This window comes from Candidatus Limimorpha sp., assembly GCF_056203535.1.
This window is the reverse complement of sequence record NZ_JBADWU010000049.1, coordinates 1-43,664: the sequence shown is the minus strand read 5'-3', so window position 1 is coordinate 43,664 and position 43,664 is coordinate 1. Positions and strand designations below refer to the sequence as shown.

Here is a 43,664-nt window from a genome sequence, read left to right as displayed (position 1 = left end):
GACGCTGACATGGGTTTTCTTAGCGGAACCGCCTTCCTGAATGCAATCGGAGCCGCCAATCATGACGGCTCTCACGATTCACTGCATTCAGTGTAGGCTCGGCCTTATTGCTGGCGGGTTGCTCCCCAGCAGAGCCCGTTTCCTCGTCCGGCCGCATGGCAAAACTACGATTTTTTCACCAACTGATACAAATATGAAAACTATTGTCTAATTTTGCATCGCATCCCTGAAGTCAACAGACTTCGGACACACTGTTTGAAACACTACCAAACTTCATATCCGGCTATCGGAACAAATCGCATAACAAAATGAATTTCTTTAGGCACAATTTGTTTTTTATCTATTTTTGTAGGCTTTTTAAACGTAGAATCATGGAGAAAAAACCACTTGTACCGAGGAAATTAGTGTTTCCGTTCATCATTGTCACCACTTTGTTTGCCCTTTGGGGATTTGCCAACGACATCACCAACCCGTTGGTGGCCGCTTTCGGAACCATACTTGAAATGTCGGCCTCAAAAGCCGCTTTAATACAGTTTGCCTTCTACGGCGGCTATGCGACGATGGCCTTCCCTGCCGCGTTTTTCATCCGCAAACACAGCTACAAGAAAGGCATTCTGCTCGGTCTAGCACTTTACGCCTTGGGCGCGTTTCTGTTTTTCCCCGCCGCAAAATATGGCATTTACACCTTTTTCCTGATAGCGCTTTACATCCTCACTTTTGGCCTCGCCTTTTTGGAAACGACGGCCAATCCTTTCATCCTCTCGATGGGCGACAAGGAAAACGCGACGCGACGCCTGAACCTTGCGCAGTCGTTCAACCCGATTGGCTCCTTGTGCGGAATGCTGGTGGCTTCAACCGTGATTTTGTCATCGCTCCAATCTGATAAAGTGGCCGATTACGCCAACCTCGATGCCGCCACGAAAGCCTCAATCCGCGCCAACGACCTGATTGCAATCCGCAATCCATACGTCATTTTGGGCTGTGTGGTGTTGGCCATCCTGATTGTCATCGCCTGCATCAAGATTGACGAAAAGAAAGCAGAAGGAAAACAAATCCCTTTGAAACAGACATTTAAGAGTTTATTTAGAAACAAGAAATATGCTACTGGCGTTGTGGCTCAAGTGTTCTATGTTGGCGCACAGATTATGGTGTGGACCTTCATTATCCACTATGCCGAACATTTGGGCTATACGAAAACCCAAGGACAGTATTTCAACATGATTGCCATGGGATTGTTTATCGTTGGCCGTTTCACAAGCACGATGCTGATGAAAAAGACCAATCCGCGCAAGCTGTTGGTCATTTTTGCCTGCGGTGCCATGATAGCTTCGGCAGGAACGATTTTCATTCAAGGAAACCTCGGTTTGTATTGCCTAATCGCCATTTCCGCCTTCATGTCGCTGATGTTCCCGACCATCTACGGCATCGCCTTGGACGGCCTGAGCGACGATGAAGTCACCATTGGCGCAGCCGGCTTGGTTGAAGCCATCGTAGGCGGAGCCTTGCTGCCACCTTTGCAAGGAGCCATCATCGATTTGGGAACGGTTTGCGGCTTGCCTGCCGTCAATTTCTCGTATGTCTTACCTTTCTGCTGCTTCCTGATAGTCTGCATCTACGGCTGCCTGACCCTGAAATGGCAAAAACAATGATTCAAAATCAACTATTTTGGCATATATCACAGTCAACAAAATATTGATTATCTTATAATTAAATTTAATTTCTATTTTTTACCAATTTTGTATAATACAATTTTGGTAATAGTATTATGTAATTTGGATAATTTGCGTATATCTATTTTATAGACAGCAAGTTACATTTACAAGAACTCCTCAAACGCCGGCCAAGGCATGGTTTCTGGCAAAGGTGCAGCGACTTCAACAGGCGTTTTCAGCGTTGGATGCTCAAACGAAATCCTATATGCGTGAAGGCAAATGGAGGCATCGGGGTTGGAGCGTGGATAACCGTATTTCAAGTCGCCTTTTATCGGGCAACCGATGTTGGCCAACTGGCAGCGAATCTGATGATGTCGTCCTGTAAAAAGTTCTATTTCAAGTAAATAGAAATTATCGGAACGGCCAATGACGCGATAACTCAAACGCGCCAGTTTCGCCTCTTTGTTGGCCGAAGTCGTCACAAACGACTTGTTCATTTTTTCGTTTTTCACAATGAAGTCTTCCAACACATCAGCTTCCTTTGGCGGATGGTTCTTCACTAAGGCAAGATAAACTTTATGGAAATCGCGGTCCTTCACCTTTTCCGTCATGCGTGACAAGGCCTTACTCGTTTTGGCAAACAAAACGGCACCACTGACAGGGCGGTCGATGCGATGCACCAAACCCGCAAAAACATTGCCCGGCTTGTTGTATTTCACTTTGATGTATTCCTTCACATCATCGAGCAGGCAGATGTCGCCCGTTTTGTCGCCTTGCACGATTTCGGATGGTAATTTATTGACTATCAGCAGGTGATTGTCTTCGTATAGGATGCGGTCGGATATTGTATTCATATAGATTCAGTTTTATTCGTTCACCTCCACTATCACCCCGCTGCCAATGACGTATGGCTCCGTCTCATGATAGATGACGCCAAACTGCCCTGGCGCAACACCCGAAATGGCGACATCAGAAATGATGTCGACACCTCTGTCGGTGAGATGTATCGTGCCCAAAGTAAACTCCGGCTGATGACGGATCTTGAAACGCACGCGCTGACCTTCCGTGAAACTCAATGTCGGATTCATCAGCAGCATGTCGCTGAGCGGAATAAGTGTCGTGTATTGCGCAATCGGGTCGTAACCCTGCGACACATATACGATGTTGTTCGGAATGTCTTTCTTCACCACAAACCAAGGTCCGCCGCCCAAGCCAAGGCCTTTCCTCTGGCCAATGGTATGGAACCAAAAACCTTTGTGACGACCAAGTTTCTTGCCCGATTCCAATTCGACGATATCGCCCGGCATTTCACCCAAATATTCACGGATATAATCGTTGTAGTTGATTTTTCCCAAGAAGCAAATCCCCTGACTGTCATGCCGTTCTGCACTTGGTAACTTATACTGAGCCGCCAAACGGCGCACTTCGGGTTTCACAATGTCGCCAATAGGAAAAATCACTTTTGAGAGTTGCGCGTATGTAATGCGACCCAAAAAATAGGTCTGGTCTTTGAAAGTGTCGGCAGCCGTTCCCAACCAAAAGCCTTGCTCGTTTTTCCACGAGCGGGCATAGTGACCCGTGGCAATCTTATCGAAATTGTGGCCTTCCTTTTCCTCAAAGGCGCCCAACTTAATCCAGCGGTTGCACATCACATCGGGATTGGGCGTCAGGCCTTTGCGCACCATCTCCATGGTGTATTTGCCGACGGTTTCGAAATACTCGTGCTGCAAGTCGACAATGTCGAATTTACAACCGTATTTCTTTGCAATATAAGTAGTTATCTCAATATCTTCTTCCGATGGGCAGCTTGACAAATCCTCCTTGCCTTCCATGCCAATCTTGATGTAGAAAATGTGTGGGTCGTAGCCCTGCTCCTTGAGGATGGGCACCACCACCGAACTATCTACGCCACCCGAAACTAATGCTGCTATATTCATTTGTCACCGTATTTTTCCCAATCAAACTTTCTCACTTCTTCTGCTATCTTTTCCTTCACCGTTTCCCAATCAACATTATTGAACATTTTGGGAGTTTCTTGATTCTCAGCATCTTCGAAATAAGTCAATGCCATTCGTGTTCTGAACATCGAATATTGAGGATATTTTTGTGTATAAAAGCCAAGAATTTCGGCGAAGGAATAATGTTGCAAAAGGTAATACAAATCAATGAAATCTTTTTTTGAGCCTCTTCCTTCTATCGCACTAATTTTCATTGCGGCGATGTCTTTGGGCGAAGCCAAACACAAACCATCCTCAAAAATTGCATCAGGTTTCAGGAGTTCCAAGGTGTGGGGTGCGATTGTGCAATATGATAACATCTGTAGTCCTCCTTTTTTGTGTCGGAAATGAAGCATAAAAACGACAGCGCGACAGGGTCTAAGGTTCTAAAATTCATTGCGTATGCAACGATTTTGTCTATTCCGAAATGATCTTCGATAATGAACCAATCTTTCATGCTGCCATATTCCAGCACACGCTGAATAATCCATGAGGCACTTCTGTCAATGTCAAAATGCTGGGTGTCAATGTCCCAAAACAAATGTTGATTTAAGCCATATAGATTTGAACTTTGTGCCATTAGCATGAAATTTTCTGCAAAATTACTCAGATTTTCAGAACAATGAAATGTTGATGCAGAGAAATTCGTTTCGCGTGTGTTCGCAAACGAAAAAAGGCGGCCCGAACCGAGCCGCCCAAATATTGAATTTCCGTTTTCTTATTCCACAACAACCTTCTTCACCGAACCATTCACTTGCACGAAATACATTCCGGCAGGCAGTTCCACGGCCATTTCGCCCTTCAATTCTTCCTTGCGGACGACTTGACCAATGGCATTGTAAACGATCATTTGACCCTCGCCCTTGACAACGAAACTGCCTTGAGCTGGGTTTGGATATATAAAGATACTATTAACCCCAAGATTTTCCTCTAAACTACTACAATTTTCGACATGCCAAATGTTCTCGACGAATCGACCACAATCATCTGATACCGTGGCAACATAATCACCAGCACCAACAAAACGGGAAAAAACCGTATCACCATCATTCCAAACAACAGTAAGGTTTTCAAGCTCTTCACCATAATAGGCATAAATTTCAATTTCGTTATTATCGTTAAGATTGACATTTTTTTCAAATGGAGTTAGAATCGGTTCAGAAGCTGAATTAAGCCAAATAATGAAAAATGCACTATAAAGATCATATGAATTATAGGTGATAAATTCATCATAACACCACATCCCTTGATTTTTATCTTTTGTCACCATAAGGACAAACGAATCAATTTCTTCAGTCCAATCCGGCCTATAAAAACTTCCAAAAAAACTAGTAGAATCACCCCAAACATAAACTGTGTCGGCACAATAGGTGATTTGGAAGTTTTCAATGTCTCGGACATTAACGTTTAGAGTTTGAGCTTTTGAAATACCAATTGACAATGTTGCCAAAAGAATTAATGTAATGATTTTCTTCATTTTTATAAGACTTAGCCAGCAGTTCCTACTGCAAGATGCCCTTTCTGCACCTGTTTTTAATGGATATGAAAAAAAGCGTGGAACTGTATGCCATACCGCAATTGAAGGTCGTAGGAAAACCCGAAAGTACAAATATGATAATAGTCCACGCAGAACGTGCAGAACCATTATGCAATCTTGTACTTTCTTGAAAATTTCCTACGTTTTCAATTACAAAACAAGCATAACGCTTCTTAATTATTTAAAGAACAAGGTTTGGCGCACCAAACCGAGGGCAAAAATAGGAAAAGAATGGAAAATGAGACAAGAAATGTGGAGATTTTTTTGGAGAAACGCTAATTATCACGAATTAAGCGTTAAATGTTTGGCTATCGAATTGATAGGAACAAAAAATTTACTCCTAATTTACTCCGCATTTACTTTCTCCCATGCCGCGCAAGCGGCCATGAAATTCCGATAAGGAAAGAATCTGTATCGGAATATTTATGTCAGATTTAACTACGTTGAAATCGAAGATTCACCGAAGGTAATGCAAAGCATTTGTTTCCAAAAATCACTCGCTCATCGAATAAGGCTTATCTTCCTCATTCAATCCGCGATTTATATTAGGTTCGCTGCCCATTTCGAAGACTAGTTCGCCGCCTTGCATGAGTTCGCTGTGCGTAAGGTAAAGCCTTGTGATTTCCTTGCCGTTTAAACTGACTTTCTGCACATAACGATTCTCGTCGCTGACATCATTCGCTTTGATTTCCAACGTGTTGCCATTGCCTAATTTCACTTTCATATAAGGCAAATAAGGTGCGCCGAACACGTATTGGTCGCTGCCTGGACAAACGGGATAGAAGCCCATGGCGCTGAAAATGTACCACGCCGACATCTGCCCGCAATCGTCGTTGCCACAAAGTCCGTCGATGTTGTTCTTGTAGAAACGGTTCATGATTTCGCGCAACCAGTATTGCGTCTTGTAGGGTTGCGAAGTCCAATTGTAAAGATAGGCAATGTGATGGGCAGGTTCGTTGCCGTGGTTGTAGCATCCCATCAGGCCTTCCTCGGTGACATCTTCGGTGTTTTCGAAAAACTCGGCAGGCAGGTGCATCACAAACAAGGTGTCGAGGTTGGCGATGAATTGTTTCTCGCCTTTCATGGCTTCTATCAGACCTTTTACATCCTGCGGAACATAGAAGGAATACACCCACGAATTGCCTTCCACAAAGCCTTCGCCCTCGGTGTCGAACAGACTGAAAGGTTCTTTCCAAGTGCCGTCAGCCATTTTCGGGCGGGCAAAACCAAGTTGCGTGTCGAAAGTGTTTTTCCAGTTTTGGGCACGTTGCCTGTAGGTTTCTGCCGTTGCGTTGTCGCCGGCTTTCAGCGCCGCTTGGTAAATTGCCCAATCATCGTAGGCATATTCCATTGTGATGGAAACGCAGCCGTTGTTTTTGTCGAAAGGCACATAACCCAAATCCATGTAATTGTCCAAATTGACGTAATAAGGTATCGTCGAACTGCGTTTCATGGCCTTCAGCAGCGGCTCGGCATTGCTGACAACGCCTTTCGTGTAGGCATCGGAAAGCACAGGAACTGAGTGATAGCCAATCATGCACCAGTTTTCGTTGCCATTATGCGACCAAACCGGCAAAGCCCCGTGAACGCTTTGCTCGCTGTGTTTCAGCATCGACTGCACCATATCGACATTGCGCTGGGTTTGCAGCACATTGAACAAAGGATGCAAGGCACGGTAAGTGTCCCACAACGAAAAAACGGTGTAGTTCGTGAAGCCTTCGGCTTGATGAATATTGTGGTCGAGGCCGCGATATTGCCCGTCAACATCCATGTAAATTGAAGGGTTTATCATCGTGTGATACAAGGATGTGTAAAGCATGGCTTTCTGGTCTTCAGTGCCTTCGGCATCGATGATGGAAAGCTCCTTGTTCCATTTGTCTTGGGTTTGGGCCAAAAGCTGCTCAAAATCAAGGCCATCGGTTTCTGCTTTCAAGTTTTTCAAGGCCCCCTCGGTGCTGACGGCCGAAAGCGCGACTTTCATCTCCAAAGTTTCAGGCTGATGGAAGGTGAAATACGCCACAATCTTTCTTCCCGTCATCTCTGGAAAATTATGATTGACAGGGAACTTGCCCCAACCGCCGTTATATTTCGGTCTCTGCAAATCGCAATAGCCATAATCGGCAATCGGTTGGTTGAAACTGATGGCAAAATAAGTGTAATTCGTTCTTGCCCAACCGTTTGTAATTCGATAACCTGTCAAAAGTGTATCGTTTTCAACGCGCAAATTGGCCCACAAGGTTTTGCCATCGTAATTGTAAATTCCGTGTTGCAAATCTAAAATGATGTTGCCGTCAGCATCTTGCGGAAAAACATACTGATGCACGCCGACATGTTCCGTTGCCGTCAGCCGCGCCTTGACTTGATAGTCTTCCAAAAGCACCTCATAATAGCCAGGTTGCGCGATTTCTGTTTCGTGCAAAAAACGCGAACGGTAACCATTGTCGGGTTCGGTCTGCGTTCCGGGATTGTATTTTATCTCGCCAATGGTGGGCATGACCAAAATATCGCCCAAATCGGAATGGCCAGTGCCGCTGAAATGGGTGTGACTGAAACCTACAATCGTGCTGTCTTTATGCTGATAACCAGCACAATATTCATAAACCCGTGGCTGATATTCACCATTAATGTTATGAGGAATGGTATCGGTGTCGGGACTCAACTGCACGATGCCGAAAGGCGCACAGGCACCCGGAAAAGTGTGTCCCATGCCATTGGTTCCTATGATTGGATTGACATATTGGATGTAATTTTTGGTCGGTTCGTCTGTAGAGACGCGATGAATCGCGTCTTGGTTATTGCATGAAACGAATGTCGCCAAAACAATGATTGCGAATAAGATAGATGTCTTTTTCATGAAAATGAGATTATGAATTTAGGTCGTAAAATTAAGTAAAAAAGAAGTAAGAGACATAAAAACCACCAGAATCTTTGAAAAAAGTCATTTCTCTGATGTATGGAAACGGGATTCCTGAATAATAAATCGCTCAAATGCAGACATTACCGACAAAAAAACTTGAATCATTGAATCTAAGGCAATTGACTTGATAAGCAATAACATTCCAAGTCGTTTCACAGTCAAACAACACTTTGTCTCAAAAATAAATATTTTTGCAAAAACCTAAATAACTTATTACCTTTGCACCCGTATTTATGCACTTTTTAAAGTAAACAAATCAACAATTAAACAATCAACAATAATCAACATTTATCATGGATTTAATGCAAGAAATCATTGCCAATGCCAAAGCCAACAAGCAGCGCATTGTGCTTCCTGAAGGTGACGAACCACGTACACTGAAAGCCGCCGACCAGCTTCTCGCTGACGGCGTTGCCGACATTACCCTTATCGGCCCAGCCGAAAAAATCAAGGAAATGACCGCCGAATTTGGCCTGAAGAACATCGACAAGGCTCAAATCATCGACCCGAAGAACAACCCTAACAAACAGAAATACGCCGAACTGCTTTACGAACTCCGCAAAGCCAAAGGCATGACCATGGAACAGGCCGAAAACCTTGCCGAAAACTTCATGTATCTCGGCATTTTGCTCGTCAAGGCTGGTGAAGCTGATGGTCTCGTCAGCGGTGCCCGCAGCACCACAGGCGACATGCTCCGTCCTGCCCTGCAAATCATCAAGACCGTTCCTGGCGTAAGCTGCGTTTCGGGTGCGTTCATCATGTTCCTGCCTGAAGGTTGCAAATACGGCACCGATGGCAAGCTGGTCTTCGCTGACTGCGCTGTCACCCCTGTCCCGACTGCCGACCAATTGGCCGAAATCGCTGTCTGCACTGCCGACACCGCCAAGAACATTGCCAAGATTGACCCAATCACAGCCATCTTGAGCTTCTCGACAAAGGGTTCTGCCAAGCACGAAGATGTCGACAAGATCATCGAAGCCACACGCAAGGCTCAGGAAATGCGTCCTGACCTCGTCCTCGACGGCGAATTGCAGGCTGATGCTGCCATCGTCCCATCAGTCGGTGCAAGCAAGGCTCCTAACAGCCCGGTTGCTGGCAAGGCCAACACTTTGGTCTTCCCACGCCTCGAAGTCGGCAACATTGCTTACAAACTCGTTCAGCGTCTTGCAGGTGCTGAAGCAGTTGGTCCTGTCCTCCAAGGTCTTGCAAAGCCTTGCAACGACTTGAGCCGCGGCTGCTCCATCGATGATGTTTACAAACTCGTCGCCATCACCGCAAACCAGGCCATCGCCCAAAAGAAGTAAATTTCTCCGCTCCGCAGAGGGTGAACAGTAAATTAAGAGTAAATTACGAGTAAATTTTTCAAGTGTCAACTATAAAATTGCAATATCTTCTTTTGCTTCGCTAAACACAAATTATCGCGAATTAAACATGAATTATCGATAATTTTAATACTTGTGTATCAGTCAAATTCACGATAATTTTCGGTTAATTTATGGAAATTTGCGTTTAAAACGGCTATGAAGTTGCATGTTGAAATTTACTCTAAAATTTACTCCGAATTTACTTTCTCCCGCCAAGGGCGAAAACAAATAAACAGTTAAACAACAAAAACATTCAACATGAAAATATTAGTCTTAAACTGCGGCAGTTCTTCCATTAAGTATCAATTGCTTGACATGGAAAACGCCAACACATCTCACCTCTTAGCCAAAGGCTTGCTCGAACGCATCGGCCTTGAAATGGGTGAATTTACACATAAATACAACGGCGAGAAGTACTACGAACAGCTTCCTATCCCGAACCACACCGAAGGCATCAAATTAGTGCTGAAAGCATTGGTTGACCCGAAGATGGGCGTCATCAAGGACCTAAAGGAAATCGACGCTGTCGGCCACAGAGTAGCCCACGGCGGTGAAACATTCACAAAGAGCGTCCGCATCGACCAGAAGGTCATCGAAGGCATCGAATCACTCTGCGACCTCGCTCCACTGCACAACCCAGGCAGCTTGCAAGGCATCCACGCTATGGAAGAAGTGCTTCCTGGCATCCCGATGGCAGCCGTGTTCGACACCTCGTTCCACGCTACCATGCCACCTGAGGCCTACCTCTATGCTGTGCCTTACGAATACTACGAAAAGTACCGCGTGCGCCGTTACGGCTTCCACGGCACCAGCCATAAGTATGTCGCCGAAAAGGCCGCCGCTTTCGTTGGCAAGGATTGGAAGACCAGCAAAATCATCACCTGCCACTTGGGCAGCGGTGCTTCCATTGCAGCCGTTGAATATGGCAAATCGGTGGAAACATCCATGGGCTTCACCCCTGTCGAAGGCCTTATGATGGGCAGCCGCACCGGTGACCTCGACCTTGGCGCTTTCATGTACATTATGGACAAGGAAGGCTACAACACCAAGGAAATGAACACTTTGGTCAACAAGAAGTCTGGCCTCGTGGGTATCACTGGCGGCAAGCAGGACATGCGTGACGTCCGTGCCAGCAAAGAAGAAGGCGACGAACGCAGCACCTACGCTTTCAACATGTTCGCTCACCGCGTGAAGAAATACATCGGTGCCTACGCAGCCATCATGAATGGCGCCGACATCATCGTGATGACCGGTGGCATTGGCGAAAACGCCTGGTTCATGCGTGAACCTATCCTAGAAAACATGGAATTCCTCGGCATCAAGCTGGATCCACGCATCAACAAGGAAACCATTGGCGATGCCGCAGTCATCTCTGCACCTGACTCAAAGGTTATGGTGGTGGTCTACCCGACCGACGAAGAATTTGTCATCGCTCAGGATACCTACAATTTGGTGATGAAATAATTCGTTTTTCACTTGCTGATACAGCAAAATCCCCGCTGATTTCGCAGACTTACGCAGATTTTTTCTGTGCCAGTCTGTGTAATCAGCGAGGATTTTTTATCTCAAAGAATCATCCCCTGTCGAAATGCGGCATATCTTCAGGAATGATGATGGAAAATTCAATCAGTCCGCCGACGATTTGCTTTGCATCGTCCTCATACCAAGGCGTTTGGTAAATCAGTTTCTTCTTGCCTTTCTTCGAAATGGTGTAGGCATTCGTGTCGGCTTCGCCAATCAGATGGCGGATGATGGCCTGGGATTTCTCGTTGTGGCAATTCATGAGGTTTTTGCCACGCGTGTCGCCGTTCACATCAATGGATGAATCGTTCTGATAAAGCACATTGCCATCCTTGTCGCAAACGGTGATGGCCAGATTCAGGTTTTTGAAATAATCAATGTCGTTCATATCTAAAGACTTTTGTTTGCAAAATTGATAAATCGAAGCGCAAATTTAGTTCATTTTGACACAATAAATCTCAAAAGCACAGTTTTTCCAATCTGAAAGGAAAAAATCATCATTCCAGCACTTTCCAGAATGTTTCAGGCAGACTGACATTCAGGAGATTGGTGGCTTCGGCAAAAAGCGGCGCGATTTCGTCATCAGTGAAACCTGCAATGCCGCAGCCAATGCGCGTGACAAGGAATTTCTGTCCCGGATGCTGTTTTGCATACTCGATGAAATCATCGACGTAAGGTTTGATGGTCTCCACCCCACCTTGCATGGTCGGGATGGCGTAACACTGTCCCGTTGGACCAACGCCAACGCCCCATTCTGCGCCAAATTTTGCATTGGCAATATAGGCTGCGCCGCCGCCATGATGACCAGCCAGATTGCTGCCGAAGACGAAGATTTCGTCTGGCCGAAGTTCCTTGATGAAATCAGGTGTGAATCTATCCATAGTTTCAGTAAAATATGAAGGTTTGTAATACGTGTGTTTGGTGTAGTTGCTTCTCGGCGAGAAAAACGGGAAATCCGTTGTCTTAATATTGTCAAATTCATAAACCGATTCTGCGGTATCGCCTATTATTGCTCCTAACATGATTCGTCTCTAAAACTCAAGGCCAAAAGTGATAGTCGCCGCACGATGATACGATTTTCCGGCATTCATGATTTCGTAATCCATGCCGAAATTATCCTTCAAGACTTTCCTAAAGCCATACACATAACGCAGACCAAGGATAAAACGTTGGGAAAAGCGGAAATCAACACCCGCAACAGCCTGAATATCAAAAACATTATATTCTTTTCTGGATAGCTTATATCTCACTTGACCTCCATATTCCTGAGCTTTGGTGTCGAAAATCTCGCCTTTTGAGCAAAACGAAAGCTGTGGCCCGACATTGAAACGCAGCCATTCGGTTGGAGAAACGGTAAAGACAATCGGAATACGCCAATTGTCAAAAGACATTTCAAAGTTCCAATCGTATGATTCGCCTGTTTCAGGATCAAATTGCCGGCTACTTTCTTCAGTGCCCGTAAGTGTGAAATCCAGACCTGCCTGCACTCCGAGAAGCTCATTGAATTCATAGCCATAATAGAGACCGCCCAAAACATTGGCAACTCTCGAATTATTGCTGTAATCATCGAACTTCAACCTGGAAATGTTGACACCGCCATGAAAACCGAATTTCGATTCCTGGGCCAAGGCAAAATCGAAAAAAGCCGAAAAAAGCATCATCGATGCCAAAAGGAAACCTATCTTTTTCATCATCAATCAATTAGTCATTGAATAAATCGCCAACATTCGGAGCATTTTGGGCTGATTCCGAAGCCTCGAAATAAGGCATTTTGTCGAAATTGCCGAAGTTAGCGATGATGTTGTTCGGGAAACGGCGCAGAAAAGTGTTATAATCTTTTGCCGTGGCGTTAAACTCGCGTCTTGCGTTGGCGATGGTGTTTTCGCAAGCCTCCAACTGGCTGTGCAAATCAAGGTAATTCTGATTGGCCTTCAGGTCAGGATATTTTTCAATCGTGACGAGCAAGCGCGACAAGGCACCCGACATCTGATCCTGTGCGGCTTGAAAAGCCTTCAATTGGTCTTCTGTCAGATTGTTGGCGTCGAGTGTCGTTGATGTTGCCTTGGCTCTTGCCTCGACTACGGCTGTCAAAGTTCCTTGCTCGTATTCGGCATAGCTCTTCACGGCAGCAACCAAATTAGGAATGAGGTCGGCACGCTGCTGATAGGCGGTCTGCACGTTACCAACCGCAGTTTCAACGGTTTCCTGCTTGCCAACCAAGTTGTTGTAAACACGGATGCCCCAAAGTACCAGCAATGCGATTACGGCCAAAACTATGATGAGGCCTTTGCCTTTTCCTGACTTTACATTGTTTGAATTTGTAGTCATAATGAAACGATTTTAAGTTTTTAACGATTTCTAAAAGCAATTTGAACTGCAAAAGTAATAAAATATCCGAAATGTTGCTTAGTTTTGAAAAACACAAATTTATTCTTTAATGAACTAAGCAACAAAAAATTAATGTTTCATTTATGACAATTTGCGTTTACAACCAAATGACGGTATATTGATTTTTTTCCTATTTTTGCAAATTTATAGTTGAAGCTCAAAAACAGAAAATACAAATGACTGACAATCAAGATAATCAAGATAAAAAAGTTATTCCATACGATGATGAACTGACTTTTGAACGCGGATGCAAGTTCTGTCAGGAATATGCGCCGGGGCAAAAAGTTCTGGATGGAAGCGCATGCAAACTCAACCAGTTCGACTGGCTGAAAGATTACGAAGGCACCGACACCACCGAAGTCAAAAAACGTTTGGCGGAAGTGCGCTTCAAGAACGACCGCAAGGACTATTTCATTTACCCTGAAGATTTAGAATTGGAAGTTGGCGAAATGGTGGCTGTGGAAGCCGCCATCGGTCACGATATTGGCATTATCACCCTTTTGGGCGAAATCGTTGAGCATCAAATGAAACGCAAGCGTTTCCGCACGCCATTGGCCGATATGAAGAAAATCTACCGCCGCGCACGTCCCGCCGATGTCGAGAAATGGCTTTCTGCCATCAAACTGGAAAAAGGCACCTTGTCGCGCACACGCGTCATTGCCGAAAACCTCGGTCTCGACATGAAGCTCAATGATGTTGAATATCAGGGAGATAAGACAAAAGCCATATTCTACTACACTGCCGATGGCCGTGTTGATTTCCGCGAACTCATCAAGAAACTGGCCGAAGAATTTCATGTCAGGGTGGAGATGCGTCAGATTGGTGTGCGACAGGAATCAGCCAAATTGGGCGGCTTGGGGTCCTGCGGCCGCGAACTCTGCTGTGCCTCATGGATTTGTGATTTCCAGTCCGTTACGACAGGTGCAGCGCGTGTTCAGCAATTGTCGCCCAATCCTCAGAAACTGGCCGGCATGTGCGGCAAACTGAAATGTTGCCTCAATTTCGAATATGAAGCATACGTTGACGCCTTGAGATCCTTCCCTGATTCAAACATCGTACTGAAATTTCAAAGCGGTGATGCCATTCATCAGAAAAACGACCTCCTGAAAGGCATTGCCTGGTATTCCTACACCACCGACCGCAGCAATATTATGGCTCTGCCAGTCGAAAAGGTCAAGGAAATCATCAGTCTCAACAAGAAAGGGCAAAAGCCTGCAAAACTTGAAGATTACGCCCTCACCACCGAACAGCACACCAACAACAACGAAGGCTTCATCAGCGACGACGACCTGAAGAAGATGAGCGACTAAACGAAAACAACAATGAAAAAATCACTTCTATACATTGCCATCTTGCTGACAGCCGGACTAATCTCCTGTGGAGAAGACGTTTACAACGAAAGGGTTGTCTTGCCCGAAGCGGAATGGGCGCAGGACAACAAGGCCACTTTCGACCTCACGGTTTCCGACACGCTCAGCGCGTATGCTTTTGGCATCGATGTGCGGCATTTAGAGACATACCGTTACAGCAACCTCTACGTCTTCATGAATACGGCCATGCCCAACGGCAACCACACCCGCGACACCATCGAAATCACTTTGGCTACGCCCGAAGGCAAATGGATTGGCAAAAGCAGCGGCAGCATGAGGGATTTGCGTAAGATATTGATGCCCAACATGAAGTTCCCGTTGGTTGGTTTCTATCATTTCGAAATCGAGCAAGCCATGCGCGAACCTGTGCTGAAAGGCATTTCCGATGTTGGCTTATACATTGAAAAACAATGAATTATGAACAATAAACAAAAAAAGGCAAACGGTGGAAGCTCAAAAGCCATCAGAAATATCTGGATTATTTTTGGCGCGTTTTTAGCGTTTATCGTTCTGTTTTTCATTTGCGTTGCATCGGGTGTTTTCGGAACGATGCCGAGTTTCGAGGAACTGGAAAACCCTCTGACCAATCTCGCTACCGAAATCATTTCAGCCGATGGCAAGGTTTTGGGCACTTATTATGTCGAAAACCGTTCAAACGTGCGTTATGCAGAATTGTCGCCCTACATTCCACAGGCTTTGGTAAGCATTGAGGATGAACGTTTTACGGAACATTCCGGCATCGATAAAAAAGCCTTGTTCCGCGTTGCCTTCGGCGTTCTGACCGGTAGCAAAAAAGGCGGCGGCAGTACCATCACGCAGCAATTGGCCAAAAACCTTTTCCCGCGCGGCGAAAACCTCAGCACACCGAAACTTGTCTTGCGCAAATTCCAGGAATGGATTACGGCTACCAAACTGGAGCACAACTATTCGAAGGAAGAAATCATCGCCATGTACCTCAACACGGTTGCCTTTGGCCACAATGCCTACGGCATACGCTCGGCGGCAAAAACTTTCTTCGACAAGTCGCCGAAAGAACTGAACATTGAGGAAGCCGCACTGATGGCTGGCGTTGTCAATGCGCCGACACGATTCAGCCCAGTCCGCAATCCCGAAAATTCCATTGGCCGCCGTAATCTGGTTTTGAAAAAAATGGCCGACAACGGTTATCTCACCCAAGCCGAATGCGACTCCATTTCACAGATTCCGATTGACATGTCGCACTTCAACGTGATGGACCACAACAGCGGTCAAGCCACCTATTTCCGTGAATTTCTGAGAGGCGAACTCAATGATTGGGCCAAAAACCACACGCATCCAGACGGAAGACCTTACAATATCTACCGCGACGGATTGAGAATTTATACAACCATTGATTCGCGTATGCAGCAACATGCCGAAGCTGCCGTCAAGGAATTCATGGGCAAGGAATTGCAACCTATGTTTTACAGACATTGGAAAAACCAGAAAAACGCACCTTTTTATAATATAACAGCCGATGAAATCGACCACATCCTGGAAACCTCCATGAAGCGCTCCGACCGTTACCGCACTTTGAAAAACGCAGGAATGTGTATGGATTCCATCAAAGCCGAATTCAACCGCCCTGTCGAAATGACCGTTTTCTCTTGGGACGGCCCGATTGACACCGTCATGTCGCCAATGGACTCCATCCGCTATTACAAATGGTTCCTTCAGGCAAGCCTTGTTTCCATTGAGTCGCACACGGGCCATGTGAAAGCCTACGTCGGTGGTTTGGATTACCGTTTCTTCAAATACGACCACGTCACGCAGGCACGCCGTCAGGTGGGTTCCACTTTCAAGCCTTTCCTTTACACCTTGGCCATGCAGGAAGGCGAATACACACCTTGCACACGCATCCCGAACATTCAGTACAGCATTCAGCTTGAAGACGGAACCTTCTGGGAGCCACACAATTCAGGCAAACATATCGGCGAAGAAGTCACCTTGAAATGGGCTTTGGCACAATCCAACAACTGGATTTCGGCCTACCTGATGAACCGTTTCGGTCCGGAAGCTGTCATCGGCATGGCACGACGCATGGGTGTAGAATCACCGATTGAAGCTGTGCCTTCCATCTGCTTGGGCGTCTGCGACTTAAAACTCATCGAAATGGTTGGTGCCATGAGCACTTTCGCTAATCAGGGCGTTTACATCAAGCCGATGTTCATCACACGCATTGAAGACAAAAACGGTAACGTCATCGAGCGTTTCATGCCTGAAGAATCGGAAGCCATGAGCGAACTTACCGCTTACAAAATGGTTGAATTGATGAAAGGCGTCGTACAAAGCGGAACGGGTATCCGGTTGCGTTATTCATACGGTTTCAACAATCCGATTGCCGGCAAAACGGGAACCACACAAAAGCAAAGCGATGGTTATTTCATGGGCATTACGCCTGATTTGACTACTGGCGTGTGGGTCGGTGCCGAAGACCGCAGCGTTCACTTCAGAAGCACCGACTTGGGACAAGGCTCACATACGGCTTTGCCGATTTGGGCATATTACATGCGCAAAGTCTACAACGACCCGAACCTCCATGTAAGTCAAGGCGATTTCACGAAGCCGAATCTTCCAAACGTCGACTTGAATTTCGATTGCAGCACTTACGACGACGATGAAGGCGTGGAATTTATTGATGAGTTTTAAATCCTAAAAACAAACAGATTATGACTTCAAATTTTGTTGATTACGTGAAGATTTTCTGCCGCTCAGGAAAAGGCGGTTCAGGCTCGATGCACTTCCGCCGTGAGAAATACATCCCGAAAGGCGGTCCAGACGGTGGCGATGGCGGCCGTGGCGGAGACATCATTCTCCGTGGCAATGTGCAACTTTGGACCTTGCTCCACCTGCGCTACACCAAACACCTTGTGGCCGGCGACGGCGTGCCTGGCGGCAAGAACCAACTCACGGGCGCTGCCGGAAACGATATTTACATTGATGTGCCGCTCGGCACAGTTGCCTATCGTTCCGATTCTCACGAGATGATGGGCGAAATCACCGAAGATGGACAAACCATCGTGCTGCTGAAAGGCGGTCGCGGCGGCAAAGGCAACGCTTTTTTCAAGACCTCAACTTTGCAGGCACCGAAATTTGCCCAGCACGGCGAGCCTTCTCAAGAAGAGTGGATTACCATGGAACTGAAGCTCTTGGCTGATGTCGGTCTGGTCGGATTTCCAAACGCTGGAAAATCAACACTTTTGTCGGTAGTTTCAGCGGCTAAGCCCGAAATCGCCGATTATCCTTTCACTACTTTAGTGCCGAATCTGGGTATCGTCGGTTATCGTGACCATCGTAGTTTCGTCATGGCCGACATCCCTGGCATCATTGAAGGTGCTGCCGAAGGCAAAGGTTTGGGAATCAGGTTTTTGAAACATATCGAACGCAATTCGACCTTGCTGTTCATGGTGCCAGCCAATTCCGAAGATGTGAAAAAGGAATACGATATTTTGCTCAACGAACTGAAGAAATACAATCCCGAACTACTGGACAAAGACCGCATTCTTGCCATCACGAAATGCGATTTGGTCGATGAAGACACCATTAAGGAAATCAAAAAACACCTGCCGAAAAAGATTCCGCATGCTTTCATTTGTTCCGTGACTGGCCAAGGCATTGTTGAACTTAAAGATTTGATTTGGAACATGTTGAACAAAGGCGTTGAGGAAGAGGAGGAATAAAAATGGAGTTTTTCACCGACATCGATTCCCAGCTTTTTCTCTTTCTTAATGGACTTCGCGCCGATTGGCTCGACCCCGTGATGATTGCCATAACAAAAATGTGGGTTTGGCTGCCAATCTACTTGCTTTTGGTTTTCCTTGCAGTGAAACAATACGGCAAGCGTTGCTGGATGATTTTTCTCGCTGTCGGGCTTGTCGTGCTTTGCTCCGACCAGTTGTCGGCTCACGTCTGCAAGCCTTTGTTTCAGCGTTTACGTCCTTGCTACAATATTGATTTTCAAGATTTAATCAACCTTCCAAAAGGCATGGCGGGCGGTCATTACGGTTTCGTTTCATCACATGCCGCCAACACTTTTGCCATCGGCACTTTCCTGACAGCTGCGTTCCGAAAAAAAAGCAAATGGGTCGGCTGGATGCTTTTTGCATGGGCGTTTTTGTCGAGTTATAGCCGCATTTACATCGGCTACCATTACCCCGGCGACATTCTTTGTGGTGCCGTTTTGGGCATACTTATCGGATTGATAATCTGGAAATTGTATCAGATTTTAGAAAAGCGGTTGGATAAGAAAAAGATTTGATAACTACTGATTTGCGCAGAGGATTTTTTAACCGCAGATTACGCTGATTTTCAATAAACTACAGATTTTACAGATTATACAGATGAATTTTGACAAGCTCAGGGAACAGCGCATGAATTGATACTGATTTTTTCAATCCATGCCAAAATCAGTAATGATTTTTTGTAGGATTTTAAGTATGGATTTTGAGCGAAGCGACCATTATAGGAAATTGCCTTTTTTATTTTCAGCAGGATTTTTAGTAAGGATTTTCAGCAAGATTTTGAATTTTAGAACCGTAGATTACACGTATTACATTGATTTTCAATAAACTACAGATTTTACAGATTATACAGATGAATTTTTGAATGCGCAAGCGCATAAATTCCACAGATTGGCTGGCGCATGAAAAAATTTACTCTAATTTACTGGCCAAAATTCCTCCGCATTTATTGTCTCCCGCCAAAGGCGCATTTTACAGAAACAAAGATTTATGAATAACTATCCGTAATTTGCGTTGGAAAGATACTTAGAACAGCAATCCCGAATTGGATGGTCCATTATCGTCATCATCGTAAAACACGACCTTAATGGTGAAATCCTGCTCAATACCGCAAAGCGTTGCCAATTTTGCCTGATTCAATGCCAGTTCCAAGTAGCCGTGTGTCCCGAAAATGGCCACAAGTTCCGCCACATCGACATCCAAATAACTATCGGATATTCGATCAATGGTATAAAGTTCTCCTTTCACTTTGATAGAGAAACGACGTCCACGACGCTCATTTTCAAACACTTCCTTCGAAATATTCGTAATCAGGTCGCCATACGAATCAATATGCCTTACCACACCTTCGATAGCATTGCCTTTAACAACAGGGCAAAAACCACCGCCAAGATTAAGGTTTTCGCGTTGCGCGCCAATATTCGACAAAGGCTCGCCTTGAGCAATCATGGCAGCCACTTTTGCGAAACGGTCACGGGTGGCAAAGGTGAAGAAATCAGTGTCTTGCGGAACATCAATACAAACGGCCTCATCAAATATCCCATCGAGAATATGGCTGAAAATGCCATTATCGGTGGAAATGAAATAATGTCCATTGGCTTTCACCACAACATGAGGCTGCTCATCCGATTCGATGGTCTCAACGCCAATGATATGGATGGAGCCTTCGGGAAAACTTTTGTAACAGTTTTTCAACGTAAAACCAGCCTGAGCGATACTGAATGGCTCAATATTATGCGTCACATCAACGATGGTAGCATTTGGCAAATACGACAAAATCCTGCCTTTTACTGCCGCAACGTAATAATCGGAAGTTCCCCAATCGCTTGTTAGTGTGATAATAGCCATCTCTCGAAATGTTTTGTGAAATTGCAAAAATATACTTTTTCAAAGATTTCTAGGACGAAAAACCACTTTTTTTTCAATAATTTCAAAATTAGCATCACAATAGCATCCTAAAGTCTTTAAAGCACAAAAATTAAGGCAAATAAGTAAGTGGTCAAAATTATACTGCAACATTGATTGGTTATCATTTGTCGGTTATCAGTTATCAGTTGTTGGTCATCGGTTATCAGTTGTTGGTCATCGGTTATCAGTCAGTAAATTGTACAAATACCCAAAAGTCTAAATGTTCAAAAGTTCAAAAGTCTAAATGTCCAAATGTCTAAATGTCCAAATGTCCAAATGTCTAAATGTCTAAATGTAATCTAAATTTGCCCACCTATTATAATTACAGGACAACATCGCTTCGGGTCAACCTGTTGTTCCCGATTGCAATATCAAAGTCGAAAAAAAAGCATAAAACAATATGTATTTTTTTTTGACGTTTATGATTTTTTATTATTTTTGCTGCGTCATATTCAAATTATTAACAATCAAAATCAACCACTATGAAAAAGGTTTTACTTCTTTCCATGATCCTCGCAATAGGATCGACTGGTTTTGCACAAAGAGTCACCCTCAAGAAAGGTGAAATTGCAAAGCAGAGCGTCTTGACAAAGATTCAAGACCCAAAAGACGACAACACCGTTGAAATGAGCTTCGAACAAGTTCCTACAACACCAAAGGCAGCCACACACAGAATAGCCAGAGGCTTTGAGGATTTTGAGACCATGCAAACCCGCTACGACAAGCAGAGCAACGGCAGCATTGGCAACCGTATCGCCGTTTGGCCTGACGGCACTGTTTCAGTAGTCGCCACATGGAGCTCAGACGACAGCCCTTACAACACCCGTGGTGCCGGTTACAACTATTACAACGGTTCCGAATTCGGTGAAATGCCATCAGCACGTATTGAAGCAATCAAGTCAGGCTGGCCGTCAATCTGCGCTGCCGGCGATGCTGAAATCATGGCTTCACACGCAACAGGCACCAACATCTACAGAAGAGAGAAAAAAGGCGAAGGCGAATGGGAACTCATCACCAACTTCGAAAAACCATCATGGCCAAGAGTCTGCGCTTCAGGCAATGGACAATACGTCCACATGGTTGGCACAGAAGACTACACCGATGACCAAGGCAACAGTGCTTACCACAACTGGTACAGCCGTTCAACCGACGGTGGCCTCACCTGGAGCGAGCCTGTCACACCTCCGGAAGTCGATGAAGCTTTGTATTACAACAACATCGGTGCCGATGACTATGTCATGGCTTCAAACGGCGACAACATCGCCATCCTCTTCGGCGGCATGACCTACGAGATGTTCTACATCATTTCACACGATAACGGCGAAACTTGGGAAAAGCAAGTCGTCACCCACTTCCCATACGGAAGCGGCCTCGACTGGTATCAGGACGAAATCACCAGCGAAACCGACTCCATCTGGTCAAACGACAATTCACACAGCATTGCCATTGATAACAATGGTACCGTTCATGTTGCATTCGGCCTCACCCGTTTCGCTCCGGCTCCAGAAAGCGGTTTCGGCTATATCACCTACTGGCCTTACACCGACGCCATCGTTTACTGGAACTCAGAATATGTGAACGAAAAAGGCGGACACGACATTCTTCGTTTCGGCGACTGGAGTGGCGACTCTCAATTCGACAACACCAACGGCATCGGCGGCGTTTCAAACACCTTGATGGATGAACGTCTTGCAGCTTTGGCAGAAGCCGATGGCGAACAGCACCTCCATCTTTTCGGCTGGCCTGATGAAACCGGCGACGGCATGGTCGACTACACAGAATATTGGGACGGTCACTTCACATACGTGAACTACGGTATCTCAACAACACCTGGCATTTCCATTGACGAAAACGGCAACATGGCCATCATTTATTCATGCCTCGATGAAGGAAGAGCAGACCAAACTTCAAACTTCTACTACAGAAGTGCTTACGTAACCTACAGAGACAGCGAAGGAACCTGGTTCGACGATTATGACCACCTGTCATCAGACTTCATGCACATGATGGACGAAGTCTATCCTACATTCGCCTGCGGCAATGCCTACGACGGTTCGTTCTGGGTTGGCTATTCAGCTGACAATGAACTCGGACTGGTTCTCGACGACGATGACCCACAAGGCGGCGAAACCGACAATGTAATTTGGGCTGTCAAACTCACCCCTGACATGCAAGGCTGGAACGTCAGCGAAGCTGTCAATCCTATGACCAACGTGCGTGTTTATCCAAATCCAGCTCAGGATGTCCTGAACGTTGAAATCAATGCTTCTCAGGCTTCTGAAACGAACATCGCTGTTTACAACATCACCGGTCAAAAGGTCATGGAAGAAAACAGAACCATTTCAGCTGGTATCAACTCACCTTCACTCAACATCAGCAACCTCAACAGCGGCATCTACTTCGTCACCGTCAAGGCTAATGGTTTTGAAAACACAATCAAGTTCGTCGTGAAATAATCGACAACAACTTTCCATAATTCAAAAAGGAGGCCGAAAGGTCTCCTTTTTTCATGGTTATGGCAAAAACAACCATGACCAAATCAATGGTTTTTCATCACATTTAGTCACGGTAAAGAATGAATCACTCGCCTTTTCTACGCTTCAATACATCGCAAGCCAAATACAAAGCCTTACGGAAAGCATCAGGCGAAGCCTCATTCTGATTACAATGCTCAAAATCACAATCAGCGACAGGAGCCGTACAGACAAATTGCGAACCTGCCAGATAATAGGCACCCGCATCAACCGAAAGCAAGTTGAAAGGCAACATGGCCTGATCATGATACATGGCAAGCACCGCATCGTATTTGCACCAGGCATCGCTCAAGAAGAAAGAATCTGCTGCAAACGGGCCAAAAGCATACAAACCTTTGCTTCGCGCTTCATCAACAGCCACCTTGATGACCTTTTCGTCTTCCTCGCCAAAAAGACCGAAACCGCCTGCATGAGGATTGAGACCCAAAACGGCAACCTTCGGCGCATTGATGCCGAAATCCTTTTTCAAAGTATCTGAAAAGACCTTCAATTTGCCTGAAACCAAATCCTTGGTAATCATTTCCGGCACTTTGCTCAATGGAATATGACTTGTCGCCATACCGATTTTCAATCTGTCGGAAACCGCCATCAGCAAAGGCATTTTCATCTCCAAAGCGGAGGCAAGGAAATTCATCTGGCTGTTGAAAGCGTATTTGTCTGATTTCATCGTCGATGGATTGGCTGGAGTCAGCACTAAGGCATCAAGGAAGCCATTGCGCAAATCGTCGGAAGCCATTTTCAGCGACTTCACAGCCATTTCGCCTGACAATTCGGTAGGAATGCCAGGATCTATCTTCAACTCATGCTCAACGATGTTCAAAATGTTGAATTTCTGATTCCATGTCTGACGCGCATCACGGGTCAAGGAATAGTTGAATTCCTCCATACCGAAATTTTTCTTGTAATAGGAAAAAATCTTCGACTGGCCATACAAAAGTGGGGTGACGACAGACAGCAAACGCAAGTCGGCGTAAGCCTTCAAGATGATTTCATAACCAGTGCTGTTGAAATCACCATGTGTGATGCCAACCAATGGATTCTGTGGGGTTGAAGTAGAGTTTTGCATAGGCGTAATTTATTAGGCTGATTTCCAACATGGAAAACAGCCTTCAAAATTAGGCATTAAAATTTAAATAACAAATTTTTTACGCTTTATCATCAAAAAAAAGTTGCGAAAAGCCTTTCATAATGGCAGAAGTCGCTCCAATTTGTGACAAAACATAGTCTTTACAGACTTTTGAGGCATGTTGATAAAAAGCTTCATCATTCAGCAAACGACCGAAAATGTAATTCAATCCCACTTGTTTGGAAATGGAAAATGCACCGCCAAGACCAACCAAATCAACAGCTTCCTTGAAACTCTTGTATTTCGGCCCGAAAATAACCGGACAGCCAAAAGTCACAGGTTCCTGAATATTGTGAATGTTGACACCAAAACCACCACCAATATAAACAAACCGCGCATACTGATACAATTGCGACAAGATTCCAATGGTATTCAGCACCAGAACCTTGCTTTCCTTATCAGCATCAAATTCAGTATAAAGCTGATAATCAGATTCTAACAAGTTCTTGATTTGTGCAATATGCGAATCGGAAATGTCGTGCGGCGCCATGATGAAACAATAATCGTGAGGCAAACGCTTGATACATTTCGCCAAAAGCTTTTCGTCAGGTTGCCACGAACTTCCCGCTATAATGCATTTACGGCCATTGATGAATTTTTCGATTTCGGGGAAAGGCTTGGCTTGCCGGGCAATAGCCGCCACACGGTCGAAACGGGTATCGCCACACACTGTCGAATTGTCTAATCCAATGGAATGCAGCAATTTAGCCGTCCGTTCATCTTGAACGAAGAAATGCGTCACGCTTTGCAATTGTTTGCGGAACCAACCTCCATACCATTGAAAGAAATACTGGTTCGATTTCAGAATCAAAGATATGTAAAACAACGGAATACCATTGTCTTTCAAAGCCTTCATGTAGTTGAACCAAAATTCATACTTGATAAAGAAAGCCGCCACAAAATGATGCCGCTTCAACCAGAGATGAGCGTTTTTCGGTGTGTCGGAAGGCAAGTAGACCACTTCATCGGCATACGGATAATTCTTTCGGATTTCATAGCCCGAAGGCGAGAAAAACGACAACAGTATTTTGTATTGCGGATACTGCGACTTCAAAGCCTCAATGACAGGTCTCCCCTGCTCAAATTCGCCTAATGATGATGCGTGAAACCAAATCCAATCGCCATCATTCGGCTGATTTTCAGGCAATGAGCGACGACCATCAACCCATAATTTCGCCTTTTGATTGCCGAAAAGGGCCGCCATTTTAACGCCAAATTCATAAATCTGAATGGCCAATGTATAAAGGAATCTCATCTTTTTAATCGTAATAAAAAGTTTCAGGCTGACGCTGATAAGTCGGGATGTTCCAACTCAAGCGTATGCCGTAATAAAAATCATTGTAACGTTTATTAGGATCAGTGTGACCAACAGGCTCCATGACACCCGTTTCAGGATTGGTGAAAACGCGGAAATCATAATCGCGCAAATCGCGGGTGCGGGCGTATGTCACTTCCAAAGAAACAGAAAAATTGAAAATGCGCGAATCACTCAAAATCAAATATCCAGCTTCGCCGTGACAGGCAAAACCGCCGCGCATTCTGTCGTAACCATATTGATAATCACCGCTAACCTGATAAGGCGTGTTGTACATTTCAGTCTGATAATCAACGCGGATGCGGTTTCTCAGATAGCCTGCGCCAAACTGAACGAAAAAGCCGCTGTTAGGATTGGGCTTGAAAGGAAACAGTTTTCCAATTTCAGCCTGAAAGTGCATTCCTCTCTGATAAAGCGCAAGACTAGTGAAATTGCCGCTGCCGCCCGTGATTTCGCCATCTGTCGTGGTAATGCCTTCGCCAAAAACGAAGACGCGGTCGAGCATATTGCCGTCAGGGTCGCCTTTCACTTTTGGACCGAAAATGTAGTTTCCGTTTGCTGTCAAAAGCCAATTGTTTTCGGTCTTGAAAATGAAGCTGCCGCCAATCGTGTTGGTGAAACCATACAACTTGCGTGTGTCAAGTGCCGGAAACTGAGCCGCGTATGTCACCTGAAACATGGCTACAGGAATAGGATCTTTTTTAATGTCTTTCGCATCCTGGGCAAACAGATTCAGTGAAAGACCCAATAAAATCAATGATATGAATAAATTTCTCATAGTACCACTTTTTTTGACAGAAACCAAACGCAAATCACCCTGCGTTTAGTATTCATTTGGAACGGCAAAGATAAAAAATATTGGTGTTGGCAAAACATTATCAAAAAACAAAAAACATTCCTTAATTGCCAATAGAATCCGTATTTTTGCCGCCTCTAATTTGTCAACATGCAAGAAGAAAAATATAACGAATCGGTCTTGCCAAACGGCATTCGGCTGATTCACAAGCAAAAAAGCGGAGAGATTGCCCACCTAGTCCTGATGGTGAACACAGGTTCGCGCGATGAAGAAGACCATGAAAACGGCATGGCGCATTTCATTGAGCACACCATTTTCAAAGGCACCGAAAACCGCAAGGCTTACCACATTTTGAGTTGTCTCGACAATGTCGGCGGCGACCTGAATGCTTACACCACCAAGGAAGAGACCTGTCTGCAAGCCTCATTTCTGAAACAGCACTACAAGCGCACTTTCGACTTGTTTGCCGACATCGCCTTTCATTCAACTTTCCCAGAAAACGAACTGACCAAGGAGAAGGAAGTCATCCTCGACGAAATCAACTCCTATTTGGATTCGCCTTCTGACGAAATCTATGATGTGTTTGAGGAGATGATGTTCAAAGGCCATCCGATGAGCAGGAACATATTGGGAACCACTGAATTGGTGAAAGGCTTCACGCGCGAAGATGTTCGTCGTTTCATGGCAAACAATTACAGCACCGACCAAATCGTGTTGGGTACGATTGGCGACATCAGCTTCAAGGATTTCGAGCGGCTTGCCATGAGTTATTTTGGCGAACAGCCGGCTCATATCGTGAAAAAGCAGCGTGTGCCGTTCACAAACTACAAGCCGCAATATATCAAGGCGGAAAGGCACAACCACCTCAGTCACTGCATGATTGGCGGCATGGCACCCGAATACAACAGTCCGCTGAAAATGCCTATCGTCTTGCTCAACAACATTTTGGGCGGTCCCGCCATGAGTTCGAGACTCAACCTTAACATTCGCGAGAAATATGGTTTTGCCTACACCATCGAATCGCAATACAACGCCTATTCCGACACAGGCCTCATCAGCATCTACATGGGTGTCGATCCCGATTCGCTTGACAGGTCTATCGAACTGACCTATAAGGAATTGGATAAGATTTGCAATCAAAAACTCGGTTCAATGCAATTGAATCACGCCCAACAGCAAATCATCGGGCAGGTGGCTTTGGGCTACGAGTCGGGCATGAACGAATTGCTTTCCATCACACGCTCCGTCATCATGAACGAACCTTTGGAATATATGGAAGACATTATCCGCAAGGTGAATGCCGTTACGGCTGGCGATATTATGGAAACTGCAAATCTTGTCTTTGACAAAAAACAACTGAGCACACTGATTTTTGAAGGAAAAGAGGATTGAAGTGGAAAGTTAATAAGTTTGGAGTGAGGAGTTAGGAATTAGGAGGAAAGAAGAAAAGGAAACGAGAAGTAGATTTTGGAAACGTGTCCGCCCTAAAAGGGCAGTTTATATAAGCAAAGGGTAAAGCGAGCCAGCGAGCGGCACCCTTTGCAAAAAGAAAAGATGTTTATGATTGACCCATACGTTTTATCCGAATACATCGAAAATCATACCACGCCAGCCGATGCGGTGTTGCAGGAATTGTATCGCGAAACGAACTTGCATGTGATGAATCCTCGCATGGCTTCGGGACAGGTGCAAGGACGTTTTTTGCAATTCATCTGCCAGATGCTGAAGCCAAAAAACGTGCTTGAAATCGGCACATTCACAGGCTATTCTGCCATTTGCATGGCACGTGGCATGGATGAAGATGGCAAAATCACCACCATTGAAGCCAACGAGGAATACGAGGACATCATCAGGAAATATTTCGCCAAGGCAAATGTGGAAGGTAAAATCGACCTCGTTTTGGGCGATGCCAAAAGCGTTATCCCTACCCTTTCCGGTCCTTTCGACCTTGTTTTCATTGATGCCGACAAAATCAGTTATCCGATTTACTATGATTTAGTTATTGATAAGGTTTCAAACGGAGGCTTCATTCTTGCCGACAATGTGATTTGGGAAGGCAAAGTACTGAACGCCAACACCAAGGAACGCGACACGCAAGCCATCATCCGCTTCAACCAAATGGTGACGGACGACACACGCGTCGAAAATGTGTTGCTTCCTGTAAGGGATGGCCTGATGATGATTAGAAAAATCTGAAAAAGCATTGCCTTCAATATTAAAAATCTAGGAAAAACGTGGTTTTTTACGATTAAAAAAATGGAAAAAGCGAGGTTTTTATAGGTTAAAATAATGGAAAAAGTGTATTTTTGCACATAAAACAATTGGAAAAAGCGAGGTTTTATGTACAAAAGAAAGATACAAAGCACTATAAAAGAGAATCTTACGAATAATTCTAACAAGACACTCATCATAGAAGGGGCACGACAGATAGGAAAATCCTACATTATTCGCCATGAGGGGAAGTCTTGTTTCAAGAATTTCATCGAAATAAACATGCTTGAAGACAGCCATGGCGAGAAGTTGTTTGCTGAAGTGAAATCAACCACGGATTTCTACCTCAAACTTAGCACCGTTGCCGGTGAAAAATTAGGGAACCGAGAAAACACTTTGGTCTTTATTGATGAAATTCAAGCCTATCCCGAATTGTTGACGCTTTTGAAATTCCTCACCGATGAAAACAAGTTCAAATATATAGTAAGTGGCTCATTATTAGGCATTACTCTAAGGAAGATCTTATCCATTCCTGGAGGAAGAATCCAAATTGTCGACATGTACCAGCTTGATTTTGAAGAGTTTCTATGGGCAAATGGCGTTGGTGAGCCAGCCATTGAGCATTTGAAAGCACAATTTCTTTCCGAGCAGAGCCTTGATGAATCCATGCACAACGTGTTTCTCGATTTCTTTAAAAAATACTTGCTTGTTGGAGGATTGCCTGATGCCGTGAAAGCCTATTTGGAAACGCACAACATTGTCAATGTCAGGAATATACAAAACGAAGTCCATCGGCTTTACAAGGAAGACGCCTCCCAATATGACAACGAAAATTCACTTGTCATCAGGAAAATCTATGATTTGATTCCGTCGTACATGGAAAACAGGAAAAAGCGCGTTTTCTATCAGGATTTCGAAGGAAAACGATGGAAACGCAGTTCCGATTACATGGAAGAGTTTGAATATCTCACCAATTCAGGGATTGCCATCGAAGTCCACGCCGTTTCAAATCCGCATTTTCCCATGCTGGAATCAATGCAGAAAAACCTCGTCAAGTTATATTTAAACGATGTTGGAATATTGACTAGCTTGCTCTATCACAACAATATAAAGCCAATTCTGGATGATGAGAAATGTATCAATCTGGGTTCGGTTTACGAATCGGTTGTCGCTTCCGAACTGAAAGCCCATGGATTCAATCCTTCCTATTACGACAATAAAACCAACGGAGAAGTGGATTTCCTGATTGATGACTACAGCACTTTGTCGACCGTTCCAATGGAAATCAAATCAGGGAAAGACTATTCCACCCACAGAGCCTTGGACAAATTCCTTGCAAATCCCGATTACAACATCAAGAAAGCGTATGTCCTTTATAATGGAAGAGAAGTAAAACAGGCAAAAGGAATAACCTATCTTCCAATCTATTACATTATGTTTTTCTCGCCTTGCTCAAACGAAAACCTGATATTTTGACTTTTCATGAAGACCTATCTTTTCCATAATCCTGAAAGCGTAACGCAGGAGCAATTCGAGCAAGAAATGCTGCCGCTTCTGCCGCAATGGAGAAAAGAACAAGCCTTGCGCTACAAATTCCTCATGGGCAGGGTGCAATGCGCTGCGGCTTTCATTCTGCTGAAAACCGGCTTGAAAAACGATTTCGGCATTGACGAAGAAATAGAATTTGACTACATCGCAAACGAAAAGCCCATTTTGCGCAAACATCCCGACATTCATTTCAACCTCAGTCACTGCAAGAAAGGCATACTCTGCGTGATTGACGGCACGACAGAAGTCGGTTGCGACATCGAAGCGGTGGAACGCGGCATCAGCGACAGTTTGTTGCATTATTGCTGCAACGCTCAGGAAATTGCAAGCATTGAGAAATCAGCCAATTCCAATGCCGAATTCATCCGCCTTTGGACTATCAAGGAAGCCGTGCTGAAATGCTCAGGCGAAGGCATAACAAACAATTTGCGGGATTTGCTCACCCCGCAATTGTTGTCAAATCTGGAAATAGAAACGCATCCTTGCTTAAAAGAAGGATTCATTTACACGACTTGCAGGAAAATCCTGAAGCCTTAATTCGTCTTAAACTTGTATTTCACCTCTTTCAGGTCTTCATTGGCCTTGGTGATTTTCTTTTTCAAGCCAGCCTTGTAATTTTCCACTTTGGCAGCCATTTCGGCATCACCCAAAGCCAGCATCTCGGCAGCAAGAATGGCGGCATTCAGCGAAGCATTCACGCCAACGGTGGCAACCGGAATGCCTGGAGGCATCTGAATGATTGAAAACATGGCGTCCAAGCCATCCAACATGCCTTTCACCGGCACACCGATGACAGGCAATGTGGTGCTGGCGGCAATCACGCCAGGCAAAGCGGCAGCCATGCCAGCGGCAGCAATAATGACCTTAACGCCACGGCCTTTTGCCTCACGGGCAAATTGTTCGACTTGCTCAGGCGTACGGTGTGCGCTTAGGGCATTCATTTCAAACGGAATCTCCATCTCATCGAAAAACTGAGCGGCTTTTTCCAAAACGGGAAGGTCGGATGTGCTTCCCATGATTATGCTAACTATCGGATTCATACCTTATTATTTAGGTGTTAGGAATTAGGAGTTTGGAGTATTGAGGCAAATATATGCCACAAATCTCCACTTGCAAAAATAGTTTTTTCTCTTTTATGGCGAAACAACAAATTCAATTTGTATATTTGTCAGACAATGCAAACGGAAATATTGATTTCATAACCATCTGACAATGAAAACAGTAAAAGTTTTAGACAAGGAATTTTCCATTTATATTCCGCAGGAAGAAATAGAAAAAAAGATACAACCCATCGCCGAACAGATTAGCAACGACATGAGAGGAAAGAATCCGCTGTTTCTTGTAATCCTTAATGGAGCCTTCATGTTCGCTTCCGAACTTTTCAAGAAATTGACCATTCCTTGCGAGATTTCTTTCGTGAAACTGTCATCATATTGCGGCACTGCATCGACCAACGTAGTCAGGGAACTCATCGGCTTGGACCATTCCATCGAAGGCCGTCATGTGGTTATCGTTGAAGACATTATCGAGACTGGGCAAACCATCAACTACACCATTCACAAACTCAACGATTTAGGTGCAGCCGATGTTCGGGTCGCCACTTTGTTTTTCAAGCCTCAGCTGTTCAAATGCGATTTTCCGATTCAGTACAAAGTCATGGATATCGACAACGAATTCATCGTCGGTTTCGGCCTTGACTACAACGAACAGGGACGCAATTTACCAGACATTTATAAGATTATCGAGTGATTAAGGGGTTGAAGTGGAAAGGGAAAAGTGTTAAAGATAAAAGATGAAAGGTTGTTGGTTTTCAGTTATCAGTTTACAGTTATCGGTTTTCAAAATTGTTCTATAAGTCAGATAATCAAATCGTCTAATCGTCCACAAATAAATCTTTAAATCATTGAATATTAAATCTTTAAATCAAAATATCATGCGTAACATCATTTTATTTGGCCCCCCAGGAGCCGGCAAAGGAACGCAATCACAATTCCTGCGCGAAAAATACAATCTGACCTACATCTCGACAGGAGAAATCCTGCGTGAAGAAATCGCCGCTGAAACCGAATTAGGTCTTCAAGTCAAGGAAATCATCGGGCAAGGCAACCTCGTTTCTGATGAAATCGTGGCAAAAATCATTGAAAAGAAGATTTCAGAAAACCGCGAATCGGCTGGTTTTCTGTTCGATGGTTATCCACGCACCGTGAAGCAAGCCGAAATCCTCGACGATATGATGAAGAAATTCAACATGAATCTTTCTGGCGTCCTCAGTCTTGAAGTGCCCGAAGAAATGCTCATTGAGCGTATGCTTGAACGCGGCAAGACCAGTGGCCGTGCCGATGACAACCTCGAATCCATCAAGCACCGTTTCGTGGAATACGAAGCCAAGACACGCCCAGTCCTCGATTTCTACCAAGGCAAAGGCAACTTGCATCCAGTGAATGGCGTGGGCGAAATTCCTCAGATTTTCGAAAACCTCTGCAAGGTGATTGAAACCTTATAAAAACAAGGGTGAATTTTCACAACCAATCTGTAGAGACGTAGCGTGCTACGTCTCTTTTTCAATTGCATTTTCAGACGTAGCACGCTACGTCTCTACATTTTTCATTCAGCATGTTCCCAAGTCACATCGCGTTTCAGAATGGCGGGCGGATTGCCTCCAACAATCTGATTTTCGCCTGCGAAAGACGAGCGCAATTGTGTTCCTGCTGCCAAAACCGTATCATTCGGAATTTCCGCACCTTTCAGCAAGACGCACTTACAGCCAATCCAAACGTGGTCGCCAACCGTAATTGGTTTGTCAGGATTGATGCGCTCGTGCTCCTTATTACATATAGGATGCTCATCCGTGTCCATCACCAGCACATCCCAACTCATAAGGCAGTCATTCCCAAAAGTGATTTCTTTGGCGCAAACTATTGTGCTTTCAGCAGTTATGTTGAATTTATTGCCTAAATTCAGTCTTCCACGCACCGAAATCTTCGAGCCGTGACCGATGCTTGCCTTTCCTGCAAAATTCACTTCACCGCTCACCTGCCAAATGGTGCGCGAGCGTTTGCGGTCGTAGTGGCCTACATCGCCAAAGCCGATTTTAACCATCGCAGTTTCAATGTTTTCTGGCAAATTCACTTTGCCATGCATTTCGCGTAGGAAAGTGCGGTGCGAAACGATTACAGGCATTTTGATGGCCGTGACGAAAGGAAAATAATGCAAGTTGAAACGCAAGGATTTCGGAATGGAGCAAAGGATGTTGAAAAAGTCGAATGTGGTCATATCGATGGATTTAAAAAACAAAAATAGGATTATTTTCATTTCAACGAAAACAAATCCATTAAAAAAGGTAAAATCCATCGCCAATTGCAGGCTGACACATTCCTAATCCAAAAATATTGCCATTTTTTTGGAATATAATCCAAGAATATTGTCAATTTTTCGGAATACAATCCAAAAATATTGCCGTTTTTTTGGAATACAATAAAATTTGACTACTTTTGCAAGCAAAAAGAAGGCATTATTATTATGATTAAAAGATCATTACAAAAAGAACTCGAATCAGAGCTGCACAATGGCAAGGCTTTACTGTTGCTTGGGGCGCGACAAGTGGGGAAAACAACTTTGCTGAAACAGTTGCAGGAAAACCTTGAAGAAAACGTGCTTTGGCTGAACTGTGACATCAAAGAGACACGCGACACATTAAGCAACTGCAATTTCACCGAACTGAAAATGTTGATCGGCGAAAACAAAACAGTTATCATTGACGAAGCACAGCGCGTTGCAGACATAGGCCTGACGCTCAAACTGATAACAGACAACTTGCCTGATGTTCAGCTATTGGTCTCAGGTTCGTCAGCATTTGAACTGCGCAACCGGCTAAACGAACCTCTTACCGGAAGAAAATTCGAATATCAGTTGTTTCCAATCTCGACTCAGGAAATCTATCAGTCGGAAGGCCTAATTTCCGTCAAACAAAGATTGGAAAGTCGGCTTATTTTCGGCTCCTACCCCAACGTGATTTGCAACCCAGGGAAAGCTAAAAAAACACTTATGGAGCTGACTGAAAGCTATTTATACAAGGATATTTTAGAGTTGGAGGGTATCAGGAAATCTGCCGTTTTAGACAAATTGCTCGTTGCCTTAGCGCTACAAGTGGGAAGCGAAGTTTCGTACAACGAATTGTCAAAAACCGTTGGAATTGATAGCAAGACTATTGAAAAGTACATTAACATTCTGGAAAAATGCTACATTGTGTTCCAACTCAATAGTTTCAACCGAAATATCCGAACGGAGCTGACCAAAGGCAAGAAAATCTATTTTTACGACAATGGCATCAGAAATGCTGTCATCCAAAACTTTGCACCATTAAGTATGAGAAATGACAATGGCGCTTTGTGGGAAAACTTTTTCATTTCGGAAAGGCTGAAAAACAATCATTATTCACAGCGTTATGTGCGTAGCTATTTCTGGCGCACGACCGAAAAACAAGAAATCGATTATATCGAAGAAAACGACGGCCAACTTCATCTTTTCGAAATGAAGTGGAACGAGAAAAAAGGTAATTCAAAATTGCCAAACATTTTCCTTGAGACCTATCATCCGAATTCAACAAGTATCATTACGCCTGCAAATTACCTGCAATGGCTTATCAATCTTTGACTTATGGAAATCAAATTCAAACTTAAATATGATAGTCATTGGGGCGAAGAATTGTTCTTGACGGGTAATATGGATGCTTTAGGCTCATGGAAACCCGAAAAGGCGCTTGCAATGCGTTATGTCGACAATGGCTATTGGTCTGTTGCCGTTGAATTGGACGAGTCGGAAACCGTTGAATATAAATACATTATCAAGGAAAACGGACAAATTAGATGGGAGTCGCGGGAAAACCGTTGTTGGAAAGCTTCAAAGTCGGTCTGGGATGCTTTTGATGCTGAAACCATGGAGAAAAAGGTTGGTGTTGCCGTTCCGCTTTTCAGTTTGCGTAGCGATAGCGATTTCGGCATTGGCGAATTTCCCGACTTGATGAATTTGGCAGATTGGTGTGTGGCCAATAATTTGAAAATCATCCAACTGCTTCCAATCAATGATACCACTGCGCATTTCGATTGGCACGATTCTTATCCTTATAATGCCATTTCGGCTTTTGCCTTGAATCCGGTTTATCTGAATCTTCAGGATTTGGGTGTTGAAGGGAACGGACTTTTCAAAGATGAGCAGCAACAACTCAATTTGCTTCCGTTTGTAGATTATCCGAAAGTGCTGAAAACCAAATGGGAATATCTAAAAACCGCTTTCGCGCAGCAATGGGAGTTGTTGCAAAAGGATGAATGTTTCAAGTCGTTTTTTGCACAAAACGAGGATTGGCTTGTCCCTTACGCCGATTTCTGCGCACGGCGCGATGCCAACAATACGACAGATGTCAGCCGTTGGTCGGAACATGCTGGCGAAGGTTGCCGTGAGTTCTATTATTTCCTGCAATTCCATTGCGACAAGCAGTTGCGTGAGGCTGTAAACTATCTACATTCCAAAGGCATCATGCTGAAAGGCGATTTGCCCATCGGTGTCAATCCGCAAGGTGTTGATGTGTATAGCAACCCCGATTTGTTCAACAGCAATGCCCAGGCTGGTGCGCCGCCCGACGACTTTGCCGAAGAGGGACAGAATTGGGGCTTCCCGACTTATAACTGGACTGCAATGAAGCGTGATGGCTTTGCTTGGTGGCGTCGTCGCTTGCAGGTCATGGCACGCTATTTCGATGCCTATCGCATCGACCATGTTCTCGGCTTTTTCCGCATTTGGGAAATTCCAAAAGGCAAGAAATCAGGCTTGTTGGGACATTTCAATCCGGCCTTGCCTTTGTCGGAAAACGAGATTGAAACCTTTGGTTTTCAGTTCGATGAAGAAAAACATGTGACCAATGATTTGGAAACGCTTTTCATCAGGGATTCATACCAAAAGGACAAATTCCATCCGCGCATCGCCTTGCAGAAGACGGATTTGTATAAAACGCTCGATGAGAAGCAAAAGACCGCCATAGATAGGCTTTACGACGACTTTTTCTATCATCGCCACAACGAGTTTTGGAAACAAAGCGCATTGGAAAAGTTGCCAATAATAATAGGTGCAACGGAAATGATTGCCTGTGGCGAAGACCTTGGCATGATTCCCGCCACTGTTCCCGAGGTGATGCAGCAGTTGGGCATCAAAAGCCTTGAGGTGGAGCGGATGCCGAAGGTTTTCGGCCATGCCTCGGTGCAAACCGAAGATATGCCTATGAATAGTGTGTTCACAACGGGCACACACGATATGCCGACACTTCGTGCATGGCTGACTGAGGAAGGAGAAACGCCTTCTTCAAAATCCATTAAAATGGTGATTGAGAGGATTATGGATAGTCCGGCTTGCTGGAATATTTTCCCTATTCAAGATTTGCTCGACACCGACGAAAGCAATTGGTCGGCCGACCCGAAGGACGACCAAATCAACGTGCCGGCCAATCCTGAAAACCATTGGAAATACAGAATGAAATCCACAATCGAAGAATTGCTGCAAGATTACCTTTGCAAAATCAAGTAAAAAGCATATTTTTGCCTCAACAAATCCTAATATCATGAATTTCAAACCCTACGAATACACCGAAGAACAGCTTCAGGAGCGCATTGAGCAGATTGTCGCTGAACAAACACAAATATCTGACCGCAAGGAATCCTTGGCATGCATTTTCCAAAGCATCGATTTCACGACTTTGGAAGCCTTTGACAACGAAGAGAAAATCAACGAATTTTGTGCCAAGGCATTGGCTTTTCCGAAGCAAGAACCTTACCTTTCGGTACCAGCCATTTGCATTTACAGTCCATTCGTGAAGCAAGCCAAGCAATTGCTTGCGGGCAGTGGCATTCATGTCGCCACGGTGGCTTGCGCTTTCCCTTCAGGACAAATGCCTTTCGACTTGAAGGTCAAAGAAGTGGAATATTGTGTTGAGCAAGGCGCCGACGAAGTGGATATGGTCATTTCGCGCGGCACTTTCCTCGCTGGAAACTACGATGAAGTCTTCAACGAAATCAAGACTATCAAGACGATCTGCAAGGATGCGCATCTTAAAGTCATCCTCGAAACGGGTGAATTGAAAACCGTTCAGAACATCCGCAAAGCCAGCGAGTTGGCCATTCTGGCAGGTGCCGATTTCATCAAGACTTCGACGGGCAAGGTGCCTGTTGCCGCCACACCTTTGGCTGCCATCATCATGATTGACACCATCAAGGAATACTATGAAACAACGGGCAAAAAAGTAGGTTTCAAACCTGCCGGCGGCATGAAAACGCCTGAAGATGCCATGACCTATTATTATCTGGTGAAAGGTATCCTTGGCGAGCAATGGCTTAACAAAAACCTCTTCCGCGTTGGAACCAGTCGCCTTGCCGGACAAATTGTTGAACTTTTGAAATCCTGACAGCATGTCAATCAAACTAAGTTTCCATAAATCAGATAGCGACCTCACGGGGCAAAGCAAATGGTGGGGATTCCCCGATATGCCCGACAATTTGGACTATCCCGAAATCACTGTCAATGACGATGGTGACCAATACGAGGACCCGCTCACTTTTATTTGTCAAATCCGTTGCGAAGACATTGCGCCTTTCGACACCGAAAACCTTCTTCCACACGAAGGGATGCTTTATTTCTTCGCCGCCATGGATTACTATTTGGGTGACCATGACACCCTCGCCTACCCTGGCATGGGCAATTGGGAAACACCTTACTACAAAGTGCTTTACAGCCCAACTTGCGAGAATCTTCACACCCACAAAATCCTTTATGACGATGGTACTCCAGCCTGTCGGCCAGCCGAGGCTATAAGTTTTGAGAAAGCCGAACCTTGCGACGACGATACGAAGCTGTTAGGCTTTCCTTATTTTGACGAAATCAGGGAACTGTTTCCTGAACATATTTCATTGCTTCAAATCGATGAAAACGACGACTGGAACTTGCGATTCATCGACTGTGGCATGTTATGTTTCCTCGTGACGTCCGACGACTTGAAAAACAGACGTTGGAGCCAAGTGAAATGTTATCTTCATTCCTTTTAAAATCTGAAACCATGGAAGAAAAAATCAAAAGAATTGCCAAAATCTATAAGGAAATGGTCAAAAACCATAGTACTTACATGGAAGGCTGGCGCAATTATCCGCTAATACAGGAGGCGTTGGACCTGTTTTCAGAGATGCCTTTGCGCTATGGCGAAGAATTTACGCCATATTCCCGCATTTTCATGTTGGAAATGATGATGGAAAATTATCAGGAAGAGCAAATGCCACGTCTGTCGTTGAAAATCAGAGATTACCAACAGTCGCTTTTCGGTTTGATTTCCGATGAGGATTTGGAAATCGACATGAGTTTCGACCATTACGAAGGCGACAAGGAAAGTTATGTCCGCGACCTCAAGCCCGACGACATTGAGAAACACCGTCAAAAACTGATTGATTACATCGATCTGAGTATCAGCATGGAAGACTGGTGCCGCAAAAACGGCCGAACTCTAAAATTTGACCCGATTGAACGCACCGAAGAATGGGAAAACGCCATTTACGAAGTGGAAAAACGCTGCTACGAACTGACGAAAAACAAGCCGAAAGGCATGGGCTTTTGCTTTGAATATTGGAACACCAAAAGAAACGTTTTGGCCAAATATGGCATCGAATGGCGCAATCCACACATCATGAACCCACGCGTCATGTTTGATTAAAAACTTGAATGGACACACTTTTTCATGTCAAGAATTAAAGAATTTGAGAAGCCTAACGGACAACACGCTACAGAAGCATATTCGAATTTGAGCCTTTCGCAAGCTCAAGGAGCATAAAACAATTCCCAAAAATTCTCGTGCGAAGCACCAACTTCAAGTAGGACACTGTCGGAAAAAGTTCTCTAATTCTCTAATTCTTGACAAAAATAACAACTTGAATATCAGAATATCAAAATGGAAACAACCGAATTACTCAACAGCACACATAGCGAAACCATTACTGTTCAGCACAAAGACACTGCTGCCGTTTACGGCTCCGGCGCACTGGAAGTCTTCGCCACTCCGGCCATGATTGCCTTGATGGAAATGACCTGCCTGAAAAGCGTGAAAGACAAGATTGGCGAAACGAACACTACCGTCGGCACAAAGGTAAACATCAGCCATTTGAAGGCAAGTCCCGTTGGAAATGTCGTCCGTTGCGACTCAAAGCTCATAGAGATTGACCGCCGCCGTTTGGTTTTTGAAGTGAAATGCTACGATGGCGAAACTCTTGTCGGCGAAGGCACGCACGAAAGGTTTATCGTTGACAGTGCGAAGTTTATGAGCAAGTTTTGAATAAAAAAAGTATCTTTGCACGGTGAAAAACGAGAGTATGAGATACGAAATGACCGAAGATGAAGTCCGTGACTTAGCACGCACCACGCTTGATTTGAAACCGACGGAATCTGTTCAAGCAGGTGTCGGGCAATTGACATCATTCAACAAACTCGGTTTTGCAGGTATAAAAGACCGCCCTGACGGTTGGTATCTCCCGAATGAAACACATTTTCCCGCACTCATTCTGGAAGTCAAAGGAAGCAACGTGAAATTCGGAGACAAGGAACGTGCCGAACTGATTAAAAACATCAAAATCACACTCACCAAATACAATCATGTCGTTGGCATTCTTTTCAATGGCTATGAAATTGAAGTTTACAAAGATTTAGCACAAGCGAATGTTGCCAGTGACCTGAAGGCCAAGGAATTTTATCTCAATTTATTCGCCACCAACAAGATTGACAAGGCTTTGATTTACTCGCTGACACGAAGCATCAACGACACGCTGCATTTCAATTTTGTCATCAAGAACCTGTATCACCGAATGATTTTCACAGCTTGTGCCCTCGTTGCAAAACGCTTTGGAGCACCTCTGTCAGCAGGAATGTCTTTCGGCATGTTCACCACTTCCATTCGTGAAACTTTGGCAGCTTCGTTTTCCGCCGACTTGACGAAAAACATTAAGTTACAGACTTTGCTTGACGTATTTTCAGAAATAAAGCTCAATGCAAGTTGCAGTCAGGATTCGATAAACAAATTCATCGCTGATGTAACGCAAATCTCCGACAACATCAACTCTGATTTTTGGAATGGAGAAGATGTAATGGCCATTTTCTTCAACGAATTCAACCGCTACAAAGCCAAGTCCGAATCAGGTCAGGTATTCACGCCCGATCACATAACTTCTTTCATGTATCGCATCACTGACACCACACAGAATGACTTCGTTTTAGACGCAGCCTGCGGCAGTGGCGCATTTCTCGTCAAGTCGATGTGCAACATGATCAAGGAAGCTGGCGGTGCAAGTACCAAACGTGCTACGGAAATTGCACAGACCCAGTTGTTCGGAATTGAATATGACAGGGAAATTTACGCTCTTGCTTGCGCCAACATGCTCATACACAAGGATGGTAAGACCAACCTGAAACTCATGGACAGCCGTACCACCGATGCCGGTTATTGGATAAAGTCAAAACCCATCACAAAAGTCCTGATGAATCCGCCGTTTGAAAACAAATACGGCTGCTTAGACATTGTGGCCAACGTGCTGGCAAACGTAGAAAAAGGGACGACTTGTGCATTCATTCTTCCCGACAACAAATTAGAAAAAGCTCAGAGCCGTGTCCGCCGATGGCTAAAATCATGTACACTTGAAAAAATCATCAAGTTGCCTAAGGAAATTTTCTCAGGCGTCACGACAAGCATTTTCATATTTACAGCAGGCATTCCGCAAGGAAAAAAGGAAATCTTCACCTGCTACATGGCAGAAGATGGACTCGAAACCATCAAAAACCAAGGTCGTCAGGATATTCGCAACCGCTGGGATACCATCGAAGAAACATGGGTCGAAATCATTCGGAAACAGAGCGGACACAGTTCCATTCAATGGATTAAACCCGAAGAGCATCTGAGTTATCAGGAAGAAATCATCGTCCCTATGCCCGTTAAAGCCGACTTCATGAAACGGACTTTGGCATACGCCTTATTCAAGTTGAATATCGATGAAGCTGAGTTTTTCCAAAATATAAAGGAACATACGCTTTATGGGACAGAGCTATTTCCTGAATACGGAAAAATCCTGAATGGTAGCAACATTTCACCAATGCAGCTATGTACTGATGGTTGGAAACGCTTTGAAATTGGCAAGCTGTTCAAAGTGGAAAAAGGTCAACGGCTGACTAAGTCAGATCAGAAAGACGGGCACATAAATTATGTAGGAGCATCAGCTTTTAATAATGGCATTACGAATCACATTGGTAACGATGACAACATCAACCCGCCAATGACAATTTCCGTGTGTTATAATGGTTCAATCGGTGAGGCATTTTATCAGGATGAGCCCTATTGGGCAACAGATGACGTGAATATTTTGACACCATTATTCACTATAAATCAACATATTGCACTGTTTTTCTGTACGGTCATCAAGAATGAGAGTGTAAAATACGCTTTCAACAACAAATGGACAAAGGAAATCATGGAGAAGTCAATGATTCCACTTCCTGTAACTCAAGAAGGCATACCTGATTTCAAATTTATGGAAAGTTACATCAAGTCATTGCCATACTCACACCTGTTTTAATACAACATACAGGAGTAAAATCATACAGGACGAAAGGTTTATCGTTGACAGCGAAAAGTTTATGAGCAAGTTTTAAAAGGAAACAAAATTGATTCCCCAAAAGCAGCCACCACAATTGCCAAAAATATCCTAATTTTGCGCCATTAATCAATGTAACCTATGTTCGATCTCAAGTCATGGTTTTCCTCTTTGTCGGAGCCGCTCATTATCAGCGGTCCGTGCAGCGTGGAGTCGGAAGAGCAGCTTTTGATTACGGCTCGTGGCTTGGCCGAAATCCCGGAGGTAAAAGTGCTTCGCGGTGGCATCTGGAAACCGCGCACGCGTCCCAATGCTTTCGAAGGCTGGGGAGAAGATGGCCTGAAATGGCTCCTGAAAGCGAAAAAGGAAACCGAACTCTTGACGGCTACCGAAGTCGCAACACCCGAACATGTGAAAATGGCTTTGAAATATGATGTCGATGCGCTTTGGATTGGTGCCCGCACTGTGGTCAATCCGTTTTCGGTGCAACAATTGGCCGATGCCTTGAATGGCAGCGATGTGCCCGTTTTCATCAAAAATCCCGTTTCGCCTGACTTGAAACTTTGGTTGGGTGCATTCGAGCGTTTCCAAAAGGCAGGTTTGCAGTATTTGGCTGCCATTCACCGTGGCTTTCAGCATTACAAGGAGACACCTTACCGCAATTTCCCGATGTGGGAGATTCCCATCGAACTGACGCAAACCTTGAATGTGCCTGTCATTACTGACATAAGCCATATTTGCGGCTGCCGCGAACTGTTGCAGCAGACGGCGCAAAAGGCCATCGACTTGGCTTCAGATGGCTTGATGATCGAGTGCCACTGCAATCCCGACCAGGCTTTGACCGATGCCCGACAGCAAATCACTCCGTCCGAATTGCACACCTTATTAATTAATATAGTGCATCGTGCAAAAAAATCGGGCAATGTGGAGCGCGACCTAGCCGACTTGCGCAGCGAAATCGATGACATCGATAGTGAACTGCTGCAATTGCTCTCGCGCCGCATGGATGTCAGTGCGCAAATTGGTGCTTACAAGAAAAAGAATAATGTTACGGTTGTGCAGATGGATAGATGGAAAAAAATCCTTGCCGACCATATTGCCACAGGAAAAGACATTGGTCTGAACGAAGAACTCGTCGTTTCGGTTTTTGAAGCCATACATCAGGCTTCCATCGAGCGGCAAAGCGACATCCTCGACAAATGAAAAAAGCCCGCATCCCTGCGGACTTTTCTGAAGTAGTTATTCTTAAAATAGTATTTTTGTTGATTAAAAGGTGATGCAAAAATATAGCGATGGGTCAAATGCGCCAAGAAAAACCATCTCCAATATCTACACATTTCTCAACAAAATCTTTGTAACATATTTTATATCAATAATTTGAATTTGTAAATTGAAATGTCGTTTTGGGGATTTTTGTTGTGATTTTTTGCTTTGTCGAATGTAAAAAATGGCTTTTGGCTATAGCTAATGGCTAAAGGCTAATAGCTAATGGCCAATAGCCAAAAGCAACATTTCGCAGGTGGTAATAATTTTATTCTTATTTTTGCAGTTTCAAATTAAAACATAAATAATGAACAGCAAATTGTTAGATAAAGATCTTCCGTATCTGGTAGCCGACATGGGTCTTGCCGCTTGGGGAAGAAAGGAGATTGAAGTTTCCGAACACGAAATGCCAGGCCTCATGGCCTTGCGCAAGAAATATGGTCAGGAAAAGCCTTTGAAGGGTGCCAAGATTATGGGCTCTCTCCACATGACTATTCAAACCGCTTGCTTGATTGAAACATTGGTTGAATTAGGCGCAACGGTGCGTTGGTGCAGCTGCAATATTTTCTCAACGCAGGATAATGCCGCTGCTGCAATCGCTGAAACGGGTACATCTGTTTTCGCTTGGAAGGGCGAAACGCTTGAAGATTACTGGTGGTGCACCAAACGCGCCATCACTTTCCCCGATGGAACAGGTCCGGACCTCATCGTTGACGATGGCGGCGATGCCACCTTATTAATACATAAGGGTTATGCCTGCGAAAACGACCCTAAACTGCTCGATGCACCTACCGAAAGCGAG

39 protein-coding genes and 1 pseudogene are annotated in these 43,664 nt (G+C 44.6%); 24 read left to right on the top strand and 16 right to left on the bottom strand.

Annotated elements, in window-relative coordinates; translation table 11 throughout:
- Positions 1 to 371: 371 nt before the first annotated feature.
- Positions 372 to 1,649: an L-fucose:H+ symporter permease gene (gene fucP, locus AC06MN_RS05955; RefSeq protein WP_475671438.1), complete on the top strand. Its 1,278-nt coding sequence runs from the start codon at positions 372 to 374 to the stop codon at positions 1,647 to 1,649.
- A 167-nt stretch (positions 1,650 to 1,816) separates the two neighbouring features.
- Here the strand turns inward: fucP and AC06MN_RS05950 are convergent, their stop codons facing one another.
- The 6 genes from AC06MN_RS05950 to AC06MN_RS05925 form a co-directional block, all read right to left on the bottom strand.
- A complete protein-coding gene (locus tag AC06MN_RS05950) occupies positions 1,817 to 2,506 on the bottom strand; it encodes an RluA family pseudouridine synthase (RefSeq protein WP_475671437.1) in 690 nt (229 codons plus the stop codon).
- A gap of 12 nt (positions 2,507 to 2,518) precedes the next feature.
- Positions 2,519 to 3,589 (bottom strand): tRNA 2-thiouridine(34) synthase MnmA, encoded by a 1,071-nt coding sequence (mnmA, locus tag AC06MN_RS05945; protein ID WP_475671436.1) that lies wholly within the window; start codon positions 3,587 to 3,589, stop codon positions 2,519 to 2,521.
- Positions 3,586 to 3,969, bottom strand: a complete 384-nt coding sequence (locus AC06MN_RS05940; protein ID WP_475671435.1) for a nucleotidyl transferase AbiEii/AbiGii toxin family protein — start codon at positions 3,967 to 3,969, stop codon at positions 3,586 to 3,588. The genes mnmA and AC06MN_RS05940 overlap by 4 nt, the downstream gene beginning before the upstream one ends.
- Positions 3,924 to 4,229: a DUF6922 domain-containing protein gene (locus tag AC06MN_RS05935; RefSeq protein ID WP_475671434.1), complete on the bottom strand. Its 306-nt coding sequence runs from the start codon at positions 4,227 to 4,229 to the stop codon at positions 3,924 to 3,926. Before AC06MN_RS05935 ends, AC06MN_RS05940 begins: the two co-directional genes overlap by 46 nt.
- A 138-nt stretch (positions 4,230 to 4,367) precedes the next feature.
- Entirely contained in the window at positions 4,368 to 5,126 is a 759-nt protein-coding gene (locus AC06MN_RS05930) for a T9SS type A sorting domain-containing protein (RefSeq protein ID WP_475671433.1), read from the bottom strand.
- A gap of 553 nt (positions 5,127 to 5,679) precedes the next feature.
- Positions 5,680 to 8,040 carry a GH92 family glycosyl hydrolase gene (locus AC06MN_RS05925; protein ID WP_475671432.1) on the bottom strand — a complete coding sequence of 787 codons (2,361 nt, stop codon included), beginning with the start codon at positions 8,038 to 8,040 and terminating at the stop codon, positions 5,680 to 5,682.
- A gap of 356 nt (positions 8,041 to 8,396) precedes the next feature.
- Between AC06MN_RS05925 and pta the strand changes: the two genes are divergently transcribed.
- Together pta and AC06MN_RS05915 are read left to right on the top strand one after the other, a co-directional pair.
- Positions 8,397 to 9,407 (top strand): phosphate acetyltransferase, encoded by a 1,011-nt coding sequence (gene pta, locus AC06MN_RS05920; protein ID WP_475671431.1) that lies wholly within the window; start codon positions 8,397 to 8,399, stop codon positions 9,405 to 9,407.
- Positions 9,408 to 9,725: 318 nt separating this feature from the next.
- Entirely contained in the window at positions 9,726 to 10,931 is a 1,206-nt protein-coding gene (locus tag AC06MN_RS05915; RefSeq protein WP_475671430.1) for an acetate/propionate family kinase, read from the top strand.
- A gap of 109 nt (positions 10,932 to 11,040) precedes the next feature.
- Here AC06MN_RS05915 and AC06MN_RS05910 read toward each other — a convergent pair whose 3' ends face one another.
- From AC06MN_RS05910 to AC06MN_RS05895, 4 genes are all read right to left on the bottom strand, one after another.
- Positions 11,041 to 11,376, bottom strand: a complete 336-nt coding sequence (locus AC06MN_RS05910; RefSeq protein ID WP_475671429.1) for a PAS sensor protein — start codon at positions 11,374 to 11,376, stop codon at positions 11,041 to 11,043.
- 109 nt (positions 11,377 to 11,485) lie between these two features.
- Entirely contained in the window at positions 11,486 to 11,869 is a 384-nt protein-coding gene (locus AC06MN_RS05905; RefSeq protein WP_475671439.1) for an A1S_2505 family phage non-structural protein, read from the bottom strand.
- Positions 11,870 to 12,019: 150 nt separating this feature from the next.
- Positions 12,020 to 12,679: a porin family protein gene (locus tag AC06MN_RS05900; protein WP_475671428.1), complete on the bottom strand. Its 660-nt coding sequence runs from the start codon at positions 12,677 to 12,679 to the stop codon at positions 12,020 to 12,022.
- Positions 12,680 to 12,689: 10 nt separating this feature from the next.
- Positions 12,690 to 13,316 carry a LemA family protein gene (locus AC06MN_RS05895; protein ID WP_475671427.1) on the bottom strand — a complete coding sequence of 209 codons (627 nt, stop codon included), beginning with the start codon at positions 13,314 to 13,316 and terminating at the stop codon, positions 12,690 to 12,692.
- A 236-nt stretch (positions 13,317 to 13,552) separates the two neighbouring features.
- Here AC06MN_RS05895 and AC06MN_RS05890 point away from each other — a divergent pair, with 236 nt between their 5' ends.
- The 5 genes and pseudogenes from AC06MN_RS05890 to AC06MN_RS05870 all read left to right on the top strand — a co-directional run bounded on the left by AC06MN_RS05890 (position 13,553) and on the right by AC06MN_RS05870 (position 19,022).
- Entirely contained in the window at positions 13,553 to 14,686 is a 1,134-nt protein-coding gene (locus AC06MN_RS05890; RefSeq protein ID WP_475671426.1) for a PSP1 domain-containing protein, read from the top strand.
- 12 nt (positions 14,687 to 14,698) lie between these two features.
- Positions 14,699 to 15,160, top strand: coding sequence for a gliding motility lipoprotein GldH (locus AC06MN_RS05885; protein WP_475671425.1), 462 nt, complete (start codon positions 14,699 to 14,701; stop codon positions 15,158 to 15,160).
- Positions 15,161 to 15,163: 3 nt separating this feature from the next.
- Positions 15,164 to 17,413 carry a penicillin-binding protein 1A gene (locus tag AC06MN_RS05880; protein ID WP_475671424.1) on the top strand — a complete coding sequence of 750 codons (2,250 nt, stop codon included), beginning with the start codon at positions 15,164 to 15,166 and terminating at the stop codon, positions 17,411 to 17,413.
- 17 nt (positions 17,414 to 17,430) lie between these two features.
- Positions 17,431 to 18,441, top strand: a pseudogene (gene obgE / locus AC06MN_RS05875) (GTPase ObgE); the annotation flags it as partial.
- 5 nt (positions 18,442 to 18,446) lie between these two features.
- On the top strand, positions 18,447 to 19,022 hold the full coding sequence (locus AC06MN_RS05870) for a phosphatase PAP2 family protein (RefSeq protein ID WP_475671423.1): 576 nt from the start codon (positions 18,447 to 18,449) through the stop codon (positions 19,020 to 19,022).
- A gap of 508 nt (positions 19,023 to 19,530) precedes the next feature.
- Here AC06MN_RS05870 and AC06MN_RS05865 read toward each other — a convergent pair.
- Positions 19,531 to 20,352, bottom strand: coding sequence for an SAM hydrolase/SAM-dependent halogenase family protein (locus tag AC06MN_RS05865; RefSeq protein ID WP_475671422.1), 822 nt, complete (start codon positions 20,350 to 20,352; stop codon positions 19,531 to 19,533).
- Between the two features lie 542 nt (positions 20,353 to 20,894).
- Here AC06MN_RS05865 and AC06MN_RS05860 point away from each other — a divergent pair.
- Positions 20,895 to 22,868, top strand: a complete 1,974-nt coding sequence (locus AC06MN_RS05860; protein WP_475671421.1) for a T9SS type A sorting domain-containing protein — start codon at positions 20,895 to 20,897, stop codon at positions 22,866 to 22,868.
- A 124-nt stretch (positions 22,869 to 22,992) separates the two neighbouring features.
- Here AC06MN_RS05860 and AC06MN_RS05855 read toward each other — a convergent pair whose 3' ends face one another.
- The 3 genes from AC06MN_RS05855 to AC06MN_RS05845 form a co-directional block, all read right to left on the bottom strand.
- Positions 22,993 to 24,012, bottom strand: coding sequence for a PdxA family dehydrogenase (locus AC06MN_RS05855; protein ID WP_475671420.1), 1,020 nt, complete (start codon positions 24,010 to 24,012; stop codon positions 22,993 to 22,995).
- Between the two features lie 79 nt (positions 24,013 to 24,091).
- Entirely contained in the window at positions 24,092 to 25,327 is a 1,236-nt protein-coding gene (locus tag AC06MN_RS05850) for a 3-deoxy-D-manno-octulosonic acid transferase (protein ID WP_475671419.1), read from the bottom strand.
- A gap of 4 nt (positions 25,328 to 25,331) precedes the next feature.
- Positions 25,332 to 26,165: a hypothetical protein gene (locus AC06MN_RS05845; RefSeq protein ID WP_475671418.1), complete on the bottom strand. Its 834-nt coding sequence runs from the start codon at positions 26,163 to 26,165 to the stop codon at positions 25,332 to 25,334.
- Between the two features lie 168 nt (positions 26,166 to 26,333).
- Between AC06MN_RS05845 and AC06MN_RS05840 the strand changes: the two genes are divergently transcribed.
- From AC06MN_RS05840 to AC06MN_RS05825, 4 genes are all read left to right on the top strand, one after another.
- The gene (locus AC06MN_RS05840; protein ID WP_475671417.1) at positions 26,334 to 27,575 is read left to right on the top strand and encodes a M16 family metallopeptidase; all 1,242 of its coding nucleotides are present in this window, start codon (positions 26,334 to 26,336) and stop codon (positions 27,573 to 27,575) included.
- Between the two features lie 168 nt (positions 27,576 to 27,743).
- Positions 27,744 to 28,379 carry an O-methyltransferase gene (locus AC06MN_RS05835; RefSeq protein WP_475671416.1) on the top strand — a complete coding sequence of 212 codons (636 nt, stop codon included), beginning with the start codon at positions 27,744 to 27,746 and terminating at the stop codon, positions 28,377 to 28,379.
- A 144-nt stretch (positions 28,380 to 28,523) separates the two neighbouring features.
- Positions 28,524 to 29,870 (top strand): ATP-binding protein, encoded by a 1,347-nt coding sequence (locus tag AC06MN_RS05830; protein WP_475671415.1) that lies wholly within the window; start codon positions 28,524 to 28,526, stop codon positions 29,868 to 29,870.
- 6 nt (positions 29,871 to 29,876) lie between these two features.
- Positions 29,877 to 30,479 carry a 4'-phosphopantetheinyl transferase family protein gene (locus AC06MN_RS05825; RefSeq protein ID WP_475671414.1) on the top strand — a complete coding sequence of 201 codons (603 nt, stop codon included), beginning with the start codon at positions 29,877 to 29,879 and terminating at the stop codon, positions 30,477 to 30,479.
- Here the strand turns inward: AC06MN_RS05825 and purE are convergent.
- Positions 30,476 to 30,982, bottom strand: a complete 507-nt coding sequence (gene purE, locus AC06MN_RS05820; RefSeq protein ID WP_475671413.1) for a 5-(carboxyamino)imidazole ribonucleotide mutase — start codon at positions 30,980 to 30,982, stop codon at positions 30,476 to 30,478. The genes AC06MN_RS05825 and purE overlap by 4 nt on opposite strands.
- Before the next feature lie 172 nt (positions 30,983 to 31,154).
- Between purE and hpt the strand changes: the two genes are divergently transcribed.
- Both hpt and AC06MN_RS05810 read left to right on the top strand, forming a co-directional pair.
- On the top strand, positions 31,155 to 31,691 hold the full coding sequence (gene hpt, locus AC06MN_RS05815; RefSeq protein ID WP_475671412.1) for a hypoxanthine phosphoribosyltransferase: 537 nt from the start codon (positions 31,155 to 31,157) through the stop codon (positions 31,689 to 31,691).
- A gap of 184 nt (positions 31,692 to 31,875) precedes the next feature.
- Positions 31,876 to 32,445 (top strand): adenylate kinase, encoded by a 570-nt coding sequence (locus AC06MN_RS05810; protein WP_475671411.1) that lies wholly within the window; start codon positions 31,876 to 31,878, stop codon positions 32,443 to 32,445.
- Positions 32,446 to 32,546: 101 nt separating this feature from the next.
- Here AC06MN_RS05810 and AC06MN_RS05805 read toward each other — a convergent pair whose 3' ends face one another.
- The gene (locus AC06MN_RS05805) at positions 32,547 to 33,215 is read right to left on the bottom strand and encodes an acyltransferase (protein WP_475671410.1); all 669 of its coding nucleotides are present in this window, start codon (positions 33,213 to 33,215) and stop codon (positions 32,547 to 32,549) included.
- A 246-nt stretch (positions 33,216 to 33,461) separates the two neighbouring features.
- Between AC06MN_RS05805 and AC06MN_RS05800 the strand changes: the two genes are divergently transcribed.
- The 9 genes from AC06MN_RS05800 to AC06MN_RS05760 form a co-directional block, all read left to right on the top strand.
- The gene (locus AC06MN_RS05800; RefSeq protein ID WP_475671409.1) at positions 33,462 to 34,595 is read left to right on the top strand and encodes an ATP-binding protein; all 1,134 of its coding nucleotides are present in this window, start codon (positions 33,462 to 33,464) and stop codon (positions 34,593 to 34,595) included.
- A 3-nt stretch (positions 34,596 to 34,598) separates the two neighbouring features.
- A complete protein-coding gene (locus tag AC06MN_RS05795; protein ID WP_475671408.1) occupies positions 34,599 to 36,515 on the top strand; it encodes a 4-alpha-glucanotransferase in 1,917 nt (638 codons plus the stop codon).
- A gap of 34 nt (positions 36,516 to 36,549) precedes the next feature.
- The gene (gene deoC, locus AC06MN_RS05790) at positions 36,550 to 37,389 is read left to right on the top strand and encodes a deoxyribose-phosphate aldolase (protein WP_475671407.1); all 840 of its coding nucleotides are present in this window, start codon (positions 36,550 to 36,552) and stop codon (positions 37,387 to 37,389) included.
- 4 nt (positions 37,390 to 37,393) lie between these two features.
- Positions 37,394 to 38,026 (top strand): DUF1963 domain-containing protein, encoded by a 633-nt coding sequence (locus AC06MN_RS05785; protein WP_475671406.1) that lies wholly within the window; start codon positions 37,394 to 37,396, stop codon positions 38,024 to 38,026.
- An 11-nt stretch (positions 38,027 to 38,037) separates the two neighbouring features.
- Positions 38,038 to 38,682 (top strand): hypothetical protein, encoded by a 645-nt coding sequence (locus AC06MN_RS05780; RefSeq protein WP_475671405.1) that lies wholly within the window; start codon positions 38,038 to 38,040, stop codon positions 38,680 to 38,682.
- A gap of 234 nt (positions 38,683 to 38,916) precedes the next feature.
- Positions 38,917 to 39,297, top strand: a complete 381-nt coding sequence (locus AC06MN_RS05775) for a thioesterase family protein (protein WP_475671404.1) — start codon at positions 38,917 to 38,919, stop codon at positions 39,295 to 39,297.
- 37 nt (positions 39,298 to 39,334) lie between these two features.
- Positions 39,335 to 41,581, top strand: coding sequence for an N-6 DNA methylase (locus tag AC06MN_RS05770; protein WP_475671403.1), 2,247 nt, complete (start codon positions 39,335 to 39,337; stop codon positions 41,579 to 41,581).
- A gap of 159 nt (positions 41,582 to 41,740) precedes the next feature.
- Positions 41,741 to 42,802: a chorismate mutase gene (locus AC06MN_RS05765; protein ID WP_475671402.1), complete on the top strand. Its 1,062-nt coding sequence runs from the start codon at positions 41,741 to 41,743 to the stop codon at positions 42,800 to 42,802.
- 367 nt (positions 42,803 to 43,169) lie between these two features.
- Positions 43,170 to 43,664: adenosylhomocysteinase (locus tag AC06MN_RS05760; RefSeq protein ID WP_475671401.1), on the top strand; the 495-nt coding region annotated here is incomplete at its 3' end.

Coding starts and splice junctions, on each gene's coding strand:
- AC06MN_RS05835 (WP_475671416.1), top strand. CDS start 27,744: ATGATTGACCCATACGTTTTATCCGAATACATCGAAAATCATACCACG.
- AC06MN_RS05880 (WP_475671424.1), top strand. CDS start 15,164: ATGAACAATAAACAAAAAAAGGCAAACGGTGGAAGCTCAAAAGCCATC.
- AC06MN_RS05935 (WP_475671434.1), bottom strand. CDS start 4,229: ATGGCACAAAGTTCAAATCTATATGGCTTAAATCAACATTTGTTTTGG.
- mnmA (WP_475671436.1), bottom strand. CDS start 3,589: ATGAATATAGCAGCATTAGTTTCGGGTGGCGTAGATAGTTCGGTGGTG.
- AC06MN_RS05770 (WP_475671403.1), top strand. CDS start 39,335: ATGAGATACGAAATGACCGAAGATGAAGTCCGTGACTTAGCACGCACC.
- AC06MN_RS05895 (WP_475671427.1), bottom strand. CDS start 13,316: ATGACTACAAATTCAAACAATGTAAAGTCAGGAAAAGGCAAAGGCCTC.
- AC06MN_RS05930 (WP_475671433.1), bottom strand. CDS start 5,126: ATGAAGAAAATCATTACATTAATTCTTTTGGCAACATTGTCAATTGGT.
- AC06MN_RS05845 (WP_475671418.1), bottom strand. CDS start 26,165: ATGAGAAATTTATTCATATCATTGATTTTATTGGGTCTTTCACTGAAT.
- AC06MN_RS05805 (WP_475671410.1), bottom strand. CDS start 33,215: ATGACCACATTCGACTTTTTCAACATCCTTTGCTCCATTCCGAAATCC.
- AC06MN_RS05840 (WP_475671417.1), top strand. CDS start 26,334: ATGCAAGAAGAAAAATATAACGAATCGGTCTTGCCAAACGGCATTCGG.
- AC06MN_RS05855 (WP_475671420.1), bottom strand. CDS start 24,012: ATGCAAAACTCTACTTCAACCCCACAGAATCCATTGGTTGGCATCACA.
- AC06MN_RS05785 (WP_475671406.1), top strand. CDS start 37,394: ATGTCAATCAAACTAAGTTTCCATAAATCAGATAGCGACCTCACGGGG.
- pta (WP_475671431.1), top strand. CDS start 8,397: ATGGATTTAATGCAAGAAATCATTGCCAATGCCAAAGCCAACAAGCAG.
- AC06MN_RS05950 (WP_475671437.1), bottom strand. CDS start 2,506: ATGAATACAATATCCGACCGCATCCTATACGAAGACAATCACCTGCTG.
- fucP (WP_475671438.1), top strand. CDS start 372: ATGGAGAAAAAACCACTTGTACCGAGGAAATTAGTGTTTCCGTTCATC.
- AC06MN_RS05830 (WP_475671415.1), top strand. CDS start 28,524: ATGTACAAAAGAAAGATACAAAGCACTATAAAAGAGAATCTTACGAAT.
- purE (WP_475671413.1), bottom strand. CDS start 30,982: ATGAATCCGATAGTTAGCATAATCATGGGAAGCACATCCGACCTTCCC.
- AC06MN_RS05865 (WP_475671422.1), bottom strand. CDS start 20,352: ATGGCTATTATCACACTAACAAGCGATTGGGGAACTTCCGATTATTAC.
- AC06MN_RS05915 (WP_475671430.1), top strand. CDS start 9,726: ATGAAAATATTAGTCTTAAACTGCGGCAGTTCTTCCATTAAGTATCAA.
- AC06MN_RS05900 (WP_475671428.1), bottom strand. CDS start 12,679: ATGAAAAAGATAGGTTTCCTTTTGGCATCGATGATGCTTTTTTCGGCT.
- AC06MN_RS05885 (WP_475671425.1), top strand. CDS start 14,699: ATGAAAAAATCACTTCTATACATTGCCATCTTGCTGACAGCCGGACTA.
- AC06MN_RS05795 (WP_475671408.1), top strand. CDS start 34,599: ATGGAAATCAAATTCAAACTTAAATATGATAGTCATTGGGGCGAAGAA.
- AC06MN_RS05825 (WP_475671414.1), top strand. CDS start 29,877: ATGAAGACCTATCTTTTCCATAATCCTGAAAGCGTAACGCAGGAGCAA.
- AC06MN_RS05910 (WP_475671429.1), bottom strand. CDS start 11,376: ATGAACGACATTGATTATTTCAAAAACCTGAATCTGGCCATCACCGTT.
- AC06MN_RS05810 (WP_475671411.1), top strand. CDS start 31,876: ATGCGTAACATCATTTTATTTGGCCCCCCAGGAGCCGGCAAAGGAACG.
- AC06MN_RS05905 (WP_475671439.1), bottom strand. CDS start 11,869: ATGGATAGATTCACACCTGATTTCATCAAGGAACTTCGGCCAGACGAA.
- AC06MN_RS05800 (WP_475671409.1), top strand. CDS start 33,462: ATGATTAAAAGATCATTACAAAAAGAACTCGAATCAGAGCTGCACAAT.
- deoC (WP_475671407.1), top strand. CDS start 36,550: ATGAATTTCAAACCCTACGAATACACCGAAGAACAGCTTCAGGAGCGC.
- AC06MN_RS05925 (WP_475671432.1), bottom strand. CDS start 8,040: ATGAAAAAGACATCTATCTTATTCGCAATCATTGTTTTGGCGACATTC.
- hpt (WP_475671412.1), top strand. CDS start 31,155: ATGAAAACAGTAAAAGTTTTAGACAAGGAATTTTCCATTTATATTCCG.
- AC06MN_RS05860 (WP_475671421.1), top strand. CDS start 20,895: ATGAAAAAGGTTTTACTTCTTTCCATGATCCTCGCAATAGGATCGACT.
- AC06MN_RS05870 (WP_475671423.1), top strand. CDS start 18,447: ATGGAGTTTTTCACCGACATCGATTCCCAGCTTTTTCTCTTTCTTAAT.
- AC06MN_RS05765 (WP_475671402.1), top strand. CDS start 41,741: ATGTTCGATCTCAAGTCATGGTTTTCCTCTTTGTCGGAGCCGCTCATT.
- AC06MN_RS05850 (WP_475671419.1), bottom strand. CDS start 25,327: ATGAGATTCCTTTATACATTGGCCATTCAGATTTATGAATTTGGCGTT.
- AC06MN_RS05940 (WP_475671435.1), bottom strand. CDS start 3,969: ATGTTATCATATTGCACAATCGCACCCCACACCTTGGAACTCCTGAAA.
- AC06MN_RS05890 (WP_475671426.1), top strand. CDS start 13,553: ATGACTGACAATCAAGATAATCAAGATAAAAAAGTTATTCCATACGAT.
- AC06MN_RS05775 (WP_475671404.1), top strand. CDS start 38,917: ATGGAAACAACCGAATTACTCAACAGCACACATAGCGAAACCATTACT.
- AC06MN_RS05780 (WP_475671405.1), top strand. CDS start 38,038: ATGGAAGAAAAAATCAAAAGAATTGCCAAAATCTATAAGGAAATGGTC.